55 protein-coding genes (1 of these 55 cut by a window edge) are annotated in these 57671 nt (G+C 57.2%); 30 read left to right on the forward strand and 25 right to left on the reverse strand.

Annotation, left to right across the window (positions count from 1 at the left end; genetic code table 11):
* A protein-coding gene (locus EP166_RS14445) for an alpha/beta hydrolase (protein WP_127558308.1) crosses the window boundary here: on the forward strand, window positions 1–193 show its final stretch. The gene continues 1562 nt to the left of window position 1, outside the view; only the last 193 of its 1755 coding nucleotides appear in the window; the start codon falls outside the window, past its left edge; it ends in the stop codon at window positions 191–193.
* A gap of 95 nt (window positions 194–288) precedes the next feature.
* Here EP166_RS14445 and amt read toward each other — a convergent pair whose 3' ends face one another.
* Window positions 289–3690: an ammonium transporter gene (gene amt, locus EP166_RS14450; RefSeq protein WP_127558309.1), complete on the reverse strand. Its 3402-nt coding sequence runs from the start codon at window positions 3688–3690 to the stop codon at window positions 289–291.
* A 276-nt stretch (window positions 3691–3966) separates the two neighbouring features.
* Here amt and EP166_RS14455 point away from each other — a divergent pair, with 276 nt between their 5' ends.
* The 4 genes from EP166_RS14455 (at window position 3967) to EP166_RS14470 (ending at window position 7877) form a co-directional block, all read left to right on the forward strand.
* Entirely contained in the window at window positions 3967–4290 is a 324-nt protein-coding gene (locus tag EP166_RS14455; RefSeq protein ID WP_127558311.1) for a rhodanese-like domain-containing protein, read from the forward strand.
* Between the two features lie 123 nt (window positions 4291–4413).
* Window positions 4414–6237: a protein adenylyltransferase SelO gene (locus EP166_RS14460; RefSeq protein WP_127558312.1), complete on the forward strand. Its 1824-nt coding sequence runs from the start codon at window positions 4414–4416 to the stop codon at window positions 6235–6237.
* 156 nt (window positions 6238–6393) lie between these two features.
* Window positions 6394–7227: an AraC family transcriptional regulator gene (locus EP166_RS14465; RefSeq protein ID WP_127558314.1), complete on the forward strand. Its 834-nt coding sequence runs from the start codon at window positions 6394–6396 to the stop codon at window positions 7225–7227.
* 50 nt (window positions 7228–7277) lie between these two features.
* Window positions 7278–7877, forward strand: coding sequence for a LysE family translocator (locus EP166_RS14470; RefSeq protein WP_127558316.1), 600 nt, complete (start codon window positions 7278–7280; stop codon window positions 7875–7877).
* A 59-nt stretch (window positions 7878–7936) separates the two neighbouring features.
* On the opposite strand, the gene EP166_RS14475 is transcribed toward EP166_RS14470, so the two are convergent.
* Window positions 7937–8644 (reverse strand): ArsR/SmtB family transcription factor, encoded by a 708-nt coding sequence (locus tag EP166_RS14475; protein ID WP_127558317.1) that lies wholly within the window; start codon window positions 8642–8644, stop codon window positions 7937–7939.
* Between the two features lie 74 nt (window positions 8645–8718).
* On the opposite strand from EP166_RS14475, the gene EP166_RS14480 reads away from it, so the two are divergent.
* The 5 genes from EP166_RS14480 to msrB all read left to right on the forward strand — a co-directional run bounded on the left by EP166_RS14480 (window position 8719) and on the right by msrB (window position 13112).
* Window positions 8719–9066, forward strand: coding sequence for an NIPSNAP family protein (locus EP166_RS14480; RefSeq protein ID WP_127558319.1), 348 nt, complete (start codon window positions 8719–8721; stop codon window positions 9064–9066).
* Window positions 9063–9410, forward strand: coding sequence for an antibiotic biosynthesis monooxygenase family protein (locus EP166_RS14485; protein WP_127558321.1), 348 nt, complete (start codon window positions 9063–9065; stop codon window positions 9408–9410). Before EP166_RS14480 ends, EP166_RS14485 begins: the two co-directional genes overlap by 4 nt.
* Before the next feature lie 150 nt (window positions 9411–9560).
* On the forward strand, window positions 9561–10259 hold the full coding sequence (locus tag EP166_RS14490; RefSeq protein ID WP_127558323.1) for a response regulator transcription factor: 699 nt from the start codon (window positions 9561–9563) through the stop codon (window positions 10257–10259).
* Window positions 10256–11767 (forward strand): sensor histidine kinase, encoded by a 1512-nt coding sequence (locus EP166_RS14495; protein WP_127558325.1) that lies wholly within the window; start codon window positions 10256–10258, stop codon window positions 11765–11767. Before EP166_RS14490 ends, EP166_RS14495 begins: the two co-directional genes overlap by 4 nt.
* Window positions 11768–11873: 106 nt before the next feature.
* Complete coding sequence (msrB, locus tag EP166_RS14500; protein WP_127558327.1) at window positions 11874–13112, forward strand: peptide-methionine (R)-S-oxide reductase MsrB; 1239 nt, start codon at window positions 11874–11876, stop codon at window positions 13110–13112.
* Window positions 13113–13187: 75 nt separating this feature from the next.
* On the opposite strand, the gene EP166_RS14505 is transcribed toward msrB, so the two are convergent.
* Complete coding sequence (locus tag EP166_RS14505) at window positions 13188–13670, reverse strand: MarR family winged helix-turn-helix transcriptional regulator (protein ID WP_127558329.1); 483 nt, start codon at window positions 13668–13670, stop codon at window positions 13188–13190.
* 175 nt (window positions 13671–13845) lie between these two features.
* Here EP166_RS14505 and EP166_RS14510 point away from each other — a divergent pair, with 175 nt between their 5' ends.
* Window positions 13846–14700: a DMT family transporter gene (locus EP166_RS14510; protein WP_246026320.1), complete on the forward strand. Its 855-nt coding sequence runs from the start codon at window positions 13846–13848 to the stop codon at window positions 14698–14700.
* Between the two features lie 66 nt (window positions 14701–14766).
* Here EP166_RS14510 and EP166_RS14515 read toward each other — a convergent pair whose 3' ends face one another.
* The 5 genes from EP166_RS14515 to EP166_RS14535 form a co-directional block, all read right to left on the reverse strand.
* Window positions 14767–16092 (reverse strand): HlyD family type I secretion periplasmic adaptor subunit, encoded by a 1326-nt coding sequence (locus tag EP166_RS14515; protein ID WP_127558333.1) that lies wholly within the window; start codon window positions 16090–16092, stop codon window positions 14767–14769.
* The gene (locus EP166_RS14520; protein WP_127558335.1) at window positions 16089–17849 is read right to left on the reverse strand and encodes a type I secretion system permease/ATPase; all 1761 of its coding nucleotides are present in this window, start codon (window positions 17847–17849) and stop codon (window positions 16089–16091) included. The genes EP166_RS14515 and EP166_RS14520 overlap by 4 nt, the downstream gene beginning before the upstream one ends.
* On the reverse strand, window positions 17846–19747 hold the full coding sequence (locus EP166_RS14525; protein WP_127558337.1) for a choice-of-anchor tandem repeat GloVer-containing protein: 1902 nt from the start codon (window positions 19745–19747) through the stop codon (window positions 17846–17848). Before EP166_RS14525 ends, EP166_RS14520 begins: the two co-directional genes overlap by 4 nt.
* Before the next feature lie 52 nt (window positions 19748–19799).
* Window positions 19800–20702, reverse strand: coding sequence for a hypothetical protein (locus tag EP166_RS14530; protein ID WP_127558339.1), 903 nt, complete (start codon window positions 20700–20702; stop codon window positions 19800–19802).
* Between the two features lie 118 nt (window positions 20703–20820).
* Window positions 20821–23628 carry a TonB-dependent receptor gene (locus tag EP166_RS14535; RefSeq protein WP_127558341.1) on the reverse strand — a complete coding sequence of 936 codons (2808 nt, stop codon included), beginning with the start codon at window positions 23626–23628 and terminating at the stop codon, window positions 20821–20823.
* 163 nt (window positions 23629–23791) lie between these two features.
* Between EP166_RS14535 and EP166_RS14540 the strand changes: the two genes are divergently transcribed.
* The 7 genes from EP166_RS14540 to EP166_RS14570 all read left to right on the forward strand — a co-directional run bounded on the left by EP166_RS14540 (window position 23792) and on the right by EP166_RS14570 (window position 30008).
* A complete protein-coding gene (locus tag EP166_RS14540) occupies window positions 23792–24325 on the forward strand; it encodes an RNA polymerase sigma factor (protein ID WP_127558343.1) in 534 nt (177 codons plus the stop codon).
* 73 nt (window positions 24326–24398) lie between these two features.
* Window positions 24399–25352 carry a FecR family protein gene (locus EP166_RS14545; RefSeq protein WP_164743954.1) on the forward strand — a complete coding sequence of 318 codons (954 nt, stop codon included), beginning with the start codon at window positions 24399–24401 and terminating at the stop codon, window positions 25350–25352.
* Window positions 25353–25673: 321 nt separating this feature from the next.
* Window positions 25674–26093, forward strand: a complete 420-nt coding sequence (locus tag EP166_RS14550) for a hypothetical protein (RefSeq protein ID WP_127558347.1) — start codon at window positions 25674–25676, stop codon at window positions 26091–26093.
* 27 nt (window positions 26094–26120) lie between these two features.
* Entirely contained in the window at window positions 26121–27329 is a 1209-nt protein-coding gene (locus EP166_RS14555) for a sensor histidine kinase (RefSeq protein WP_127558349.1), read from the forward strand.
* Entirely contained in the window at window positions 27319–27771 is a 453-nt protein-coding gene (locus EP166_RS14560; RefSeq protein ID WP_127558351.1) for a response regulator, read from the forward strand. The genes EP166_RS14555 and EP166_RS14560 overlap by 11 nt, the downstream gene beginning before the upstream one ends.
* Window positions 27768–29489: a GGDEF domain-containing response regulator gene (locus EP166_RS14565; RefSeq protein ID WP_127558353.1), complete on the forward strand. Its 1722-nt coding sequence runs from the start codon at window positions 27768–27770 to the stop codon at window positions 29487–29489. Before EP166_RS14560 ends, EP166_RS14565 begins: the two co-directional genes overlap by 4 nt.
* Window positions 29490–29546: 57 nt before the next feature.
* Window positions 29547–30008, forward strand: a complete 462-nt coding sequence (locus tag EP166_RS14570; RefSeq protein WP_127558355.1) for a hypothetical protein — start codon at window positions 29547–29549, stop codon at window positions 30006–30008.
* Between the two features lie 28 nt (window positions 30009–30036).
* On the opposite strand, the gene EP166_RS14575 is transcribed toward EP166_RS14570, so the two are convergent.
* The 4 genes from EP166_RS14575 to EP166_RS14590 all read right to left on the reverse strand — a co-directional run bounded on the left by EP166_RS14575 (window position 30037) and on the right by EP166_RS14590 (window position 33708).
* On the reverse strand, window positions 30037–30720 hold the full coding sequence (locus tag EP166_RS14575) for a YjjG family noncanonical pyrimidine nucleotidase (RefSeq protein ID WP_127558357.1): 684 nt from the start codon (window positions 30718–30720) through the stop codon (window positions 30037–30039).
* 23 nt (window positions 30721–30743) lie between these two features.
* Window positions 30744–31487, reverse strand: a complete 744-nt coding sequence (locus tag EP166_RS14580) for a siderophore-interacting protein (protein ID WP_127558359.1) — start codon at window positions 31485–31487, stop codon at window positions 30744–30746.
* Window positions 31488–31724: 237 nt separating this feature from the next.
* A complete protein-coding gene (locus tag EP166_RS14585; RefSeq protein WP_127558361.1) occupies window positions 31725–33053 on the reverse strand; it encodes a sensor histidine kinase in 1329 nt (442 codons plus the stop codon).
* A complete protein-coding gene (locus EP166_RS14590) occupies window positions 33043–33708 on the reverse strand; it encodes a response regulator (RefSeq protein ID WP_127558363.1) in 666 nt (221 codons plus the stop codon). The genes EP166_RS14585 and EP166_RS14590 overlap by 11 nt, the downstream gene beginning before the upstream one ends.
* 172 nt (window positions 33709–33880) lie before the next feature.
* Here EP166_RS14590 and EP166_RS14595 point away from each other — a divergent pair, with 172 nt between their 5' ends.
* The 3 genes from EP166_RS14595 to EP166_RS14605 are packed head-to-tail and all read left to right on the forward strand — an operon-like array spanning window position 33881 to window position 37039.
* A complete protein-coding gene (locus EP166_RS14595) occupies window positions 33881–34285 on the forward strand; it encodes a PepSY domain-containing protein (protein WP_127558365.1) in 405 nt (134 codons plus the stop codon).
* Window positions 34286–34324: 39 nt separating this feature from the next.
* Window positions 34325–34795, forward strand: coding sequence for a DUF2271 domain-containing protein (locus EP166_RS14600; protein WP_127558367.1), 471 nt, complete (start codon window positions 34325–34327; stop codon window positions 34793–34795).
* Between the two features lie 21 nt (window positions 34796–34816).
* Window positions 34817–37039, forward strand: a complete 2223-nt coding sequence (locus tag EP166_RS14605; protein WP_127558370.1) for a PepSY domain-containing protein — start codon at window positions 34817–34819, stop codon at window positions 37037–37039.
* A gap of 52 nt (window positions 37040–37091) precedes the next feature.
* Here EP166_RS14605 and EP166_RS14610 read toward each other — a convergent pair whose 3' ends face one another.
* From EP166_RS14610 to EP166_RS14625, 4 genes are all read right to left on the reverse strand, one after another.
* Window positions 37092–37763 (reverse strand): haloacid dehalogenase type II, encoded by a 672-nt coding sequence (locus EP166_RS14610; protein WP_127558372.1) that lies wholly within the window; start codon window positions 37761–37763, stop codon window positions 37092–37094.
* A 95-nt stretch (window positions 37764–37858) separates the two neighbouring features.
* Entirely contained in the window at window positions 37859–38923 is a 1065-nt protein-coding gene (hisC, locus tag EP166_RS14615) for a histidinol-phosphate transaminase (RefSeq protein ID WP_127558374.1), read from the reverse strand.
* Between the two features lie 109 nt (window positions 38924–39032).
* Window positions 39033–39488 carry a GNAT family N-acetyltransferase gene (locus EP166_RS14620; RefSeq protein ID WP_127558376.1) on the reverse strand — a complete coding sequence of 152 codons (456 nt, stop codon included), beginning with the start codon at window positions 39486–39488 and terminating at the stop codon, window positions 39033–39035.
* Between the two features lie 97 nt (window positions 39489–39585).
* On the reverse strand, window positions 39586–40146 hold the full coding sequence (locus tag EP166_RS14625; RefSeq protein ID WP_127558378.1) for a DUF1415 domain-containing protein: 561 nt from the start codon (window positions 40144–40146) through the stop codon (window positions 39586–39588).
* A 143-nt stretch (window positions 40147–40289) separates the two neighbouring features.
* Between EP166_RS14625 and EP166_RS14630 the strand changes: the two genes are divergently transcribed.
* Genes EP166_RS14630 through EP166_RS14640 form a run of 3 tightly spaced genes read left to right on the forward strand, consistent with a single transcriptional unit; the run spans window position 40290 to window position 42640 of the window.
* Window positions 40290–40532 (forward strand): Trp family transcriptional regulator, encoded by a 243-nt coding sequence (locus EP166_RS14630; protein ID WP_127558380.1) that lies wholly within the window; start codon window positions 40290–40292, stop codon window positions 40530–40532.
* Window positions 40533–40574: 42 nt separating this feature from the next.
* Complete coding sequence (locus tag EP166_RS14635) at window positions 40575–41969, forward strand: anthranilate synthase component I family protein (RefSeq protein WP_127558382.1); 1395 nt, start codon at window positions 40575–40577, stop codon at window positions 41967–41969.
* Window positions 41966–42640, forward strand: a complete 675-nt coding sequence (locus EP166_RS14640) for an anthranilate synthase component II (protein ID WP_127558384.1) — start codon at window positions 41966–41968, stop codon at window positions 42638–42640. Before EP166_RS14635 ends, EP166_RS14640 begins: the two co-directional genes overlap by 4 nt.
* A gap of 76 nt (window positions 42641–42716) precedes the next feature.
* Here the strand turns inward: EP166_RS14640 and EP166_RS14645 are convergent, their stop codons facing one another.
* The 4 genes from EP166_RS14645 to rpe all read right to left on the reverse strand — a co-directional run bounded on the left by EP166_RS14645 (window position 42717) and on the right by rpe (window position 45630).
* On the reverse strand, window positions 42717–43088 hold the full coding sequence (locus EP166_RS14645) for a DUF1304 domain-containing protein (RefSeq protein WP_127558386.1): 372 nt from the start codon (window positions 43086–43088) through the stop codon (window positions 42717–42719).
* 26 nt (window positions 43089–43114) lie between these two features.
* Window positions 43115–43792 (reverse strand): HAD family hydrolase, encoded by a 678-nt coding sequence (locus tag EP166_RS14650; RefSeq protein ID WP_164743955.1) that lies wholly within the window; start codon window positions 43790–43792, stop codon window positions 43115–43117.
* Window positions 43789–44619 carry an HAD-IIB family hydrolase gene (locus EP166_RS14655; protein WP_127558390.1) on the reverse strand — a complete coding sequence of 277 codons (831 nt, stop codon included), beginning with the start codon at window positions 44617–44619 and terminating at the stop codon, window positions 43789–43791. Before EP166_RS14655 ends, EP166_RS14650 begins: the two co-directional genes overlap by 4 nt.
* A gap of 333 nt (window positions 44620–44952) precedes the next feature.
* Window positions 44953–45630: a ribulose-phosphate 3-epimerase gene (gene rpe / locus EP166_RS14660; protein WP_127558392.1), complete on the reverse strand. Its 678-nt coding sequence runs from the start codon at window positions 45628–45630 to the stop codon at window positions 44953–44955.
* A 103-nt stretch (window positions 45631–45733) separates the two neighbouring features.
* On the opposite strand from rpe, the gene EP166_RS14665 reads away from it, so the two are divergent.
* On the forward strand, window positions 45734–46549 hold the full coding sequence (locus EP166_RS14665; RefSeq protein ID WP_127558394.1) for a DUF3530 family protein: 816 nt from the start codon (window positions 45734–45736) through the stop codon (window positions 46547–46549).
* Between the two features lie 312 nt (window positions 46550–46861).
* Window positions 46862–48502 (forward strand): HD family phosphohydrolase, encoded by a 1641-nt coding sequence (locus tag EP166_RS14670; RefSeq protein WP_127558396.1) that lies wholly within the window; start codon window positions 46862–46864, stop codon window positions 48500–48502.
* Here the strand turns inward: EP166_RS14670 and EP166_RS14675 are convergent.
* The 4 genes from EP166_RS14675 to EP166_RS14690 form a co-directional block, all read right to left on the reverse strand.
* Window positions 48424–49569 (reverse strand): MFS transporter, encoded by a 1146-nt coding sequence (locus EP166_RS14675; protein WP_127558398.1) that lies wholly within the window; start codon window positions 49567–49569, stop codon window positions 48424–48426. The two genes, EP166_RS14670 and EP166_RS14675, sit on opposite strands and share 79 nt — an antisense overlap.
* Window positions 49557–50288 carry an arsenical resistance protein ArsH gene (gene arsH / locus EP166_RS14680; protein ID WP_127558400.1) on the reverse strand — a complete coding sequence of 244 codons (732 nt, stop codon included), beginning with the start codon at window positions 50286–50288 and terminating at the stop codon, window positions 49557–49559. The genes EP166_RS14675 and arsH overlap by 13 nt, the downstream gene beginning before the upstream one ends.
* A gap of 58 nt (window positions 50289–50346) precedes the next feature.
* Window positions 50347–50649, reverse strand: a complete 303-nt coding sequence (locus tag EP166_RS14685) for an ArsR/SmtB family transcription factor (RefSeq protein WP_127558402.1) — start codon at window positions 50647–50649, stop codon at window positions 50347–50349.
* Between the two features lie 351 nt (window positions 50650–51000).
* Window positions 51001–51891 carry a LysR family transcriptional regulator gene (locus tag EP166_RS14690; protein WP_127558404.1) on the reverse strand — a complete coding sequence of 297 codons (891 nt, stop codon included), beginning with the start codon at window positions 51889–51891 and terminating at the stop codon, window positions 51001–51003.
* A gap of 193 nt (window positions 51892–52084) precedes the next feature.
* Between EP166_RS14690 and ligA the strand changes: the two genes are divergently transcribed.
* The 4 genes from ligA (at window position 52085) to EP166_RS14710 (ending at window position 55423) form a co-directional block, all read left to right on the forward strand.
* Window positions 52085–52480: a protocatechuate 4,5-dioxygenase subunit alpha gene (gene ligA, locus EP166_RS14695; RefSeq protein ID WP_181952725.1), complete on the forward strand. Its 396-nt coding sequence runs from the start codon at window positions 52085–52087 to the stop codon at window positions 52478–52480.
* A complete protein-coding gene (locus tag EP166_RS14700; RefSeq protein WP_127558408.1) occupies window positions 52473–53321 on the forward strand; it encodes a class III extradiol dioxygenase subunit beta in 849 nt (282 codons plus the stop codon). Before ligA ends, EP166_RS14700 begins: the two co-directional genes overlap by 8 nt.
* Before the next feature lie 264 nt (window positions 53322–53585).
* Window positions 53586–54593 (forward strand): amidohydrolase family protein, encoded by a 1008-nt coding sequence (locus EP166_RS14705; protein WP_127558410.1) that lies wholly within the window; start codon window positions 53586–53588, stop codon window positions 54591–54593.
* Between the two features lie 149 nt (window positions 54594–54742).
* Window positions 54743–55423, forward strand: coding sequence for a TVP38/TMEM64 family protein (locus EP166_RS14710; RefSeq protein WP_127558412.1), 681 nt, complete (start codon window positions 54743–54745; stop codon window positions 55421–55423).
* Here the strand turns inward: EP166_RS14710 and EP166_RS14715 are convergent.
* The gene (locus tag EP166_RS14715) at window positions 55420–57639 is read right to left on the reverse strand and encodes a glycosyltransferase (protein ID WP_127558414.1); all 2220 of its coding nucleotides are present in this window, start codon (window positions 57637–57639) and stop codon (window positions 55420–55422) included. The genes EP166_RS14710 and EP166_RS14715 overlap by 4 nt on opposite strands.
* Window positions 57640–57671: the final 32 nt, after the last annotated feature.

Genomic DNA, 57671 nt, shown 5'->3' on the forward strand with positions numbered 1-57671 from the left:
CAGCATGACCATTGCGTCTGAACCGCTGTGGACCATCATCGCCTTCCAGTTCCTGCCGCTGATGACCATTGCTGCCCTGGTGTTTACCGTGGCCTACCGGACCACCGGGACGGTGTATACCGGTGCGTTCATTAACGGCCTCCTGGTAACCGGAGTCGTGGTCGCCAGCCAGGCGACTCACTACGCGTTCTGAGGGCCAATGGCCTGATTAAGCCGTAACACCTGCCTAACAAACTGCGCCCCCGGAACCGTGCTTCCGGGGGCGTACCTTGCTAACAGCCCGGATGCTCAGCGCGGCATCATTCTGACATCACTCAAACTCGCCAGTGGCATGGGTTTGCCCAGATGAAACCCTTGCGCAAAGTTGATGCCGAGTCGGCAAAGTTCATCCCGAATGTCGGCCGATTCAACGAACTCGGCGATGGTTTTCAGCCCCATTTCCTGCCCAATGTTATTGATGGAAGCCACCATGACGTTGGCCGCTGAGTCGTTGCATATGTCTTTGACAAAAACACCATCAATTTTGATGTAGTCCACCGGCAAGTTCTTCAGATAACCAAATGAAGACACCCCGGAACCAAAGTCGTCCAACGAAAACTCACACCCTATGGCGTTCAATGTCGCCATAAAATGGAGCGCACTGCTCAGGTTGGCGATCGCACTGGTTTCGGTAATTTCAAAACAGACCGATTCCGGTGGCACCTGGTGGTGCTCCATCAACTGCAAGACAAACGTCAGAAACTCAGGGTTGGTTAGTGAATCGGCCGTTAGGTTAATGGAGTAGTGGCCAGGGGACTGGCGTTTCCGGCGATGGTAGTCGCCGATCCAGGCTAGAATATTGGAGACGACCCAGCGGTCGATGGCGGTGGCCACGTTGTAACGCTCCGCCGCTGGCATAAAGGCACCCGGGGGAACGATGGTGCCACGGGTATCCAGCATGCGCACCAGCACTTCGTAGCGAGGAATGGTTTTACCGTCTGCCTTGAGTGGGACAATCGGTTGCACGTACAAACGGAGGCGATCATTATCCAGTGCTGAATGGATCCGGTTTACCCATTGCATTTCATCCTTGCGCTCCAGCAGTTGGCTGTCGTCGGGCTCGAACAGGTGCACCCGGTTGCGCCCCGCTTCCTTGGCGGCATAACAGGCCGCATCGGCTGCACTCAGCAACGGCGCCAGGCTCATGCCATGGTCACTTACGGGTACCAGCCCAATGCTAACGCCCACCGCGAAGGACTGATTGCTCCAGAAAAACCGAAAATCCATCACCAGTTCGCGAATGCTTTCAGCAACGTGCAAGGCCTCTTCCACGTCACACCGGTACAGCAGAATTCCGAATTCATCACCGCCCAGGCGAGCAAGCACATCGACATCCCTGACCCGGCTGCGGAACAGCGCCGCAAGCTGTCGCAGCAGTTCATCCCCGGCGATGTGTCCGCAGGTGTCATTGACGACCTTGAACTGATCCAGATCGAGGTAACACATGACGTGCGAGTGTTCGGTTTCCTGCGCATCGGACAACAAGGTGGCCAGAATGCGTTCAAATTCAGTGCGGTTAATCAACCCGGTCAGGGCATCGTGTGACGCCTGATAACTGAGATCCCGGGCCAGTTGGCGCGGTATGGTGATGTCACTGAAGGTGAGCACAGCGCCAATCAGCCGGCCTTCGGAATCGCGAATCGGGGCGGCGGCATCCTGAACGGAAATGCTCTTGCCATCCCGGCGGTGCAAGGCACGATGAACCGCGCTGGTGTTACCCCTGTTGTTGGCCGAACGTCGCATCAACCGGGATACCGGATTTTCCAGTGGTTCACCGGTTACCTCATTCACCAGTTCATACACGTCGGTCAGGGGTTGGCCGGCGGCGTCCGCCATCGGCCAGCCGGTTAGCTCTTCGGCGACCGGGTTCATATAGGTGATTCGACCGGCTCTGTCGGTGGTGATCACACCATCGGCCACGGCCGCCAGTGTCACCTGGGCCAGATTTTTTTCGGTGTACAACTGGTCTTCCATCCGGCGCCGTTCGGTAATGTCCCGCACGATGCCGGTATAGTGACCGGGCCCTTCGTCGGTACCCAGCGTTACCGTTAGTTCGGCCAAAAAGGTGCTGCCGTCCCAGCGACGACACTGAACTTCCTGCCGGGTCTCTCCACCCGGTAGTGGCAAGAGGGTTTCGGGCCGCCAGTTGTCTTCGACCAGTAGCTGGTGCAGGCGCACTGTCCCGGTTTCTCCCGGCAAGGCAAACAACCGCTGAGAACCCGGATTAAAACTGGTCAACAAGCCGTCGGCCTGAAAGGTAACAATGCCATCTCGAATGTCGCGCACAATTGCCTGGGTTTTCTCCACCGCCAGGCCCAGCGCACGAATCACCCGGTTATACTGACTGGCAATCTGACCCACTTCCGTAAAGGGTTCGACGGGCACTTCACCGTGAAAATCACCGGCGCGGGCATCGCCCTCCATGTGCTCCAGCAATTCAATCAGTTCGGTGCGGGTACCGTGTTCGGAAATATTCAGGCCCAACCGTTCCGCCTCCGGTGTAACCCGCAACGGTATGCGCCGCTTCATCAGCCACAACATCAGGTAGGCAACACCAAAGCTCCAGGCGGCACACACCAGAATGCCTTTCAACTGCACCAGTAATTGGCCAGCGACGCTCAGCCCAGTACCCAGTAGCTCGGGGTCACCAAACAACGCCACCGCCAGCGTGCCCCAGATACCGGCGGCTAGATGCACGGGCACGGCGCCGACGGCATCGTCCAGGCGCCATCGCAGCAGGGCGTATTCAGTCACTTTCATGACTAGCCCACCAACGGCTCCAATCAACACCGCATCAGGCGCAGAAATAGCGTGAGCGCTGGCCGTCACCGCCACCAGTCCGGCCAACAGGCCGTTGATGGGTTGAATGGCATCGGTGAAGCCGCGCAGGCGCCAGTTCAACGCAATAACCACCGCGACTCCGGCCACCCCGCCCAACAAGGTGTTGACCACAATGCCAGGTACTGCCGCGTTCGCGCTGAGCGTGCTGCCACCATTGAAACCAAACCAGCCAAAAAACAACAACAGAGCACCGAGCATGGCCATGGGCAGGTTGGAGCCGGGAATCGTAAGAGACGGGTCATCCTGGTCGAAACGTCCTGAACGCGGGCCAATCAGCATAAGCACCGCCAGTGCAACCCACCCGCCAACGCTGTGCACCACTGTCGCGCCAGCAAAGTCAACAAAGCCGGCCGCGCCCAACCAACCCTGGCCATCGGTAAAACTGCCCGCCCAGACCCAATGCCCGAACACCGGGTATATAAGCCCGGCCACCAAAGCCCCCAGGGTGAGGTAAACGCCAAATCGCAACCGTTCTGCGGTCGCCCCGGAGATGATGGTGACCGAGGTGGCGCAGAACATGGCCTGAAACAGGAAGAAGGCCGACAACCAGGCATCGGTATGCCCAACATCGGGTAAAAAGTGGCTGGAGCCCAGCCAACCGGTCTGGCTGAGCCCAAACATGATGCCAAACCCATACAGCCAGTAGAGCAATACCGACAACGCAAAATCCGCCATGTTTTTTAGCGCGACGTTAATGGCATTCTTGCTGCGGGTAAGGCCGGCCTCCAGGCACAGGAAACCCAGCTGCATGTTGAAGACCAGGGCTGAACACAGCACCAGCCAGAAGACATCGAGAAGAGGTTTTTCCATGAAGCGGCTACCTAACCAGCGGTTGCATCATTAACCCTCAGTAATACAAGGCTCCGGATCAAACCCTGTTCTAGCAAGATTCAAACCATCCGAAAACACCTGCAGTGGTGATCGGCCATGCCCTTTTCGACCCCCGATGCACCAGGGTGTGGCATTCATAGCGCCGCGCACTAAAAAGCAGCCTGTTGATGTCAATCGGGCGCCTTTGGGAGGTATGATGGTGGTGCAACCGGGTTCTGCGCCCGCCCCCCTTTTACTGAAGAGAAAACGGTGACAATGCACAACGTAACAGCGCTCGAACTGGCGACATGGTTGAACGATGCGGCCCAGGACACCCCCGTGCTGCTCGACGTACGAGAGCCCTGGGAATTTGAGACCTGCCGGATAGACGGGTCGGTGGCAATGCCTATGAATTCTGTGCCGGATAAGCTGCCAGAACTGGACACCCAAGCGCCTATCGTTTGCATCTGCCATCATGGCGTGCGCAGCAGGCAAGTCGCGATGTATCTGGAGCAGCAGGGAATCATCAACGTTTACAATCTGACCGGTGGCGTGCATGCCTGGGCTCTGGAAGTCGACACCGCCATGCCGACGTACTGATGGGTTGTAAAAACGGCCTGCCAAACCCATTCAACAGGTAAAGCAGATGAAAACGGCGTGCTGTTCCCCGGGCCTCGCGTGTCTGAGTTTGCCCGGTTCATTCAAGTAACGAGGAGCGTTGCCATGCCAACCAATGATTCGATTCCTACTCAGCAGACCCCACCTGGCACACCAGCCACGGCGGTCGTTGAAGGCGGGCAGCAATCCGGCCCTGCATTGGGTTCAACGCTCAATCATCTGGCGGAGCTGGCAGACTATACGCTGATGGATTCGCTCAATGCCGATCCGGATGCGAAAGCAGACGGAGCCGACCAAGCGCCGCGGCAAGTGTTCTCGGGCCACTATGTGCCCGTGGTGCCAACGCCGATCGAAAACCCCGAGTACGTCGCCCACAGCAAGACGCTGTTCCACGAACTCGGCCTCGCCGACAGCCTGGCTGAATCGCCCGACTTCATGGCCATGTTCTCGGGCAATCTGACCCGGGTTCCGGAGCCACTGCGTAAGGTGGGTTGGGCGACTGGCTATGCGCTGTCGATCTACGGCACCGAATATTACCAGCAGTGCCCTTTTCAGACCGGGAACGGCTATGGCGACGGGCGTGCGGTGTCTGTACTCGAAGCCGTAGCCAACGGCAAACGCTGGGAAATGCAGTTGAAAGGCGGCGGGCGTACACCCTATTGCCGGGGTGCCGATGGTCGGGCGGTGTTGCGCTCCAGCGTTCGGGAATTTCTGGCGCAGGAACACATGCATGCGCTCGGGGTGCCCACGTCACGATCACTCAGTTTGTACGTTTCCAAAACCGAACAGGTCCGCCGGCCCTGGTATTCGGAGGGATCTCGTTCCGAGAACCCGGACATACTGGTGCAGGAACCCGTCGCTATTTCCACACGGGTGGCACCCTCTTTTATTCGGGTCGGCCAGCTCGAATTGTTCGGGCGTCGCGCGCGCAAGAACGAACACCCAAACGCCATGGCAGAACTCGAACAACTGGTGTTGCACCTGATCGATCGGGAATACCCCGGCGAGATCGACCCGGGACTGAGTACCTCCGAAAAAGTCGTGTCACTGGCTCGCTTGTTCCGCGCCCGGCTTACCCGGCTCGTGGCCAACTGGATTAGAGTTGGCTACTGCCAGGGCAACTTCAACAGCGATAACTGCGCCGCCGGCGGCTTCACACTCGACTACGGCCCGTTCGGTTTCTGCGATGCGTTCGACCCAATGTTTCAGCCCTGGACGGGCGGTGGTCAACACTTCTCGTTCCTGAACCAACCCGCCGCCGCAGAACGCAACTTTTACTCGTTTTGCTCAGCCCTGCAGCCACTGCTGGTATCGGACCAGGACAGCCTGAAACAACTGATTGATGTTCACCATGAGTTCCCGGCGGTCATGCAAGCCGAACTTGCAACCATGTGGGCCGCCAAACTGGGGTTACCCGCCTTCGACGAGCCATTGTTCAAAGAACTGATATCGCTGATGGCGCAAACCCCGGTCGATTACACCCTCTTCTTCCGTGAATTGTCGTCACTGCCCGGCGACATCGCTGCTCTGAAAAACAGCTTTTACAACGAAACAGACAGTGCCGGGCCCGCGATGGGATCCCTGTATGCGACCGACCCGGAAGGCATGGACAAGCGCTGGTCACAGTGGCTTGCCCAATGGCAGTCACTCCTCAGCAGCGGGTCTGACCATACGCCGCCCCGTTCCCGTGAAGACATTACGCGGCACATGAAACTCGCCAACCCGAAATACACCCTGCGGGAATGGTTTGTGGTGCCTGCCTATCAGCAAGCGAGGCAAGGCGACTACACGCTGTTGCATGAACTTCAGGAAGTGATGACTCAGCCATACGCCGAACAATCGAGTGCCGTAGAGGAAAAGTACTACCGGCTCAAACCGGAACAGTACTTTGAAGCCGGTGGCTGGTCGCACTACAGCTGTTCATCGTAACGGTTAACCCTAGCTCAGACAGACCGGTAGAGACCTTTAACCGGCTTAGGCTATCCGCTTCAGTTCAGCAATTTCATTCTAGCTCGTTAACCACATGCCCCACTACAATGGGCACCATAGCTTAAGGCAGCTCATGATGCGGATGGGGCAGCGACGATGACCAACCAAGACAACCAGTTCTGCTATACCAAAAGTCGTCAACTGGATCAGGTGACGGTTTTGCAGGCGCAGATGAATGACTTCTCGTATGGCAAGCACGCCCATGAGGAGTATTCATTCGGTGTGACATTGGCCGGACGTCAGGACTTTTTCAGCCAAGGTACCTACCACCGCAGCCTGCCCGGCAACATCATTGTGTTTAACCCCGGGGAGGTACACGACGGCCGCTCAGGTGTGGACGATACCTTGCGTTACCGGATGGTCTACATCCACCCCGATCAGTTGGAGCCGATGCTGACAGCCGCCGGCGTCAGACAGAGCGGTCATTTTCACATTGCCCATACCTTGATCAACGACACCCTACTGCGCCATCGCATCCTTGCGTTGTCGCAGTTGGTGGAGCACCAAACCGGCAACAAGTTACAGCTGGAGTGCGAGCTGTATCAGTTGGCGGCCCGTGTTGCCCAGTGCCACGGCCAGTATTCGCCATACCGGGAAGTGCGCAAGGTAGATCGTTTGCTGATACGGGCGAAAGAGTATATTCACGCCCATCTGCTGGACGACCTGTCACTGGATGTGATCAGCCAGAAAGCAACGCTCTCGAAATACCATTTCCTGCGGATGTTCCGCCAGCAGTATGGCATGACGCCTTACCAGTACATGGTCAACTGCCGACTCAACAAGGCACGCGAGGCATTGGAAGCGGGCAAAGCGGTTGATGATGTGATGTTTGAGTATGGTTTCAGTGACATGAGCCATTTCAACCGGCGTTTTAAACCGATCTACGGTATGACACCACGGCAGTACCAGCAGCACTTTATCGACAAGTAAGTCGTTACCCGCCTTTCACACACTTCATTACTGACTTCCAGGGTTTCACAATGGTTGAAATACTCGCGTACGCGCTCGGCATTATGTACTCCCCCGGCCCGGTCAATATTATCAGCCTGAATGCCGGCCTGCAGGGGCACAACCGCTTACTGTTTTGTGTCGGCGTAGGCTGCGCCATGCTGTCGTTGTTCTTACTGTTTGGTTATACCGGTGCCTGGCTGGTCACCCCTCGTTATCAGGTGCTGGTCAGCCTGGCAGGCTCGGTTTATATCGCTTACCTGGCTTACAAAGTCGCCCGCGCCAGTGTCTCGATAAACACGACGTCACTCGCGCCAGATCAAACGCTGAATTTCAGTTCCGGCCTGTTCATGCAGCTGCTGAATCCCAAATCGTTTGTTGCCATCGTGCCGATCGTTACTGTTCAGTTTCCGGCAGCGGGCATTGAGGGTTGGGCAATCCTGTTCTGGTCTGTGCTACTGGCGACGCTGGCGTTCGGTGCGCCGACCACCTATATGCTGATGGGTAAACGTCTGGGCAAACGCATTCACCGGTCGAGCTATTTGCGTCTACTGAATTTGGCGATGGCATTACTGCTGTTGTATGTCGCGATCGATATTGCCTACCGCCCCATTTACTTACTGTGGGTCTAACCAGACATGCGGGGCCAGAAACAGGGCTAACGGAGCCAATCGCGACTCGTCAGATAACGCTATCGAATGGCCTCGATTGAGGCGCACTGGGGTACCAGCAGCGCCTGCAGTGCCAGCTCACCCCGGTCGCTGAATACGATGGCGCGGGAACCTTTCTCCCGCTTCGCCCAGCCAAGCTCCTGTATTCGGACCAGCAGAGCAGCACCCAAAGCACCCGCTAAATGATGCCTGCGCTCACTCCAATCGAGGCAGGCTCTGCAAAAAGAGCGTTTTGCCGTGGCAACTCGGTCGGTATCAATATCCAGCTGGTGAAACCATACCCGCCCCTGAGCAGTCATGCCCAGCCCTCCCTGGTGTTGTTGAAGCACGCCTATCTGAAGCAACCCTTCATACACCTGAACCCCCAGTTCGCCCGCAAGATGGTCGTAACAAACACGGGCTTTGCGCAGGGCCGGTTCGCGCGGGCTCGTCAGTCTGGGAGGCTCGTCGTTTCGAACAGACAGACCCATCAGTGATTCAAGCAGGTAAGCCACTTTAGACCCGGCGAGCCGAAAATAGCGGTGACGCCCCTGCCGATCTACCTTGAGTAATTCAGCATCCAACAGCTTGCCCAGGTGAAAACTGAGGGTTTGCTTAGTGACACCCGCTATGTCTGCCAGTTCAGTCGCCGTTAGCGCTCGACCCGACATTAACGCAGTGAGAACTTCGGCCCGGGCGTTACCACCAATAAGGGCGGCCACGCGCACAATGTTAGGGCCTTCACTCATGGTTCGACCCAGCTCGAACCATCGGAAATCGACAAGACGCTACCATAGCTGTCACCCTTTGAAGGAGAAAGTACATGAGTATTACCTGCATAATCCGCTATGAAATCGACCCGTTCCAACGCGATGCGTTCAAAGAATACGCTGAAAACTGGGGGCGGACCATCCCCCGGTGCGGCGGTCACCTGGTTGGCTACTTTCTTCCCTATGAGGGCACAAACAACATTGCCTGGGGGCTGATCGCGTTCGACAGCCTGGCGCACTACGAAGCTTACCGGGCCCGGTTGAAAGCGGATGCAGAGGGGCACTCAAACTTCACGCTGGCCCAGAAGCGTCAGTTTATTCTCAAGGAGGAACGCACTTTCGTCGAGACAGTAGACGGCACGTTTGGCATGGCACCTGTCATCGCTGGAGGTGCTGCATGATAGCGGTCATCTTTGAGGTTCTGCCGCATGCGAATCGTAAACAAGACTATCTCGACACCGCCAGTGCATTGCGCCCGCATTTGGAAAGCATGGACGGTTTTCTGTCGATAGAGCGTTTCCAAAGCCTCACGGAGTCAGACAAAATCCTGTCGCTCTCATTCTGGCGGGATGAGGAAGCCGTGAAACAATGGCGGACATTTGAACGCCATAGAGCCGCCCAAAGCGAAGGGCGGCAGCGTATATTTGCCGATTACCGACTGCGCGTTGCAACGGTTATTCGGGATTACGGCATGGAGGACCGAGACGAGGCACCTGAGGATTCACGCTCTTTTATGGATCGATAGCACACAGTGACAAAGACCGGGTAACGAGTGTCTGGTGACCATCATGCTGACGCTGGAAAGTAGTGCTATTGTTTCCCGCGCGTTATGCTGCCAACAAGAATGAATACGGGCTATGACCTGAACAACAGACCAACCACTAGACAGGCTCTGATGAAACGCACGGTACTGATCATTGAAGATACAACCGACATTGCTCAACTGGTGCGTATGCACCTGGAGGATCTCGACTGTACCGTGCTGGTTGAAGACCGGGGTGATACTGGTCTGGCCCGTTTCCGGGAAGGCGGCATCGACCTGGTGATACTGGATCTGATGCTGCCAGGCATGGATGGCCTCTCGGTGTGCCGGGAGATTCGCACTCTGCCGGGGTATACGCCGGTGTTGATGCTGACCGCCCGCACGTCGGAGCTGGACCGGGTACTGGGGCTGGAGATGGGCGCTGATGATTACCTGACCAAGCCGTTCAGTGTGGCCGAGCTGACGGCCCGGGTAAAAGCCCTGTTCCGCCGGGTCGATGCCTTGTCGCAACCGGCTAAAGCGCCAGACACAGACATCGTGGTGCGTGATCAGCTTCGGCTCGACCCCTCCAAACGCCGTGTCTGGATCGCCGATGCCGAGGTGGAACTGACCGCACGGGAATTTGACCTGCTGCTGCATTTCGCCAGCCACCCGGGGCAGGTGTTCAGTCGCCTGCAATTGCTCGATGCCGTGTGGGGTTATAATCACGAAGGCTATGAGCATACGGTTAACACCCACATCAATCGCCTGCGCGGCAAAATAGAAACCGACCTCACCCACCCGCATTACATTGAGACCGTCTGGGGCGTCGGCTACCGGTTCCGCGAATGAATAATCCGTTCAAGTTGCTCCGCAGCCTCTATGCCCGCCTGGCGCTCGGCCTGTTTGTGTTGTTGATTGTGGTCGGCCTGGTGTACACCGCCATCAGCCTGGTGGCGCTGCGCAGTTACCAGGCATCGGTCAATCAGGAGCTGAACCGCAACCTGGCGATGAATCTGGTGGCCGACCAGAACCTGGTCGCTAACGGGGAGCTGAATTTCGATGAACTGGATAACCTGTTCTCGCTGTACATGTCGATCAACCCCAGCATCGAGATCTACCTGATCAACCCGGAAGGCCGCATTCTGTCGTACTCGGCAGACCCCGATAAGATCAAACGCAACAGCGTGTCGATGGCGCCCATCCTGCGCCTACTGTCAAACCCCGATGCCTATCCCCTGCTGGGTGACGACCCGCGCAGCCACGACCGGCAAAAAGTGTTCTCGGTGACGCCGGTTCCCTCGGCCGACAACGTGGAAGGCTACCTCTATGTGGTGTTGCGCGGTGAAGAGTACGATTCCGCCGAACTGATGGCCCGGGAAAGCCAGTTTTTCATCATCAGCGCCTGGGCTGTGGCGGTCAGTCTGGGCATCGGGTTACTGGCCGGGCTGGCGGTGTTTCATGTGCTTACCCGCCGACTGAAGCGTCTGGCGGATCGCGTCGATCACTTCCAGAACCAGCTGGCCTCCGACACCCCCCGATTGCCAACGCCGGCCGGTGATGAAATCGACACCCTGGCGTTAACGTTCGAGCGCATGTCGACGCGCATTACCCTGCAACTGGACCAGTTGCAGGAGAAAGACGCGTTGCGGCGTCAGCTGGTGGCTCAGGTATCGCATGATCTGCGCACACCGCTCGCCAGCTTGCAGGGATATGTCGAAAGCCTGCTGATCAAACGCGACCACCTGAGTGAGGAAGAACAGCGGCGCTTTCTGACCATCGCCCTGAACGAATCCCGCCGGCTCGGCCGTCTGATTGACGAATTGTTTGAACTGGCCGCTCTGGAAGCCCGGGAGAAGCAGCCTGAGCCAGAGCCCTTCTCACTGCCAGAGCTGATTCACGATGTGACTCACAAACACCAGCCAGCCGCCGCCAACCGATCCATTGAGCTGAACATCGAAGGCGATTTGGCGTTGCCCATGGCGTACGCTGATCTGGGCATGACCGAGCGTGTGCTGGACAACCTGATCAGCAACGCCATGGACCACACACCGGACAACGGACGCATCGAACTCACACTGGCACAAGCGGATGAGGCTGTGTCTGTGACGGTACACGACACCGGCCCCGGTATTGCCCCGGAAGATTTGCCGTTCATTTTTGACGCGTTTCACCGCGGCTCATCCGAGCGAAGCTCGGCCCATGCCGGGCTCGGGCTCGCCATTGCCCGGCGCATTATGATGCTGCAGCACGGCAGCATCAGTGCCGGCAACCACCACGACGCAGGCGCAGAGTTCGTGGTGACGTTGCCGCTGGCAGCCACACTCATGGCGCCTTCCAACAACCATAACGGTTCGTGATACTTTTGTTATAAACAACAGACTTCCCTGTGAACCTTTGCCTGCAGACTGTCTTTCGTGAAACAGGACATCCCTTCTTCTGCCCAAGGCCAACGAGGTACACAGTATGAAACAGACACTACTCTATTCAGGCTTACTGATCGCCATGACCTTCTCCGGTATTCAGGTGGCGGCCAGTAACCATTCAGACCATAACAGCCAGTATGCCCCGAACGACCCGTCGCTGGCGGTCGCCACCTTTGCAGGCGGCTGTTTCTGGTGCGTTGAGGCCGGCTTCGAGGCATTGCCCGGTGTCGCTGAAGCGGTCTCCGGCTACACCGGTGGATCGGAAATGAACCCGAGCTACAAAGACGTCTCCGGTGGCCGTACCGGTCACACCGAAGCGGTTCAGGTCTACTACGACCCGGACGTCATCACCTATGAAGGGCTGCTGCAAGGCTTGTGGCGCATGATGGACCCGACCGATGCCAACGGTCAGTTTGTGGACCGGGGTGCCCAGTACCGCCCGGGTATTTTTTACCACACGCCCGAGCAACAGACGCTGGCCCAGGAAGCAAAACAGGCCCTGATTGCGGAAGACCGCTATGAAAAGCCGGTCATTATTGAGATCGAGCCGTTTGAGGTGTTCTACGATGCCGAGGAATACCATCAGGATTACCACACCGAGAACCCGATCCGGTACAAGTTCTATACCCACAATTCCGGTCGGTATCAGTTTATCGATGCCGTCTGGGGTGAGGAACGATACATCGACTATAGCCAGTTCCGGCCCATGGATATGAGTAACACGGACGATATGGGCGAAATGGACAGTATGGACGGCATGGATGACATGGACAACATGGATGGCATGGACAGCATGGATATGAGTGCCGGTCCCGGCTTCAACGCCGCCACCTTCACCAAACCGAGTGAGCAGGTGCTTGAACAACGGCTGTCGGACATCCAGTTCAAAGTCACTCAGGAAGACGGCACCGAACGCGCGTTCAACAACGTCTATTGGGATGAAAAGCGCGAAGGACTCTATGTGGATATCGTCTCGGGTGAGCCGTTGTTTTCATCGCGCGATAAGTACAAATCCGGCACCGGCTGGCCAAGCTTTACTCAACCCATCTCTTCAGACGTGGTGACTGAGCATGAAGACAGAGGGTTGTTTTCAGTGCGTACCGAAATACGCAGCCGCTACGCCGACTCCCACCTCGGCCATGTATTCACCGACGGCCCCCAGCCAACCGGCCTGCGCTATTGCATGAACTCGGCAGCGCTGCGATTCATTCCGAAGTCAGAGATGGAAGCGGAGGGGTATGGTGAGTATGTAGAATTGATCGAGCCGCCCATTTCCTGAGTGCCTGATAAGCCTGGTTAACTGCCAGTGTCGATAGGGTTCTAAAACCGGTCGGCACTGGTACCTTTCTCAGCCTCATTCAAACCCTTTCAGAAACGTTCTCAACAAATCGTCCAGCTGTTCCCGCTGTTCGTCGGTCAACGCGGCAGCGAGTTTCGCTTGTGTCTGCACATGCTCCGTTACCGCCTCATCAATAAGGCGATGCCCTTCCGGTGACAGCGAAATCAGAAAGCCGCGCCCGTCGTCCGGGTTCTTGACCCGGTCGATCAGCCCGGTCTTTTGCAACTGGTCGATGCGATGGGTCATCGTACCCGAGGTGACCATTGTCGATTCCATCAGCTCGCCCGGCGACAGCGCATAGGGCGGCCCTGAGCGGCGAAGGGTGGCCAGAACGTCAAAACTGGCGCCGTTGAGGCCGTACGCCGACCAGGTTTTTTCCATGCCGCGCATCAGGTGCTGCTGCAACCGTTTAATCCGCCCCAGTGTGCCCATGGCTGCGACATCGAGGTCCGGGCGCTCCCGGTGCCATTGCGAGAGAATGTTGTCTACTTGATCCATACCGCCAGTATCGCGCTGATTTATCTTGACGTCAAACTACAAGGCATTTATCTTGATATCAAGACATAATTAGAGGACGACACTCATGACCGCTTTTTCCGGGACCACGGACTCCCTTTTAACTGCTAACAGGCCCCATTCACCAAAGACCTGGCTTGTTCCCCTGTTGAGCCTTGTGGCCGGTGGGTCACTGCTGGGGCTCTCCACCAACCTGGCCAAACTCGCCGGTGAGACGCAGCTATCGTCGCTGGCATTTTTGTTCTGGTCGGTCGCAGGCGCCGCGCTCTTACTGCTGCTGTTTGCGGCAGTGCGGCGGGAAATACCGCCGGTTAACCGCCGCACCGTCGAATATTACGCCGTATCCGCATTTGCCGGTGTGGCGGGCGCCAATCTGCTGTTCTTTTCCGCCATTCCTCATGTAGGAGCCGGCTTTGTCGCCCTGACGATAACGCTGCCGCCGTTGCTGACGTATGTCGGTGCGCTCGTGCTTCGCATGGAACGGTTCCAGACACTTCGGGCCCTGGGTGTAACCACTGCGCTGGCTGGAACCGTCGTTCTGGCGGCGCGCAAACTCTCTGCACCCGATGCGGATCAGTTCTGGATTCTGCTGACGCTGGTTGGTCCAGTGTTACTAGCCATCGGCAACCTGTATCGAACCCTGCGCTGGCCTGCGGGGGTATCTGGCAGTGCGCTGGCGCCGGGCATGTTAATCGCGGCTGCCACCCTGCTGTTTCTGGTGGGGTTTTTACCGGACGTTTCATTAGCCGTGTCTTATGAAAGCAACCTGCCTTTTATCCTGATTGCGATTCAGGCCTTTGTTTTTGCCGGCCAGTTCTGGTTGCTGTTTCTGCTGCAGAAAACCGGGGGCCCGGTGTTGTTGAGCCTGCTTGGCTCCGTTGGTGCCATGGTGGGCGTACCGGTCGCGGTACTCTTGCAGGGTGAGGCGCCGCCTGACGGCTTGCTAGCGGGTATCGTGCTGATTGGTAGCGGTATTACTCTGCTCAACCTAAACAAAATAAAAGCCCGCTAACCCGGTTTCGACAGTAACTCTTCAGCACAGAAATCGAGTTGCCGGGGTAGTCATCAGGTAATTCGGTTATTCCTCGGTCAGGGCCGCGTGCATCCGGTCGCGAATGGGTTTGAACAAATAGGCCATCAGGCTACGCTCGCCTGTTTTAATAAACACCTCCACCGGCATTCCCGGGCGAATGTCGTGTTGTTCCAGCAACGCCATCCCTTCCCGGGTCACCTTCGCTTGCACCCGGTAATAGGGCAGGCCGGATTGGCTGTCCATCAGCCGGTCGGCCGAGACCGTTTCAACCACGGCCGGGATACGGGGTGTGGTGCTGCGATGAAAGGCGGAGAAGATCAGGCTGACTGGCAGGCCGGGTTGAACACTGTCGACCTGGTCGACTGGTAAACGTACCTCTATATTCAGAGGTAGGTTGCTGGGCACGATGTCCAAAACGTGGGTATTGGCGGCAATAAAGCCGCCCTCGGTATGCACTTGCTGGTTCACGACCGTGCCGGAAACCGGGGCTTGCAGCCGGGCGTTTTGCAACTCGTATCGCGCCATATCGATCTGGTGTTCCAGCGTCTGCACAGTTAACTCGACTTCAGCCAGTTCACTGAGCGTTGCCTGACGATAGTCATCTATCTGGGCTTGTTTGCGCAGACGGGCCTCGGCTATCTGACGCTGCAGGCGTGTCTGCAATGCTCTGTCTTCGGCGATGCTGCCCTGAACCTGGGCAAGCAGTCGCTCCATTTCCAGTACCTGGGTTTGGGTCGCAAAGCGGTCATCGCTGAGGCGACGCAGGCTGTCCAGCTGGGCATTGATGGTGCGACGCTGCTCAAGCTTGCTGGCCAGGGCAATGGTCATATCGCGCTGTTGTTGTTGATCACCGGCGATGGCTTCGTCCAGTGCTGCCAGGGTGCTGCGTTGTGCACCAAGTCGCGCCTGCAACACCCGCTGCTGGGCCACGAAAGCGTCCTGCAGGATGGGCGACACAGGCTGCAACCCAGCTTCGGGAAGCGTCGCCAGACCCTCCCGTTCCGCCTGCAACCGCACCCGCCTGGCGAGTGCGGAGGCATGTTGGGCCTGAATGGCTTCTAACCGGGCCAGGCTTTGCACCTCGTTCATCTCAAGCAACACCTCGCCCGCCTTTACCTGCTGGCCTTCGCCGACGTGAATGCGCGATACCTGGCCACCGCTAAGCTGCACCACGGATTTACTGTTGCCTGCGACGACCACGGTGCCCGACACCGGGACACCCTTATCGAGCGGTGCCAGTGCCGCCCAGAGCAGAAAGCCGACCAGACCCACCAGCAGTACCAGCCACCCGGCCAGTAGCATGGGCCGTGCGTCCACCGCTAACCGGACCTCTGGTTCCATGGGTGCACTGTCGGTCGTGGCCAGGGTCATGGCGTGCCACCCTGAGACACATCGCCGGGGGCATTCGGCTCGTCAGCCGGCACCTTGCGCGGCACTGTCGACAGGGGTGACTGACGGACGAGTCGGCCCGTCACGGCTTTAACGGTACCGAAATCCTGCATGCGGCCCTGGCCAACCACCATCAGATGACTGACCAGCGACACCAGCTCGCGCCTGTGGCTAACCACCACAATGGTACAACCGCGTTCGCGCTCGGCTTCGATGGCCTGGCGCAAGGCCCGCGTGCCTTCCTCATCCAGACTGGCATCGGGCTCGTCGAGCACTAACAGAGCCGGCGCGTCATAGAGTGCCCGGGCCAGCCCCAGACGCTGCTTTTGCCCCTGAGACAAACCGCGCCCGCCCTCGCCCAGATGCGTATCGTAACCCTGGCTTAGGCGTAAAATGGTGTCGTGAACTCCCGCCAGGCGAGCGGCCGCAACAACTTTGTCGGCCTCTGCCTCACCAAAGCGTGCGATGTTGTCGCTGACGCTGCCGGCAAACAGTTCCACCGTTTGCGGCAAATAACCAATGGCCGGTCCGACTTCCGACTTGTTCCAGCGATGCAGGTCGGCCCCGTCGAGCCGAACCGAGCCGGACATTGGCGGCCAGACGCCGACCATTAACCGCACCAGAGTGGATTTACCCGAGCCCGAAGGCCCGATCAGCCCCAATACCGACCCCGGTTCAATGCGCGCCGTAACACCGCCGAGAATCACCGAGCGGGTGCCGGGAATGGCCGCGTTGACGCGCTCCAGTGTCAGCACCCCGGTCGGGCGTGGCAGCGACATGGGCGCCACTTGTTCAGAGTTGGTTCGCAACAGGTCATCCAGCCGCTGCCAGGCCTGGCGGGTATCGCCCCACTGACGCCAACCGCCGATCAGCGCTTCGATCGGAGCCAGGGTCCGGCTCATCAGAATCGAAGCCGCGATCATCATGCCGGCGGTGATGCTACCGTCAACCACCAGCAAGGCGGCCAACCCCAGCATCAGGGATTGCAGCGCCAGGCGCACGCCCCGGGTCAGTGAGCTGACGGCCGCACTGCGCGAACTGGCCAGACTCTGCTGGTAGAGAAACCGGTGCTGAATGGCCAGCCAGCGGCGTTGCAAACCTTCGAGCATGCCCATGGCGTCGATCACCTCGGCATTGCGCAAACTGCTGCCGGCCAACCCGCTCGACTGAATCGACAACTCACCCGCCGCCGCCAGCGGCCTGGCTGCCAGGCGTTCATTCAGGAAGGTCAGGCCAATCAGCACCAACGCTCCGCCCAGGGCAAAAACGCCAAGCGTGGTATCGAACAGAAAGATGCACAGCAAATAGATTGGAAACCAGGGTGCATCAAGAAAGGCGAAGAAGGCCGGGCCGGCAATGAATTGACGCAACACCGTCAGGTCACGCATCGCCTGGCCGGCATTAACATCGCCCCGCAGCCGATTGGCGGCAAAGGTGGCACTGTAAATACGCTGGTTCAGGCTCATGTCGAAGCGGTTACTCAAACGAATCATCACCAGGCTGCGCAGCCAGTCTATGGCCGCCATCAATGCGAACAACCCGATCACCAGCAGCGTCAGCATGAACAGGGTGGCTTCGTTGTGCGAGGTCAACACCCGGTCGTAGACCTGCAGCATGTAGATCGCCGGTGCCAGCAACAACAGGTTTATGGCGGCACTGAAGACGCCAACGCTCACCAAGGTGGCGCGTTGACGACGAAGAACGGCCGCAATGTCACCCTGCCAGAGCCCGGTTTTCATGCCTGGCCGGTCCGGCGTCGCCCCAGTAACAGCAGACCGAGTGGCAACAGCAGCCAGGGGCCAAACGCGCCACTGTTGCTGGCACTCACCGGGTTGGCGACCGCGACCGAAACGTGCAGCGGCGTTGCCGACTGCTCATCGCCGATCAGGCCAGTGCAGGTCAGCTCATAGGTATGCTCGCCCGGGTCGGGCTGGAAGCTGTGTGAACCACTGTTAACCTCACTGCCGCTGATGGTGCCCCAACTGGCCTCACAACTGGCGGCGTTTTCGGTTTGCCATTCGATCGTCAGTGTATCGCCCTGGGTCAGGCTACTGGCATCGGCGGTAAAGGAGACGATGTCGAGCGGCCCAGCGGCTTGGGTTGCTCTGACGCGCAGTGTTCTTTCACTTTGGGCGACGCCGTTATCACAAGTCAGCCGGTATTCATGCGTACCCGCATCGTTGACAAAGATCGTCGCTGAACCCTGCTCCAGATCGTTGATGGCCGGTACCCAGTCACCGTTGGCGGTACAGGTAACATCGCTCAGTGTGCCGGACGGGTTGGTGACGTCCCAGTTCAGGGTCACTTCCGTGGTACTGCCCTCCCAGTCCAGTTCGGGGGTTTCCGTCCAGAAGGCTTGGATAACCGGTGCCGCCAGGCTGGTGTCCGGGTCGGCCCTGAAGATCAGATTTCCGCTGCCACCGTTAGATACGCCATATAGATCACCGTCCCAGCCTGCCACCATCTGCCCTGGGGTATACCCGGCAGCATCATCGGACTTAAAGGAATACAGGGTTGTTAAGGATTCGGTGTCTGGTTCATACCGGTAAAGGGTACCCTGATTGTCTGAACCGCCGCGAAGGGTAATGCCATACAGGCTTCTATCCACGCCTAACACCAGCGAACGCGGTATGCTTCCCATCGGAGCAGAGTCATTCGCAAACTGCACCGCCCGAGCCCAGGTCGGGGACTCTAGGGACAAGTCCAACTCATTCAGCATGCCATCCCCAGTGCCGAATGCCGGATTACCCGTGGTGGGGTAATAAAGATGATCGTCCAGGAAAACCAGGCCCTCGAACACAGTAATGGTGAAACCGAAGTCCTCAATCAATTGCGCAGTGCGCAGGACGGTGAACTCGTTATCGCTGGCAAGGTCGATTTTGAAGATCGTTCCAAAATAATAGGTTTTGCTGCCGAAATCATCGCCGGTTCCGCCAGCGCGGGTCATGCCAAAAAGGGTTTGACCATCAGCAGACATATAAAGGCCTTTCGGCTCATACCCATCGGGAACGGCCGACTCGTCGTCTACGTCCTCTTCGGAAACAAATGCTTTAACGACGGTCAGATCGCCCTCGGGCGTCAGGCGAAAAATTTTCGTGCCCGCATGCTCAGCGGCGTCATGTTTTGCCTCGCTGATGAAATAGAGGTTATCGTCTGCATCAAACACCATGTTGCCAACCGGACACACCGGTAAGCCCCGGGGTGTGGTGATGTCTTTTATGCGTTCTTCCGGGTCTGTTGCCCAGGGCGTGTACTGAATAATGGCGCCCCAGTGTGTTTCTGCAATATCACTGGTTTGAGGGTATAAGGTGTAGCTCGGGCATCCATGATGCCGGCCAACATAGAGTTGCCCACGGCTGTTCACGGCCAGCGGTGTTGTGTCTGGTTTGCTATCGATGCTGTTAAAGGAGAAAACGGTTTCTTCGATTTGCAAATTCGAACCGTCTGTATTAGCCGACCATAAACCAATTGCTTGATCAGTACTGACTGTTCCATAGAGACGACCGTCAAACCCATAGATGGGATCGGAAAGATGGCCTTCTTCCAGAGACAGTATCGACTCGATCGTTGGTGCCGCGTATACGTTCAGGCTGGCTAAAGCTGTTAAAAGGCTGATGGCCCACTTTCTATTACACATACAAAACCCTCTTAAAAAGACTGCCTCGAAAGGCAGTCTTTTAGTCCCTGTGTCAAACGATGAAGTTGTCGGCAGTCAAACCTGAGGAAACACCGATAATTTCAACCGTATTCAGATCGATGCCAACGGAGTAATCCAAGTAGGCATTACCATTTAAATAAGTCACCTGAGAGACAGCGTCTGCACTGTCAGTCAAGGAATGACTTATATCGCTAAGGTCAATAACATCCCCACCGGAACCGATCTCGAAACCGTTGTGGACCACATCATCACCACCCCCCAGATTGAGGGTGTCCTGCCCATCGAATACATCGAAGGTTTCATTAGCCGATGTGCCTTCATGAACGATGTCGTTGGCGTTGAGAATAGCCTCCAGCACGCTGGTGCCGCCGGAGCCGCCCATACCGCCCATCAGGTCGTAGATCAGGTCGTGGGTTTCACCGCCGCCGCTTTCGAGAGCGTCGTAGGCACCGTCGGAATCGGTGTCGAGAAAGCCGCTGCTGATGGCCGTATCCAGACCGCTGATGGTGAACAGGTCTAAAGCCAGCGAGCCGGCGCTGTAACCACCGTCACCGAAGGTCAGCGACTCCATCTCGCCAGCCATGACATGCGATGGGCTGGTAAAGCCGGTGTACATAACGGCGGATTCGGTATAGGCATCGCCATTACCGTCTTCCAGCGTGACTTCACCCGCGTCCACAACGAAGCTGACGTTGTCGACCGTGGTTGAGGTATTGCTCATCTGTTCGCCAATCACCTGGGTGAAAAAGAACTCGTCGTTGTAGGTTGTCGAGCCAATGTCCAGATCGCCCGGACTGTTGTGAAAGCCCATGTCCGATGCATGGCCGGAACTGCTGTAGGAATCCTGGAAATACGCCATAAAGGCAGCCAGGCCTTCGTCGCCGTTGTGCGTGAAGTCAGCGAAATTGCTGTCGTAATTAATGGTTAAACTCATGATCCTTCTCCAGTGCATGGTTCGAGTTTATAAAAGAGTCTGCCGACTCGTATCCTGCCGTCCCGGGCTCGGCAGGTGTTTGGCTGGCGGAAGGTTCCACCGGCCAAATTCGTGGTATTCAAAAGGTCCATTGCAAATTGGCGGTCAGCGTTCGCCCGGGGGCGTAGGTTTTAACCACTCCGTCACCCATGGCCTGAATGTATTCGCGGTCGGTCACGTTTTTCAGGTGATAACCCAGGCGCAAACCGTTGTCCCATTCGTGACTGGCGTAATGATCGAGTGCGCAGTATTCCGCCAGGCCGATTTTCTGGCCGAAGTCACTCGTATCCTGATAGGCGTAGTCGCCGGTCTGGCTGGCGCAGGTCAGCACGACACCCAGGTCGGCACGGCGCTGAAAAAGACGCGTTCCCAGGGTGAGCCGACCCGTCCATTCCGGAACCGGTGGTGCATAGAGGTTTCCCGAAGCGGCACAAACGCCATCGGCTGTGTTGCCCTCGTAATGGCCCTGCGCATCCGGGCAGTAGGTCAGCGGGTCTTCGTCGTCGGGGCCGCCCAGGGGCCAGGCCGGAAACATCAGCACGCCCGATTGGTCGTGATAGTCCGGGTCGGCCCCTTGTTCGGTATGGGTGACGTTCAGGCCGCCATAAAAACGCTGATATTTAACGTCGATCTGCAATTCCTGACCCTGGAAGACCCGGTCGTTGATGGCGTTCGCATAGGCCGAGGGAGAACTCAGCGACGGGTGCGACACATCGCCCGGTGTCGAAATGAACATCATCTGGTCGATGTAGTTTTCCGTACGGTTGTAGAACTGGTTCAGCTTAAGATTGAAACGGCTTTCATCGCCGTCGAGGCTGGCATTAAAGCCAGCCTCCCAGCTGTACGTTTTTTCCGGTTCCAGTTGCCAGTTGGGCAGGGTTCTGACCGGCGGGTTGTGAAACGGCACAGCGCTAGAGGTCAGGGTTTCGGTGATCTGGGGTGGGCGCCAGGAAAGCCCGGTGTTGGCAAACACCTGCACCCAGGCGGCATTGGTATCGACCACCGCGTAAGCAGCACCGAGCGAGGGCAACCAGGCGGCATCGTTGCGGTCGACGTCGATTTCCTGGAACCGCCACAGCGGTTTGCCATAGGTGGGGGAATCGGGGCGATCATCGGTCTCGTTAAAGCCAGTTTCACCCCTCAGCCGATAGGTTTCCCAGCGTATCGCCGGGCTGAGCGTCAGCCGCCGATATTCCCAGTCGGCCGCCAGCCAGGTACCTGTGAGCAACCGCTGGCCATGGGGGGTGCCGTCGGCCAGGGCATCGGATTGCTCTGCGGTCAGGTCGTAAGAGTCGACATCGGGGCGATTTTCATCGACAAAGGCTTCAACCCCGTAATCGACATCGAACCAGTGCTCGCCAACTTCCAATACCGAACGGTTCTTCAGCAGCCCACCCAGCGTATCGGTGCGAGTGATCAGGCTGTATTGGTTCAGGTTGGATGAACTGACATTGCGGGTATTGACGTGGTACAGCTTGGCCGCCAGATCGATGGCAGCGCCACCCGGTGCATAGTTGGCGTCAATGGCGTAACTCTGAGTCGTGGTGTGGTTCGTGTTGCTTACCGGGTAGAGCGCTTCATCGTCGGTTGAAACCGGTGTCTGGCACAGCTCGTGTTCGGCCCAGTAATCGTTGATGGGTGGATCGCAATACTGATCGTAGTAGCCGGCCACTTCGAGCTGTGAGGTGTTGATCGTCTGGCTTTCGCCGTACTCCATGTCCGCTCCCAGGGCGGTCAGTTTCAGGCTTAGGGCATCGCCAACGAACCAGTTGCCGCTGGCCAGCCAGGACGCCATGGCCTGGCCGGACGCGTTGACGATGTTCGTCGAGGTGTCCGCGTAAACGTCACCCGACTGGCCCCAGTACACCGCCTGACCGCTTTGCCCCGGACGATAAGCGTCGCTGTCCTTCAGGCTGTAGCCGAGCAGAAGATCGGTATTCGACGTCGGTTGTGTAGCCAGCATCAGGGAACCGGACAGGTTCTGCCCGTTGGCCCACTCACCCAAACCACTGGACGCTCGCAACCGCCCACCAAACCGTGCGCCATCTTGCAGCACGTCAGTCGCTTCCAGCGTGCTGAAGGTGGCGACACCGCCGGTGACACCCGCCCCACCCGCGCCGGCATGAGCGCCTTTTTCAACCTGAACCTCACTCAAAAACTCGGTGTCGAAAAACATTTCACCATTGCGCTGGCCGTGGCCGCTGCGCTGGTAGTTCTGGCGCATGCCATCGATGTTCATGTTGACCCGGCCAAAGTCCTTCAGGCCGCGAATGTTGACCGACACACTGGGGTTCTGCTCGTTGGTGGCGGTCTGCACGCCCGCTGTCGCCTGCAGGATTTCGCTGGCGTGGCGCGCGCCAGTACGATCGATGGCCTCACGATCGACAACCGCGGTGCCCGCCGCTTCGTCATAAATGCGAACCCGGCCGTCCAGCGTGCCCAGAACGGTAAAGGCCGGCATCAGGTGAACGCTGCTCATACCGGCCCACTCTGTCGGGGGCGGTTCGGGCAGAGGCACCAGAATGACCGTGTCGTCCGTGCCTCCGGGCTCAAACGTCAACCCGGTGCCCTCAAGCAACTGCTCAAGCGCCAATGCGGCAGGCAGATCGCCTATGACCGGCGACGACTCACGCCCCTGAGCCAGTGCAGCGCTGTAGCCAATTTGCCAGCCGGTCGTCGTGGCGAAATTGTCCAGACTGGCTGCCAGTGGGCCGGCGGCGAAGTCAAAGGCGAATGTCTCTTCTGGACCGGAAGTGGCGATGTTTTCAGCCCTGGCAAGACCAGGGATCAATGCGCAGAAGCACACCAGCCAGATGGCGGCTTTCGGCCACTGCAGCCGACGAGTTTCAGACGGGAAAGGCTTCGATAAGTGGGAAGTGGACAGCAATTCCTGATACCCTGTATAGATGAGAATGGTTATTATTAATAAAGACGCATGAGGTCACACTTTCCGTACACTTTTTTCCGGTTCCCGGTCATTTCATCGCCACCGGACCCGTACGAGACCGGCCCACGCTCACCGCATCGGCTTTCAATGGAATTAGAACGACATGTCTGACCGCCCCCACACGCAATTCGACGCGGTATTCATCGCCCAACGGTCTGTGCTATTGAATAAGCTGGTTCGTATCGTGAGTAACAAAGCGGTGGCGGAGGAACTGGCGCAGGAGACGTATGTGCGGGTTCGCCAGTCACTGGATCAGGGCACTGAAATCAGCCATCTGCAGGGATTTCTGTTCCAGACCGGGCGTAACCTGGCTCTGGATTATTTGCGCCAGGTCAAACGCCAGGCCCCACCCAAGTTCTCAGGTGATGCACTCGAGCAAGACGATACGAACCCACCGATCAGCCTGGAGCCATCACCGGAAGACAGACTGAGCGACGAACAACGCCTTCACTCGCTGATAACGCTGCTCGAGACCCTGACGCCTCGCCAGCAGCAGGTGTTTACGTTAAATCGCGTCCAGGGTTGGAGCCACGCCCGCATTGCCCGGCAACTGGGCGTATCGGAAAGTACGGTGCAAAAGGAGGTCAAACGGGTGATGACCTATTGCATCAGACAGTTGGCGAGGGGAGAAAATTGACGCTTTTTTCGCGCGGGTTCGTCTTACTCTGTAAGCAACCTTTGTTAATACTCTTGACCGAATGAGACTGGCCGTGACCTCAACCACCAACACTACTCGCCCGTCCCGTGCCGACGTTCTGGATGAGGCTATCGACTGGCTGGCCCTACACCAGGGCGGGCGGCCAAGCCGAGCCCAGCATGCCGCCTTTCTTTTTTGGCTTAATGCCGACACCAGGCATCGTGAAGCCTATGAACGGGCGAAAGGGCTCTGGCTGCAACCTGAGGTCACGCTGGCCGCCAAAGCACTGGGCGACAACATCGGAAAGGTGAGTCAACCCCGCGGCTGGCGGCGCCTAAGCCTGGGCGCTGTCGCCATGGTCATGATAACGCTCGGGCTGATGACACAACTGACTAACCAGGGGTCGATCAGTACCGCTGTGGGTGAACACCAGCACGTCGCCCTGAGTGACGGTTCTGCCATTACGCTGAATACGGATTCCAAACTGGTGACCCGTCTGAACGAGACCCGACGTGAGGTGGAGCTGTTGAAAGGGGAAGCGTTTTTTGATGTGGCAACCGACCCTGACCACCCCTTTTCCGTCGTCAGTGGCGATATCAGAATTCAAGTAATCGGCACTGAGTTTTCAGTGCACCGCCAGGGCAACCAGCTTCGGGTCAGTGTTCGTGAAGGCCTTGTTGAGGTATCCCGGGAAGGTCAGGCAACCGAGCGCCTTAACGCCGGGGACAGGGCGATCGCCTCCAAGGATACAGTGCGGGTCACCCGGGGTGGCGCACTATCCGGCGACTTCGCTTGGCTCGAAAACCGGCTGATTTTTCATGACCAGCCACTCTCGACTGTTGTGGATGAAGTGGCCCGGTATCACCGTGGCCTCATTCTGTTGATGGCTAACGATGACCCGGGCGGTCGTGTCAGCGGTAATTTCTCATCGGACGACCCAATTCATGCTCTGGTGACACTGGCGCGGCTGAATGAGATCGATCTGGTTCGACTGACAGATTATCTGCTGATTCTCCGCCGCCACTAGCGCCTCTCTTACACCAGTTCCCGTTGACACCGGGAGAGTGAGCCGCCACTGCTGCACACCCGTGGTATCTGTCGCGATCACAAACACGAACTCAGTCCAATTCGCGAGCCTGACGATTCTTCCAGTTTAGTTGAGAACCCCGTCGCATCTGACCTCAAATGCCTAACTGATCTCGACCAGAGAACTGGTCGAGATCAGGCCTAGCGTCTACGCTGCTGGAACATCGGTTAAAGCCCTACTTGAGGTAATACCAGACTTGCCAGTCAAACACCAAGGATTGTCAGGTAACCGGTCGCCTAGAGTCGTCGACTTGGAGTACCCATGGAAACACTGTGGAACTATGTTACAGGACCCGATTTTATACCCCACGGCCATTGCTACTTTTGGCGATCGGATTTGCTGGCCTTGCATGCCGGTTCGGATGCCGTCATCGCCCTCGCCTATTTTTCCATACCGCTGGCCCTGGCCAAGCTGTGGTACGACCGGGCGGACCTCGGCTATCGATGGATCATCAAGTTGTTTGCCGCCTTTATCGTAGCCTGTGGTACCACCCACCTGGTGGGTATCTGGAACATCTGGAACGCCGACTACTATTTTCAGGGCATCGTTAAACTGATTACAGCCGGTATTTCTCTGGTAACCGCCATCCTGATCTGGCCACTGCTGCCTAAGGTGCTCGCGATTCCCAGCCCGGCCATGTTGACTGAACGCAATGAAGCCCTTAACGAAGAAATGCTCTAGCGCACCCATGCCGAACAACAATTACGATTGTTGTATGAATCACTTGAGCAGACCGTAGAAGAGCGCACACAGGAACTGCAACAGGCCAAGCGGGCATTGGAGTTGCAAATTCAAACCTCCGAGCAAGTCAAACAGCGCCTGCAAAGCATTTTCGAATCGGCCCCCAACGGGATGATTGTGGTCTCCAGGGACGGCACCATTTTGCAGGCCAACTCCATGGCTCACAGCATTTTTCACTACGACGTTGGCGAGTTGTCAGGCAAACGTGTAGAGCAATTGGTTCCCGCTGACATCCGCACACCCCACCAGGCCAACCGGGAGCAGTACATCAGTTCGCCGACCAAACGCATGATGGGCGATCGACGAGACCTGTCGGGCCTGTGTGCGGATGGCAAAACCGTACCGGTGGAAATTGGCCTTAACCCGGTTACTGGTAGCAGTGATGGCGAAGTCGTCGCGTCCGTTGTCGACGTGAGCGAGCGACGCAACTATGAACGGAAAATAGAACAGCGCAGTGAGGCACTGGAACGCTCTAACCGGGAACTGAAGGAGTTTGCCTTCATAGCCTCCCACGATTTGCGCGAGCCATTGCGCAAGATCATCTCCTTTTCCAAATTACTTCTCAGCAAGGACTACGGCAATTTCACGGGTGAGGGAGAAACCTTTGCCAGCTATGTTGTGGATGCCGCTGAACGGATGCGCGAATTGCTTGATAGCCTGCTTTCATACAGCCGCGTGACGTCTCACGGTGGCCAGTTCGTACTGACCGACCTCAATGAAGTGGTTCGGGAAGTGTTGTCCGACTTGCAGATGACGATTGAAGAAAGCCAGGCCCGAATAGAGGTTAACTCCCTGGATCACCTTACCATGGATCCAAGTCAGATCCGGCAACTGCTGCAGAACATTGTCTCCAATGCGCTTAAGTATCGCCGGCAAGAGCAGCCCCCGATCATCCGAATAGAAGGTGAGGCGATCAATGGTGACCAGTACCGGCTGACGATTGAAGACAACGGCATCGGTTTCGATAACCAGTATAACGAACAGGTCTTTGAAGTATTCAAACGCCTGCATGGCAGAGACAGTTACCCCGGCACAGGGATGGGGCTGGCTATTTGCCGAAAAATTGTAGACCGCCACCAGGGGGTGATACGGGCCGACAGCACACCAGGAAAAGGCACGCGTTTCGTTATTGAATTACCGGTCAATCCGCATATCGAGGCTGCCCATGATTTCTGATACCGAATTCCTGTTGCTGGTTGTTGATGATGACCCTGAGGATTTTTTACTGGTTAAAACTGCGGTTAAGCGAGCGCTGCTCCCCCTTTCGGTGAAGGGCTTGAGCAACGGTGATGCGCTGATGAGCTACCTGGCAGAACGCACCAGAGTTCCCGACCCGTTGGCACCGACCATGGTGATTCTACTCGATCTGAATATGCCCGGAAAAGATGGCCGGTCCTGCTTGCGCGACATAAAAGCGAACCCGTCTCTGGCGGATATTCCTGTCATCATTTTCTCGACCTCCGAGTCACCGGATGACATTCAGAAGAGTTATGAACTGAACGCAAATTCTTACATTTGCAAGCCAGACGATTTATCCAAGCTTGAAAGCATACTGTCTACGCTCTATCGCTATTGGTTTGGTCATTCACTATCGCCTTCGCAGGAACCCGCTCCATGAACAAGCCTATGATCAAGATTCTGGTAGTGGAAGATGACGCTGCAGATTTCATGCTGGTGAAACAGTCGCTGCTGAAAAGTGACCGGAACCAGTACAACGTTCAGCATATATCGGAGTACAACGCCGCCAGCGAGGCACTTTACCAGGATGACTGTGACCTCATTTTACTCGACTATTTTTTGGGCAGTCACTCCGGTCTGGAATTACTCCAGCAAGCTAAAACGCTGCAGTTTAAACGGCCGATCATTGTGATGACCGGGAGTAATTCCCCCGAGCTCGACGATATGCTGATGAAAGAAGGGGCGGCAGATTTCATACCCAAGGACGAGCTGTCTACGGCTTTGCTCGACCGCAGCATTCGCCATGCCATTGAACGCAAGGAAGCCGAGTTCAAAATTGCTGAACTGGTCCGCAAGGACCCTCTGACCGGCCTCGGTAACCGCTATATTTTTGAAGAACACATGGAACTGGCCATAGCCCGGGCGGCGCGCAAAAAACAGCATCTGGCGGTGATATTTCTCGATCTCGACCGGTTTAAGGACATTAACGACAGCCTGGGCCATCACGTTGGTGATCTGTTACTGACTTTGATGGGGGACCGGCTGCGCCGGGCCGTTCGCAAAAGTGACTTTGTGGCCCGCATCGGCGGCGATGAATTTACCGCGCTGATCGACAACATTGAGAACGTCGAAGAGGTTAATCACATTCTGGAAAAAATCTCCCGGGAGATGTGCCGCCCGGCTCCGGTCAGTAACACCACTCTGGACGTTACCGTTAGCATGGGGGTTGCCATTTTTCCCCACCATGGGCAAATGGCCATGGAGTTGATGCAAAAAGCCGATATGGCGTTGTATGAGTCTAAGGCCCAGGGCGCCGGAGGCTACCATATTTTCACCGACCGTTTGCAGGCTCGACTGATTCATGGCCTGGAAACCGAGAAAGAGCTGCGCCATGCCCTGCGGCTTCAGCAGTTCGAACTCTTCTATCAGCCACAGATCGACCTCGACACCGGCGCCATTTGCGGGCTGGAAGCTCTGATTCGCTGGAACCGCTCAGACGGACAAGTCATGTCGCCGATCGAGTTCATTCCCGTGGCGGTTCGCAGTGGCCTGATCGTACCCATCGGCTGCTGGGTGATTGAAGCCGCCTGCAAGCAGTTGCAGCTGTGGCGAGAGGCCGGACTGAACGTGCCTGTCTCGGTGAACGTATCACCGCGCCAATTGAAGTTTCATGGTTTTCTGAAGCAGCTGCTCAACTGCATAAAGCAATACCGGGTTCCACCCGGTATGCTTGAGCTAGAGCTCACCGAAGAAGCCCTGATCGAAAATGGACTGAACCAGGCAGCAATGCTGGGTGTCATTCGCAACACCGGTGTTGGTATTGCCATTGATGATTTTGGCACCGGGTATTCTTCAATGCGGTATTTGCGTGAATTTCCATTAGACCGTATTAAGATTGATAAAAGCTTTGTGTCAGAAGCGGGCATCACTGGCTTGCGTGAACCTGCTATTACCCAATCCATTCTGTCGCTTGCCCAGGGGCTCGGGTTAAGTGTGGTGGCCGAGGGCGTGGAGACGAATGAACAGAAACAACAGCTGCAATCTCAGGGTTGCCGGGTTTGCCAGGGGTACTTGTACTATCGACCGCTTAAACTGGCTGACCTGGAACCAGTCCTTCGACAAGCGGGTGGCATCAGCAGTAACGACAGGCATTCCTGACATGCAGCACTTTCGCCAGGCAACGTGGCAGGGCATAACAAGGGAGGGTCTAAAAAGATGAGTCCAGCCCGGAAGTCATTCATTCCGAGAACCATCCTGTTGCTGTCTGAAGATGAGACCGTTGTGCGCCATGTTGAGTCGGCGCTAGCTGCCTATTGCCTGAACCACCACATTGAATGCCACAAAGATATTCACAGCTTCCACCAGTCGCTGATCGGCTCATCCTTGCAACCCGCCTCGCCTAAACAGGTCGACCTGATCCTGATTGCCTATGTGGATGATCAGGAAAAAACCCACGAAACATTGGCAGACTTGCGGCTCCTGCCACGCTGGAAACTGGTGCCCTCGGTTATTTTTCTGGCCCGGGAAGACCCCGCCTTCAGCCGCATGCTGTATCACCTGGGGGCCAATACGGTGCTTAAGTTTCCCCTCCGGTTCGATGCCTTGCAGCAACTGATCAGCACGATGGATGCGTATTGGTTCAAGACCGTTACCCTTCCTGACAACGATGAAGAATGACCCCCCTACACCGGCAGGGTTAACCGGGTCAGTCCTCCAGTAACAAGCCCGGTAACAAACGAATATCGGTTAGGTGGAAGGTTGGTGGCTCGAGGTCTTCCGGCAGTTCCGGCGACAGCCAGGCCGTATCCCAGCCGAAGCGGCGGGCGCCGATGATGTCGGTCTCGTAGCGGTCGCCGACCATCAGCACCCGGGATTTTTGCGGGGATTGCATTGCCTGCTCCATGGCTTCAAAGATCGCGGCGGCGGGTTTGCTTGCCCCCACTTCTTCGGAGATCGTCAATACGGCTATGTGCTGGGCCAGACCACTGCGCTCCAGCCGCGAGCGTTGCACCCGGGTCAGCCCGTTGGTCAGAATACCGAGTTGGGCGTGAGTTGCCAGCCGGGTAACGACGCTCTCAGCCCCTTCCAGCAAATGCGACCTTTCCGCCAGAAAATCCAGAAAATGATCGGCCCATTCGGCCGGGTCCGCCGTGATGCCCATTTCGTCGAAAAACCGCTGAATACGCGTGACCTTGAGTTCGCCCGGCGCGATGGCACCGCGCTCCAGCTCCTGCCAGAGGTGCTTGTTGATGCCCCGGTACAAGCGCTGGTGGGTGTCGGTGTCTGCCACATTGTGGCTGGTCAGCAAGCGCCCCACCGCATGCTGTTCCGCTTTGCCAAAATCGAACAGGGTGTCGTCGGCATCAAAGACGATCCATTGATAGCGCATAAGTGTTCTCTCGAGTCAGTACTCTAGTCAGTTTGCTCCGCATCCTGGCGTTTTACCACCTTGTGCTGATCTTCACTGATGCCCATTTTCCAATAACTGGACACGTAGAGATGGCTCTTGGCAACTTGCTTGTCCTGTTTGAAAAAAGCCCGCAACGCTCGCATGCTTTGAAATTCGCAGGCGGCCCAGACAGCCGGCTGCCCTGGCAGCCAGTCGAGTTGCTTAACCCGGTTTAGCAGCACCTGGCCGTCCGGGTCGGGCTCGGGGTTAACCACCCAGACCAACTCCAGATTATCCGGTTTGTCCAGATCCTGGATGTCAGCGCGATCGAGCACTTCTATAACGGCATAGCCCCGGGCATCGGCCGGCAGTAGCCCGAGATTAACGCTGATCGCCGGCAGCGCTGTCATGTCGCCGACCAGCAGAAACCAGTCGGCTTGCTCGTTCACCAGTTTCTTAGGGCCCGGGCCTCCAATCAGAATCCGATCGCCCGGCTGGGTGTTCAGTGCCCACTGGGATGCCGGGCCCGCCGTATCGTGGATCACAAAATCGACATCGATTTCAGCCTCGCGGTGGTGGCGAACAGTGTAGGTACGCATCAGCGAGCGGGCTTCGCCCGGGGTCGGGAAAATCAGTTTGATGTAAGCGCTTGCCTGGTCGTCGGGAAACGATGCCATGCCCGCACCACCCAGGGTAACGCGGCGCATATGAGGGGTGACATCGCGGGTAGCCAGTACTTCCAGCTCGCGGGGTTCTGGTTTGGCCATGTCGGTGTCTCCTGTTAAACGGGTTGATAAAGCCTGTCTGATGGGTCGGAGCCTACCACAATTAATGCAAATGATAAAGATTATCATTTAAGTGAATCTCATCGCCAGCCTGTGAAACGCCCGGGTGCGGGTGCTTGCCAGTGGCATTGAACCTGGTAAACCAGTCACGGCCGTCCACGCGGCTTCACTCAGCGGTGTGGACCGCTCAATGGGCACAACATAAAGCCCGGTAACCGGCTATCGACTGACAACGACATTGAGCTCGGCCTGAAAACCGTCTTGCTGCCCCGGCGCGGGAGAACGCAATACCAGGTGCAAACCAGCACCTTCAACAATGGCATCGACAATCGCCAAGCCAATACCCGACCCCGGAGCCTGGGTGTGTGAACGAACAAACCGTTTGCGCAAACCGGCCATTTCGTCAGCCCCCAATGCGTCGCCCCGGTTGGAGACAGTCAGGTTTCCATCTGCCGAAAGCGCTACCTTCACGGGTGACCCCGCTTCACCATGCTTGAGTGCATTGTCGATCAGGTTTCTAACAAGTATGGCAAACGCATCCGGGTTCAACCGCGAATGAACTGGGGCATCAGAGCGCTGAAGCACCAGGCGACCGGGTTCCGCCCGCTCACACTCACTCACAACCGTTTCAAGCACCGGTACCAGGTTGTATGGCGTCTCCGACAGGACACCACCGCCTTCCGCTTTTGCCAGTTCAAGCAGCTTCTGTGACAGCCGCGACAGCCCCTGCAGCGACGCTTCGATCTCAGCCACTTTACGCAAAGAGGGTGTTTCAGACAGATCCGCTTTCAAGCGTTGCACTTTTGCCAGCGCAGTCGCCAGGGGCGTTCGTAACTCATGGGCACTGTTGGCGGTGAAGCTGCGCTCGGCGTCCAGTGCGCGCCGAAGCCGCTCCAGTAACCGGTTGATCGAGACGGCCATGGGTTCCAGTTCTTGCGGCAGTTGATCGACCGGTACGGGAGACAAGTCGGCCGCTCCACGAACTTCCAGTGACTCGCTGAAGTCCACCACCCGGCGCAATGAAAACCGGACCGTCCACAAGACGCCCAGAAGACTGACCGGAATCAGCAGCAACAATGGCAACAAGAGTGCGATGCCGGCTTCAAAGGCTGCCTCTTGCCGGTGCGCCAACGGTTCGGCAATGTCGATGAATATCGTCTGGCTGACGGCAGAGGTGCCGTAAAGTCGGTGGGTAGCGGTGTTATAAAATCCACTTCTCGGGCGATCGTCAAATACCGATAGATCCACATCATGCGACTGAAGCAGAATAGTGCCAGACGCATCCCGTATGAGATAAGTCAGGTATTCGTCGTGGTCCTCTATCGCCGGTGCTGTTTTCTGCACACGATCGGACTCACGACTGAGGATATCGGTCACCGCCAACGGCAGAATTCGTTGCGCCGTTTCCTGCAACGCACTGTCGAATACCTCTTCCATTTCGTGCTGTGCAACCAGGCCTGAAGCCAGCACACCCAGCAACCAAAGCACGGTGACGCCCGCCGTCAGGCCCAGGCTGAGCGTTTTCTGCAGGCTGCGTTTACCCTTCATGGGTTTTCAACCGGTAGCCCATGCCACGAACGGTTGCCACCAGATCCCTTCCCAGTTTCTTGCGCAAACGGCTGATATAAACCTCGATGGTATTGCTCTCAATTTCGGCGCCGAATTCATAGAGCCGGTCTTCGAGCTGCGACCTTGAGAGCAACTTCCCCGGGTGTTGCAGGAACGCGTCGAGCAGTGCCCACTCCCGCGATGTGAGCTCAATGGGCTCGCCATTGCGCACAACGGTGTGATCGCCCAGGTTGACGGTCAGTTCACCAACGGACACCACTGGGTTCGGATTGCCGCGGTATCGACGGGCAACCGCAAACACCCGGGCCGACAACTCCGACAAGTCAAACGGTTTGACCAGGTAATCGTCCGCGCCGCAATTCAGCCCCTCAATGCGATCGGATACCTGGTCGCGCGCCGTCAGAATAATCACCGGGGTTGCATTTCCGCCGTGGCGCAGGGACTTCAGAAAATCAATGCCAAAGCCATCGGGCAACTGAAGGTCCAGAAGAATCAGATCGTACTGCGTGGTTCTCACGCTGGTTTCGGCAAAGGCAAGGCTTTGCACCCAGTCCACTGCATGGCCATCGGCGCTGATCTGCTCCTGGACCGCCTCACCCAGGCCGACAGTGTCTTCCACTAACAACACGCGCATTCGACATCCTTAAACGGGTTATGTGCTTACCATAGTATCGCTGAATCCTGACAACCATCTGAATGCCATAGGTTTGCTGAAAACAGACAAACGCGTCGAGGCATTACCCCTTTCAGGTCCGAGTCAGAAACGCCGGATACAGTGGCGACATTCACCTGAGAGGACAGCAATCATGAAAATACCTTCCCTGGCTCTGAGCCTATCCCTCCTGCTGATCAGCGGGGCAGCACTGGCCGATGACGACTGCAATGACCCTATTTCCAACTGGCAGCCACGAGAGGCATTGCGCCAGCAATTGGAGGACAACGGCTGGATTGTTTATCGCATCAAAATTGACGACGGCTGTTATGAAGTCAAAGCACAGGACAACGAGGGAAATCGCGTGGAAGCCAGCTTCGCCCCCGCGTCGCTTGAATTGATGGAATGGGAGCGAGAAGACGACGACGGCTATGACGACGACGATGACAACAACCGTCAGTATCAGCCGGCCGTCAACCGCCAACCAACTGATGCCGGGCAACCCTCTGCTCCAACGAACGGCATTGTCAACAATCGACCTACGGTCACCGTTGAATAACGGTTTTACGGCGAACACAACCACCGCGGAGATCAGACAATGAAGCACCCCCTGTTAACACTCGTTCTTACTGTGGTGCTGGCATTCCCGGCCCTGGCTTTGGCAAGGGAGGTCACATTAACCACTCAGATGGCCAACTACCGGGGGGACGGTGCTTACCTCGCCCTCTACCTGACGGACTCGAACGGAGTCTACAAGGGCACCCTCTGGATCGCGGGCGGCAAACGCAAATATTACGAGCACCTGCGTGACTGGGCCAGAGGCAGTCGCATGAACCCGGCGGACTACGACGGCCTGACCGGAGCCAGTGTCACCCGCGGCCGTACCCTCAGAATTACACTCGACCTGGACGATTCCCTGTTCGACAGCGGTCACGAAATTCGTATCGATTCCGCGGTGGAGGATCTGCGTGATAACCGGTCGGATGTCGTGGCGCCGCTGACCACGGAAGGCGCGGGCATACCCATCAGCGGACGAGGCTACGTACAGTCGTTCACCTACGAATTCTGAGGCTATACAGGAGCTCTGTTCATGTGGCGCACCGTTCATTCAATCGCTGGATTGTTGGCTGCCGTATTGTTGATCACCGTTGCTACCAGCGGGGCCATACTATCGGTGTCTCCCGCTCTGGATCGTTCAGGTGCGACTATTCCGGCACAGGGTGCCGTTTCCGTCGCCCAGCTCGCTGGCCGAGTGGTGAACCACTATCCGCAGACCGAACAGATAAAACGATTACCGTCGGGTGTGATTGTCGTTTACTACGTCAATGACGGTACCCCGGGAGCAGACCGGGTCGACCCTCTGACAGGTTTGGGAGTCGGGTCCTATCAGCCGTCACCCCTGTTCCGCTGGGTCAAGGATCTGCACCGTGCGTTTTTGCGCGACGATGGCGGACGTTTGCTCGCGGGTCTGACCGCTGCCGTCATGGTATTGATGTGCCTTTCAGGTGCCTTTCTGCTGGCTCGCCGCTCTGGTGGTTGGCGATCACTGTTAAAACCACTGACGGGAACCGGTGATCAGCGGGTGCACTCTGAACTGGCACGATTGGCGATCATCGGATTACTGCTGTCCGCTCTGACCGGCACCTACCTGTCTGCCGTTCGATTCGGTCTGGCACCTGAGCCGATGAGCAATGAACCGGCCTACCCGGCAGAGGTGACTGGCGGCACTCCTGCCACCGTTAGCTCGCTCAAGGCGCTTCGGGAAACCGACCTGAATTCTTTGCATGAACTGGTCTTTCCATACCCGCATGATCCACTGGATGTGTACTCACTGAGCACCCGGCAAGGCTCCGGGTTTGTTGACCCGTCCACCGGCGAACTGCTGGAATTTGAAGCGACAACCTCCCACAGTCGGCTCCATGGCCTGATCCTCAGTCTGCATACCGGCGAGGGTTTGTGGTGGCTTGGGCTGTTAGTCGGCGCGTCATCACTGACCGTACCCGTACTCGGCATCAGTGGAACCTGCATCTGGTGGCACCGCCGGAGTTCGGTAGACCGTTCGCTGAATAACGCCGACATCGCAACCGCCGATACGGTGATTCTGGTCGGTTCAGAACACAACACGACCTATGGTTTTGCCCGAGTCCTTCATGAGCAAATGGTCGCAGCAGGACGACGGGTGCTGACGGCCGACATGAACGATCTGGCTCAAGCCTACCCCAGCGCCTCGATGCTGTTCGTACTGACAGCCACTTACGGCGACGGTGGCCCGCCTGCGTCTGCCGATTCGTTCATGCTGAAACTGAACCACTTTCACATCACCCACGGTCTTTCTTTCGCTGTACTCGGCTTTGGTGACCGGCAATATGCCAACTACTGCCGGTTTGCCGTTGAAGTGGACGAAGCGCTGGGGAGAATTGGGCTCGAACGGCTCGATGAGGCCGCGTTTATTGATCGACAGTCATCCCGGATGTTCAATGACTGGGGACACCGACTGGCAAAACGGATCAATGTGCCGTTGTCACTCGTCCATGACCCTGTCCCTTCAACCCGGTTCAAGCTCGAACTGCTTGACCGGGCTGACTTCGGCGCACAGATCAATGCGCCCACCAGCATCCTGCGGTTCGGGCCAGCCCGGAAAACCGGCATGGCATCCTATCTTCCCTGGCGGGGTGTCAGGCCCCTACCGGAATTTGAAGCCGGTGACCTGATCGGTGTGATCCCGCCGGGTGACGAAACGGCACGATATTATTCACTGGCCTGTTCAAGCACCGACGGTTTACTGGAAATTTGTGTGCGCAAACAGCCTGGTGGTGTCTGCTCCGGGTTTCTGCACAACCTGAAAACGGGAGAGCAAATTCAGGGCTTCATCCAGCCTAACCCGGACTTCAGACCGGCACCCGGTGGGCACCCCATCATCTTAATCGGGGCAGGCGCCGGCATTGGCCCGCTGGCCGGGTTTATAAGGAAGAACAATGCCCGCAACCCCATGTTCCTCTATTGGGGGGGACGAAACCCCCAGTCGGACTTCCTCTATCAGCCTGAACTTGACCGTTATCTCGATGACAGCCGGTTAACTGGCCTGACGACGGCCTTCTCAAGAACTGACAATCGGGCCTATGTTCAGGACAGAATCACCGAAGACGCACCGACCCTTCGCGACATGATTGAGAAGGGTGCGCAGATACTGGTGTGTGGCGAGCGGGAGATGGCTACCGGGGTCAGACAAGTAATTGATGACCTGCTGGTGCCACTCGGCACCAGTGTTGACACCCTAAAACGGGAGGGTCGCTACCTGGAAGATGTCTATTAGCCAGGAACGATTGTCGTTGGACCTGCCATCATGAGCGACTTACCATCAGGCTTTACAAGCCCAATTTTTCCACCAGGTCAGTCAGAGAAGGGACGATAACGTCAGGTGCTTCCCCCCAGGGGTCAAACGGGGCGTCGGTCCTATTAACCCAGGCGGTTCGCCAGCCGGCATGCCGCGCGCCCAGAATATCAAAGGGGTTGCCGGAGATAAGCCAGGTCTGGCTGGCCGTCGCATCCGTTGCTTCGATAAAGTGGTTGTACACTTTAGGGCTGGGTTTGAAAGTGCGCAGTACATCCACACTGACGATGCCGTCGAGGTATTCGATCAGTCCGGCGTGGGTGAGCAAATCCGACGCGATGGCCGCTTCGCCATTGGTGAAGGCAAAGGCCCGGGCGTCATTCAATTGCAGTTGCTGCAACAGGCCTTGCGCATCGGTGAACGCCGGCAGCGTGCGGTAGGCGGTCAGCAACGCGTTCTGTTGGCGCCCGTCCAGCGAGATACCGGCTTCATCCAGGGTGAAGTCGAGTGCCTGGCGGGTGCAGACCGAAAAGGGCTGGTAGTGATCCATCAGCCCGCGCCGAAAGCTGTACTCCAGCTGTTTCTCGCGCCAGCGTTGGCTGATGGCCGCCGCCTGGTGCTCATCGTGCAGCATGTCCGCCAGGGTAATCTGAATGCCCTGGGTGTTGATCAGTGTGCCATAAACATCGAAAGCCAGCGTCACCATCGTAGCTCCGCTCTTTAAGGAATGAGCCGTCAGTCTAGTCGATAATGCCAACAGACTGCCCGCAAGACGTTGCGTTCAGGGCAGCACAGCGCGCCCTACTGCAGGTACGACCGGACCAGGGAGAGTAGCCTGCTCATCTGTTCATCGGTGCCGATGGATATGCGCACAAACTCACTGATTCTGGGTTTATTAAAGTAGCGGATCAGTACGTTATCCTGCCGTAACCGGTTGGCCAGTTCCGCGGCATCCAAACCGGCGGGCGGACGCGCAAAGACAAAATTGGTTTTCGAAGGCAGTACCTCAAAACCCAGTCCAACCAGGGCCCCGGTGACCGCCTCGCGGGTTGCCATAATCTGTTGGCAACAGGCCTCGAAATAACCAGCATCGCGCACGGCAGCACAGCCGACCGCTTCGGCGATGCGGTCAATCGGATAAGGGTTGAATGAGTTCTTCACCCGGTTCAGCGCTTCGATCAGGTGCGCCTGACCGGCCGCAAAGCCAAGCCGCATTCCGGCCAGCGATCGGGATTTGGAGAAGGTCTGTACAACCAGCAAGTTCGGGTAGCGGTTGATCAGTGCCACGGCAGACTCCGCGCCAAAATCCACATAGGCCTCGTCGACCACAACGACCGATCCGGTATTGCGCTGCAGCAGGGCTTCAATCTGATCGAGTGACTGTGCCAGGCCGGTTGGCGCATTTGGGTTGGCGAAAATGATGCCGCCGTTGTCGGTGGTATAGGCATCAAGATCCAGCGAAAAATCCTCTGCGAGTGGGATGGTGTGATACTCCACCCCAAACAACTGGCAATACACCGGATAAAAACTGTAGGTGATGTCCGGGAACAGAATCGGTCGGGCTTGCTTCAGCAGCCCCATAAACGCCATGGCCAGTACATCATCTGAGCCGTTGCCGACAAATACCTGCGCCGGTGCCAGACCCTGGTCTTCGGCAATGGCGTCTTTCAACGACTGGGAGTTCGGGTCCGGATACAGACGCAACCGCTCGGCGGTAGCCGGTTGCTGCAACAGTTCAGCAACGCCCGGCGCTGGGGGGTAGGGACTTTCATTGGTGTTCAGCTTGATCAGGCCGTCTACCCTGGGTTGTTCACCCGGGATGTAGGGGTCCAGAGAGTGAACCAGAGGGCTCCAGTAAGACGACATGCACAACCTCGACTCGATAGTAATTGAGCGACAGCATACCAAAAGCCATCGCACCCAGGACAGCCTGTTCAGCTGGGCTTCAACAGCAACCCTGCCAGATCAGGTGGCTTTAGTCCTGTTTCAACTGGTACATGATGAAGTCGCTGGGGCCTCCGGTGTATCGGTCGTAGAAACCACGCCCCCGCTCATTGAAATGCTGGGTAATCCACCGCAAGGCAGGCCAGCCACGGTCACTGGCAAGGGCTTGCAGCGCTTCGAACAGAGCATCCGCCGCGCCTCTGCCGCGTGCGGCCGGGTCAACAAACATGTCATCCAGAAAACCCACATCACAGCCACCCAGTGGACGCGGGCAGGCACGAACATGAGCCAGACCAACGACGGCACCCGCTTCGTCACACACCACCAGCCCTTCGAGTACATGGTTTGGGTCGAGCAGCCAATCCCATACCCGGTCGGCGGTCGCATCATCCATTGGAACGCTATAGAAGTCGGCGTAGCCGTTAAACAGGGCGCGCCAGTCGGGTTTGTCTTCCAGGGTTACAAAGCGGGTCTGGTGGTGTGGCATGGTCTTTCTCCTAGCTGGGGTGACTGGGAAAGGGGTACGCTCCGGTTCGTCACAGCGATCACCCGGCAAGTCGCCATTGGGGCACGGTTAAGGCCGTTTACTGGCCGCCGCCAGTCGCCAGACACCCGGCCAACAGGGCTTTCATCTTTTCTGTGCCCATGTCATTCATCATTTGAATGTTGTTATCCGGAATGGCGTCGACATCCGGGTAGGCATCGATGGCCGCTTCGAGGGAATCTTCGCGCAGCAGGTGCAGCATGGGATAAGGCGAACGGTTGGTGTAGTTTTCCGGGTCATCGCGCTCGGTACCACCAAACTGGTATTTGGGGTGAAAGCTCGCGATCTGGAAGATGCCTTCCAACTCCAGTTCGATCAGCAGGCCTTCGGCGACTCCTAGGAAATCGTTGTAATCGTAAAAGCTCTCGTAGATCCGCGGGTGAATCAGCAGGGTGGTTTCAATGCGGTCTTCCCCGGCCAGAAACAGCAACTCATCTTGCAACGCTTCGATCAGCGCGGCTTCGGAGGTGGCGTGGGTCACGCTGAACCGCACCCGGTTTTTCACCAGCTCGCGCTTGGCAAAGGGGCAGAGGTTCAGGTCGATCACAACCTGTTCAACCCAGGCGCGGGTCTGGGCAATCACTGTGGCGTCGTCGTGCACGGGCAAACCTTCAAATCGATGAATGTCAGCCGCGCAGTGTATCACCGCTGACTGAAAAGGCTTGACTTCAAACAGCCAGTTGGTATCGTACTAGTACGCTAGTACATACCAGCGACCCACAACACTACTTGCAGCCAATACCGATGACCGACGACCCGTATAAAGCCGAGTTGATACGCCATTTGCTGACCATCGACTCGCCCGATGCTATGGATACCGCCCTGGAGAGCCTGCTGACCCCGGCGGAATACCAGGAAATCAGTAAGCGCCTGCAAATCTTCAAGCTGCTTAACGAGGGCGTGGCCCACCGCAAAATCGCTGAATTGCTGGGTGTGGGCATTGCCACGGTATCGCGGGGCTCGCGGGCCCTGCGCGACACCCACTGACCCTACCCACATCAACGGAACCCACCTTGCCAGGATGCCTTTATGTCTGACATGCCCAAACCCTTTACGCTGCCGCGCAAACCGCACTACGTGAAGCTGGCCGCTGACTGCGATTTTTTTCAGTTGTTCAAAAAGATCGATAAGCAGTTCGATACTTGCTACATGCTGGAGTCGCTCGGTGAAGACAGCCACATTGCCCGGCATTCCATCATCGGGTTTGATCCGGAATATTGCCTGTATGCCAACGGCCAGGAACTGACCATTGAAGACCGCGACGGCCATTCCAATACCTATTCAAGCAGCAACCCGTATGACTTATTGCGCAGCCTGATGCCGCAGAACATCATTTCGCGGAAGTACGCGGGCGGGCTGTCTGGCTACCTGGGCTACGATGCGATGCAGTATTTCGAGCCGACGCTGCAGCTAAAGGCCAATGATGACTTCGACACCTTTCGGTTTGGTTTGTACAAAGATGGCCTGATTCTCGACAAAATGACCGGTGAGGTTACCTACTTTTATTACGACAACAGCCGCTATGATTTTCTGCAGTCGCTCATCGAATCTGACGACGTGCCGAATGGTGAGCTTCGCATAACCGCACTCGGCGATACCATGAGCCAGACAGAACACGCTGTGGCCGTGGCGAAAGTTAAGCAGGACATCATCGACGGCAAGATATTTCAGTGCGAAGTCGGTTTTAAAAAGCGCTTCAAAATTGAAGGCGACACGTTGGCCCTTTACGAAAAAATGCGGGAAATAAATCCGTCGCCGCAGATGTACTATGTGAAATTCGGCGCGCAGAAATTGGTGGGCGCCAGCCCGGAAATGCTGTTTCGTTTGCGCCAGGGCGAGATGGAAACCTTCCCGCTGGCGGGCACCACCAAGCGCGGCGCCAATGCCCAGGAAGATACGCAGTACGCCCGCGCTCTGCTGAACGACCCGAAAGAAATTGCCGAGCACAATATGATTGTCGACCTGCACCGCAACGACATTGGTCGCGTAGCGCAGTTCGGCACGGTAAAAGTGCGCAGCCTGATGGACATTAAACGCTTCAGCCATGTGCAGCATATTTCCAGCGAGATCGTCGGCATTATGGCCGAGGGTGAAGACATGTTCTCAGCCCTGGCCAGCAATTTCCCGGCGGGCACGCTGACCGGGGCACCCAAAATTGAAGCCATGAAAATCATCAATGATCTGGAGACTGATGGGCGTGGTCCCTATGGTGGGGCCGTCGGTCAGTTCTCGTTCAATGGCGATTGCACCTTCGCCATTCCCATCCGTACGGTATTTGTGAACGGCGAGCGCGCCTATGTGCAAACCTGCGGTGGCAATGTCTACGACAGCAACGCCGACGATGAGTATGAGGAAATTCGTCGCAAGTTTGCGGGCACACGCAAGGCGCTGGAGCCTTTTATGGATTCGGAGGCGTCGGCATGAACATCCTGATCATCGACAACTACGATTCGTTCACCTATAACCTCTACCAGTTTATTGGGGAAATTCTGACGTCGGCCAAGAACCGGGGCACGATTGAGCAGTTCGAGATTCTGGTGCGCCGCAACGACCAAATCAGCTTTGACGACATTAATGCAATGGCGCCGGATCGAATCATCATTTCGCCTGGCCCGGGCTCACCGGATGATGAGCGTTACTTTGGTGTCTGTGCCGACGTCATCGAGAAACTGGGTAAAACGACACCCCTGCTCGGGGTGTGCCTGGGCATGCAGGGCATTGTGCATGTATTTGGCGGCCAAGTGGTTAAGGCGCCATTGCCGATGCACGGCAAAATCAGCCCGGTCACACACAACGGCCAGTCGGTGTTTCGCGGCGTGCCGGATCAGCTGGATGTGATGCGTTATCACTCGCTGATCGCCGCGGCTGAAACCTTACCCGAGTGTTTACAGGTTACCGCCTCGGTCGGAGACCTGAGTGCAGAGGATTTTGAAGATCGGGAGCGACTGGCCCGGGGTGGGAATTTCGAATTAATGGGAGTTAAGCATCGCGATTATCCGATTCACGGCATTCAGTTTCATCCGGAGTCGTTTGCGACTGAAGGGGGCAAGGAATTGATTGCGAATTTTCTGTTTATTGAGGACGAACAGGAGTAACACTATTTGCCTGGTACGTTAACCCCCAGGGCGAACGCTCTCCCTGGGCGCGGGAGAGCGTTTGAAGGGCTGGCCGCTAGCCACCGCTGAACGGCGCAACGATGCCAAGCACCACCAACGCTACAATGGCCGGTACTGCCTGCACCCATAAAATCTTGCGGCTGACGGTGGCGGCCCCATAAACCCCTGCAACAATGACGCAACTGAGAAAGAAGATCATGACCGGGACACCGGCCGTGCCAAGTAACAATCCCCAGAGCAAACCCGCAACCAGAAAGCCATTATAAAGGCCCTGGTTAGCGGCCATTACTTTGGTTACTTCGGCTTTTTCGGCGTTCATGCCAAACACCTTGCGGCCAATCGGTGACGTCCATAAAAACATTTCCAGCACCAAAAAACCGAGGTGCAGCAAGGCGACCAGCGCCACCAGCATTTGAGCTAAATACATCACAGAGGTCCTTGTGTGAGGAAGGGTTAGTGCTGTGGCGCAGGGCTTGCAGCGGCCAGACACAGCGCAACGACAGACTCGAAGTCATCGACAATGGCCAATGGATGAAACGCTTCCAGCGGCACATTGCCATGATAACCATAACCGACGGCAATGCCACGCATCCCAAGAGCATGGGCCGGCTTAAGGTCGTTTTCAGAATCCCCGACCATGATGGCTTCGGCCGGTTCAATGCCGAATTCGGCACACACCTGAACCAGGCTTTGCGGGTCGGGCTTGGGCCGCTCGACTTCGTCGCCGCACACTACCCGGTCAAAGAAGGGCGCCAGCCCCAGTTCAGCCAGAAAGGTGCCGGTAAAGTGAGAGCTTTTATTGGTAATGCAAGCCAGCCTGAGCCCCTGGTGTTGCAAGGTTGCCAGGCCCTTGATGACGCCGGGGTAAATATCAGCCTGCATCAGCGTACGCTGATAAGCCTCGCGAAACAGCGCATGTGCCCTGCTGGCATCGTCTTCGTAACCGTGGCTGTAGAGGCCGCGCTCAACCAGTTTTTCCGGCCCATTGCCGACCCAACGGCGCACATCGTCGATGCTGCAGCCGTGACCGGTGAGCGTGGTTAATACCTCATTGAGCGCGGCGTGAATGCCGCGCGCACTGTCGACCAGAGTGCCGTCGAGATCAAAGAGTATGGCCGTTACCGGTGTCACAGACTGAAGCCGTAACGCTCTGCCAGGAAATAGGCAATGGCGCTGTCGGTGTTCTTGCCGATGATGCCGGTCGATACGGCTTTTACTTCATCGAGGGCGTTTTCCATGGCGTAAGCTTCGTCGGCGAGCTTGAACATGCTGACATCGTTGTCTGAATCGCCAAAGCAGACCAGGCGCTTGGCCCCGGTCTGACGCTGCAGAAACTTAACCGCATCGCCCTTGGTGCCGCTGATGTGGTGAATGTCCATCCAGTAATAGCCTTCGCGGTACATATCGGGCCCGGCGTAGACTTGCACATTGGGCATGTCGGCCAGTTCTTCGGCCATGTACAGGACTTTCTGGTTCTCAGTCACGGCGAAGACGTTCAGAATCTGCTCCTGAATCGAGGAAAAATCGGAGTTCAATTGCACGTTGATCGCCTGGCTTTCCATGTATTTGGCCCAGGCTTCTTCACGCTCGGTGCCGATGCGGCGAATCACGGCACCAATGCGGTCTTCGTGGTCCAGGGTATTCAGCCAGGGGTTAATGCCGTGCACTTCGAGGCGACGGCAAACTTCAACCAGCTCCATCGGGTCCATCGGCTGGGCGTTGATGCGCACGTTTTCGTTCAGATCCCAGATCAGCACGCCGTTTTTGTACGCCTGGGGATGGCGGAACCGCACATCAGGCAGGGCTTCGCGACCGCCATGCGGCATACGGCCGGTGGCGACGGTCCAGGCAACGCCCAGCTCATCCAGTTTGTTCAACGCAGTGCGCGTCAGGTCCGTTATGCAATCTTCGCCGTCAATCAGCGTGCCGTCGAGGTCAAATACCAATAATTCTTCCACAGGATCTCCCGGGTGAGTAGCGGTGCATACGCGGCACCGCTTAAATAAAACATCATTATGAAGCCGAAATGCTAACCACTCACGTTTCGGAGTTCGCTAGCAAAGGATTAGCATCGGACGCCAGGCAGGGCTATCGAGGGTGGTCCGCAGCAGGGATGCTGCGGTCCAGGCCCGAATCGTCGGACCGCCATGGACAGGTTTACGCCGACCCTCGATAGCCCTGCCTGGTGGCCGGTGCGGACGACTGACAACGAAGCCAGCCGCGAACTCCGAAACGTGAGTAAAAAACACATTGTTAACGCCATTGCGCCACCAACCGGGTAGCAACCCCAGTCAGGCGCTGCGGGTTTTGGCCAGTTCCTCGCGCATGTCGGCGATACGGGTTTTATAGTCATCGGCATTAAAAATGGCCGACCCGGCAACGAACGCATCGGCGCCAGCCTCAGCGATGGCCCGAATATTATCGACTTTCACGCCGCCGTCGACTTCCAACCGGATATCGCGGCCCGAGGCTTGTATACGGGCGCGGGCGTCGCGCAGTTTATCGAGCGCGGAAGGCAGGAATGACTGACCGCCGAAACCGGGGTTGACCGACATAATCAGCACTTGATCGATCTTGTCCATCACGTAATCCAGATAATGCAGCGGGGTGGCCGGGTTGAAGACCAGGCCGGCCTTGCAGCCGCCGTCGCGAATCAGCTGCAGCGATCGATCGATGTGGTCGCTGGCTTCCGGGTGAAAGGTAATGATGCTGGCGCCAGCCTCAATAAAGTCGCCAATCAGCCGATCTACTGGAGACACCATCAGGTGCACGTCGATGGGCGCGGTCACGCCGTGATTGCGCAATGCCTTGCACACCATGGGGCCGATGGTCAGGTTGGGCACGTAGTGGTTGTCCATCACATCGAAGTGGACCCAGTCGGCACCGGCGTTCAGGACGGCATCCACTTCTTCGCCCAGGCGGGCAAAATCGGCGGACAATATGGAGGGGGCTATGACAAAATCGGACATTTCGGGGCGTCTCACGGCTGGCGGAACGCCCATTCTAGTGACTGCCAGAGGGAGGTCAAACGCCAATGTGTCCGACCAGCGATAAAACCCGGGTCACCAACCGATGACAAAACGCTCCCTGCTGCTAACAGTCAGCCTGTGCGCCCTGCTCGCGGTTAGCGCTTTCAGCCGGGCAGAGGCGCTGGGCCAGGCGCGTGCCAACCACCTGAATGACCTGGCACAAGCCCGGGCCAATGCGCAAAATGGCGAAGAAGTCGTCATTCTTGGCGAAGGCGACAACGCCTTCCTGGGCCTAAGCCTGCAGCAACGCACAGCCACCCCACAGGGCGCGGTGCTGATTCTGCACGACCAGGGCCACAACCCGGATTGGCCAGTGCTGCTGCAACAGGCTCGGACCTATTTGCCCGATGTTGGCTGGAACACCCTGTCGATCGCCCTGCCGCTGGTTGGCGGCTATGCCACCGATGCCGAAACGACGCTCAACCGCATTGCGCTTGCGCTGCAACGCCTGAACCAGGACGGCCAGTTCAATCTGGTGATTCTGGGCTACGGTGAGGGCGCCTATTGGGGGGCCCGCTACCTCTCGGAACGGCTGCAGCCAGACCAGGAGATCGGCTACGGGCTGATGATGGTCAACGCCAAAACCATCGAACCCGACCTGCCCGACCTGATCGGCAGCCTGAACATCGCCATTCTCGATTGGGTATCCGACGACGACCCGGCGGCGTTAAGTGCGGCCGATAACCGCCGCGCGGCCGCCCGACGCAACCAACTCGAACGCTTTACCCAGATCCGCGACCCCGGGCAAGCCTCGTTTTACAACCAGGCTACGCCCAATCGCACCACCCGGCGGCTCTGGGGCTGGCTACGCACCCGAATGGCCGGGCGTGAGGGTGAAGTTCGGACGGTTGAGGAGTAGAGAACACCCTCCCCAGTGGTAGATTTCATCGCTACAAGCGATTCTTGTTGACCAAATGCAACCACCTAACCGAGTGTTGGCTGCCGGGTGGGCCTATCCGGGGTAGTCCGCAGCATGGATGCTGCGGTCTAGGCCCCATGGACGGGTTCACGCCGACCCCGGATAGGCCCGCCCGGTGGCCAACACGGATTTCTGACTCAGTTGCCAAGTAACCAACTATTTTGCCCCCAAAGGGGTCACTCCACCGCACATCTGGGCTATGCTTTTCTGCTGTGGCACTGCCAGTCGTTATCGGGACCTCAGGAGCGCAGTATGACGACCCCCGACCCTTCTGTTCGACATCACTCAGAACACACGGAAAGGGCACTAGCCGCCTGGAGTGTGGATTCCACCAGTGATTTGCTGGTCCGCCTGGCCCGGGAAACCACCGTTGCCGGGCTGATGCATCGCATTCTGAAAGAAGCCCGGTTGCTGACCGGGGCTGAAGGTGGCACTTTTTACCAGCTGGATGAAAGTTCGGATTCTCCTCAGTTAGTCTTTAAGGCCATTCATAATACGGTGCTTGGGCTGGAAAGCCGCGACCCGGGTCAGTTGAGCCAATGGCCAGCCATTCCGCTTTATCATCGCCCGTCGAATGGCTCGGGGAGCGGCCAGCCAAATCATCAGAATGTGGCCTCCTGGGTGGCCCTGACGCGTCAGGCGGTCAATATTGATGACGTCTATCAGACTGGCGATTTTGATTTCAGCGGTACCCGCCATTTTGATGCCGAACACCGCTATCGCTCTCGGTCCATGCTGACCCTGCCGCTGTTAAACCATGAAGACCGGGTGATCGGCGTGCTGCAGCTGATTAATGCACACACTGCGGAAGGCGAGACCCGCCCCTTTACCGATGATGACCAGCGCACCGTTCAGGCCATGGCCAAGTTTGCTGCGCTGTCGCTCGATAACCAGTTACTGGTGCAAAGCCACAAAGACCTGCTCGATGCCTTTATTCAGGCGTTGGCGCGCATTATCGATGTTCGGTCGTCGCATACCTCGGCCCATTGCGAGCGCATTCCGGTGCTGACGGAGATGATGGCGCGCGCCGCCTGCGACGAGACCGACGGTTACTTTGCCGACTTCAATTTGAACGATGATGAATGGTATGAACTGCACGTAGCGGCCTGGCTGCACGATTGCGGCAAGCTGGCCACCTCGGAAACCATTTTGAACAAAGGGCGCAAACTGCAACGCCTGCTCGATGGCTTCGATGCCGTTGCCGCGCGCTTCGCAGCCGCCATGGCTCAGGCAGCGTCGGCGGCTGAAGCCGATGCCTTGCGTGAAGATCTGGATTTTCTGGAGCGGATTAATCGCGGCGGGGAGTTTATGCCCGAGCCGGACAAAGACCGGGTTCGGACCATTGCCAGCCAAACCTGGCGAGATGCCTGGGGCATCACCCAGCCATTACTGAACGACGATGAAGTCACCAACCTGTGCATTACCCGGGGTACCCTGAACGACGACGAGCGCCAGGCGATTAATCGCCACATCGACATAACCATCGATATTCTCGAACAACTGCCCTTTCCACCCAAACTGCGCCGGGTACCCGAATATGCGGGCGGACATCATGAAAGAATGGACGGGCGCGGCTTTCCGCGTGGCCTGACCCGCGAGCAAATGTCGATTCCGGCCCGGATGATGGGCGTGGCCGATGTGTTTGAAGCGCTGACCGCGAAAGAACGCCCCTACAAACCCCCGATGCCACTGAGCCAGGCGTTTTCCATTCTGAAAACCATGCGCGACGACCAGCACATCGACCCGGATGTATTCGAGCTGTTTTTGCGCAGCGGTAAATGGAGAGACTATGCCGAGCGTTTTCTACTGCCCGATCAATTCGATGTAGACGACGTAACACCGTACCTTGCCGACAGCAGCATCAATGCCACCAAACCGGTCAGCAAACCGTAGAACACCGGCGTCCAGGCCCCAGCCAGCAACAGACTGGCCAGCAAGGCACCCACGGCGGCGGCCAGATCCCGCCAAAAGGTAAAACCATTCAGGCTGTGATGGCGGCTGCCATCAGACAATGCCTCGTCCGCCAGCCGCTTGGGCACCAATATCATATAAAGCCCGTGCCCGGTGATGGCGAACACACTGGCCCAGAGCACTTCCGTCAAGGCCATTAACCCGCCGGCGACCAGCATTAGCGCCAGGGAAATACCCAGCCAAAGCCGCTCGGGCACCCAGGGGTTTACCCGAATCGAGACCACCCCCACTAGCAGATTGAACAATCGCTTGGCCAGCAGCAACCAGGCGGTCATCGCCAGTGCGGCGGCCGTCGACCAGCCCGCGACCACCAGCAAGGGCGCCAGTACGACGGTCCAGACCCCGTCAAACAACAAGCACAAGACAAACGTCAGCCGGTGCCAGGCATTGGGCCAGGGAAAACGCGCTCGGGTTGGCGCCTGCGGGTCCGATTGCGCCCGGGGCAACGCCAGCGCCGGCCACAACGCCACCAGGCAGAGCGCGCTGGCCAGCACCAGCACGGCCTCAATGGCAATGTAGTGCACCAGCCAAGGCGCAACCAGCAACACCGACAAGGGCCCGACTTCCTGCAAGCTGGTGTACCAGCCCAAGTTCACCATGCGTCGTTCCGGCTGGTGGGTGGCGTAATGCAGACACCCCAGCCGCATCAGCGCATAAGCCATGCCCCACAGCAACCGAGCAAGCAATAACACCCAGGGGCTGGCCAGCATCAGAAACGCCAGGCTCGCGGCCGTGGCCAGGGCAACGGCTTGCAGCATGGAGGTGCGCGGGCCAAAGCGCTCAAACCAGGGCAGCAGCCAGGGATTGATCAGCAAACGGACAAAGCGATTGGCCGACAGCAAAATACCGACCCAGATCAGCGTCAGCCCGAAGTCTTCAAAGTACAGCGGCAGCAACAGATACAGTACAGAGTCGGACACCAGGGCCAGCGTTAATACACCGCTGGCCAGCACCGTTGGCTGGCTGTGCAGATGAATCAGGCGCAGCACGGACGTTTGGCTTCCGGGGGTTCTACGCTGGCAACATCGTCAACCCGAGCCTGATAATCCGCCTTGTTCTCTGAAAACCGGTGCGTCAGCATCGCAGACTGGTTGCGCAACAGCAGTGTCATCCGGAACAACTCTTCCATCACATCGACAACCCGGTCGCGGTAGGGCGAATCCTTCATCTGGCCATCGGCGTCGAACTCCTGAAAGGCTTTGGGCACCGACGACTGATTGGGGATGGTGAACATCCGCATCCAGCGGCCCAGCACGCGCAGCGCATTGACCACATTAAACGACTGCGACCCGCCGTTAACCTGCATCACCGCCAGCGTCTTGCCCTGGGTTGGCCGAATCGCGCCGTCGCTGAGCGGTATCCAGTCGATCTGATTTTTAAACACCGACGACACAGCACCATGAATTTCCGGCGAGCACCAGACCATGCCCTCGCTCCATTGTGCCAGCTCACGCAGCTCAACGACCTTGGGGTGATCCACCGAGACCCGGTCGCACACCGGCAACCCTTCCGGATCAAACACCCGCACTTCGGCCCCGAACTGCTCCAGCATCTGAGCGGCGTTCAGCGCCAGCTTGCGGCTGTTCGACTCTGGCCGCAGTGAGCCATACAACACCAGAATGCGCGGCGCATGCGTATTGGGTTGCTGATAGCCCTGCTGCAACTCGCTCAGGGTACTCTCAAGACTGTGATCGGGTATCAGTGTCATAATGCCTCCATAATTCCAGATATATCGAAATATAAAACCAAAAAAACTCGCTCAACCGTTAGCAACTGCTCTCGGTACAACACTCTTCCATCAGGTAACCGATGAGGGTGTTCAACCGGTCGTACTGGGCAAAACACCGCAATACCCGCCCTTCCCGAACCTGCTTCACCAGACCAACATGAACCAGACGGCTCAGATGATGTGACAAAGTAGACCCTGGCACATCCAGTTGCTGCTGCAACTCGGCAACCGGCGCCCCACCATGACCGGCGCGTACTAACAGGCGGTACAGGCCCAGACGGGTCGGGTGGCCCAGTTCCGCCAGTTGGGCGGCGGCTTGTTCAAGTGTGAGTGTTGTCATGAGGCTGATTATCCACCCGGGAAGCAGGTCGTCAACATATTTCTAGTAATATCGAAATATTAAATGAGCGCTCTGCTAGCTATGACGCCTTGGTTTAGGGTGTCATGAGTTAGAAATTCGTGCTGATTCAGCCGATTACTATCCCGAGGACTGTCGGGTGCGCCTACTGAGGGCCGTTAGACCGCATGGATGCGGTCTCCGAGCTTACAGGGATGTATTTACAGCGTGTCCTCAGTAGGCGTGCGCGACAGTCCGATTGGCACCATACTAACAGTAACCACCTGAGCGCTTTGTCCGCGAATTTCTAACTCATGACACCCGAAATAACCACCGTAAACAACTAAGCCAGGCTCACATCTCTGTCGTCAGGTCTTTCAGAAACTCGATGAACAACCGGGTCTTGGCGCTTAGCATGCGGCGGCTGGTATAGACTGCCGAGGCTTTGGCCATCAGGTCCAGCTCCATGTTTTGGGCCACCTGCACCAGTTCGCCACGTTCGATGGCGGTGCGGCAATACAGGGAAGGCAGCAGTCCGACGCCAGAGCCGGCGATGACGGTATCGCGCACCATGATCGGATCGGTGGTCTCGATGGAGGCCTGTATTTCGACCTTGTGCTTGTCGTCCTGATAACGCACCGGCAGCGCCGTTTTGTTGTAGCGGCGTTCACAGACGTGTACCTGTTCAACCAGCGCGTCCAGGCCGGGGAAGGTATGGCCGGCCGGGTAAGTGTTCGGGCTGGCCACCCAGATCAGCGGGGTCTCGAACAGGGGCACGGCGATCAGTTCCGAGTCGGGCAAATCACCCACCTGAACCGCAAGATCAATGTGCTCGCCGATCAGGTCCACCGCGGTGGGGGTTACCTGGATGTTAAGCTGAATTTCCGGGTACTGCTGATTGAAACGGTGCAGGTGACCGGCCAATACATCGCGGCTGAACGCCATCGGCAATGAAATGGTCAGCTCACCGCTGGGGGTATGGCTCAGGCCATTCATGTGCGCGTCAGCAGCTTCAACCTGCTCCATAATCAGCTGACAGTGTTTGAAGAATACTTCGCCTTCGCTGGTCATCCGCATCTGGCGGGAATTGCGTTCCAGCAGGCGTACCTGCAGGTCATCTTCCAAGCGCTGTACGAACCGGCTAACGCTCGACTTCGGCATCCGTAACGAACGTGCCGCGGCCGAAATACCTTCTTTTTCAACAACCGCAACGAAAACAGGCAAATCAGATATGTTCCACTTCATGAACGAAACGTCCTAATGTTATAGGTTGTCCCAAATTGTGCACTTAACTAGTCTGGTTGTCACCCCCAAAGCGTAGTTGAATAAAAACGGTGCCTTGTTGCCCAGCGAAAGTGACAACAGGAGGCAACCGATACAACGACTATACTGGCAACGCCGTACCAGAACGAACCATTCAACATTGAGAGAGCGACCCATGAACCGCGAGTATCGAGACATACCGGGCACCTACGTGATGGATGGCCAGCATTGCCGCAAAGGCTACCATCTGAACATGTTCTGCATGTCACTGAACAAAGCCGAGAACCGCGACGAATTCCGCAAAGACGAAGCGGCGTATCTGGAAAAATTCAAGCTGACCGACGAGCAGAAGACCGCCGTCCTGGAACGGGACTGGCTGGGCATGCTGCGTCTGGGTGGCAATATTTATTACACCTTCAAGCTGGCCATTTTCGATGGCCGGTCCATGCAATTTGTTGGCGGCGCCATGTCCGACGTGACGGAAGAAGAGTTTCGTCAGATGATGGTTTCCGGCGGTCGCCCGGTCGAAGGCAACCGCAGCAAGAAAGAACAGGAGCAGTCGAATGGCTAACATTGTAACCGGGATTGGCACCTCGCACGTGCCATCCGTTGGCGCCGTGATCGACAACGGCAAAGAACAGGATCCATACTGGAAGCCGCTGTTCGACGGGTACCAACCCGCCCGCGACTGGATACAGGACAACATGCCCGACGTGGCGATCGTGGTCTACAATGACCACGCTTCCGCCTTCGGCCTGAACCTGATCCCGACCTTTACGCTGGGCGTGGCAGAAGAATTCCCCCCCGCCGATGAAGGCTACGGCCCGCGCAAGGTGCCAACCGCTGTGGGTGACCCGGACCTGGCCTGGCATCTGGCCGAATCGCTGATTCTTGATGAATTCGACATGACCATCGCCAACGAAATGTCCGTCGACCACGGCTGCACCGTGCCGCTGTCGATCATGTTCGACAAACCCGAGCAATGGCCGTGCAAAATCATCCCGCTGTGCGTCAACGTGATTCAATACCCGCCTCCGACTGGTAAACGCTGCTTCGACCTGGGCAAGGCAATTCGCAAAGCGGTTGAAGCCTACGACAAAGACATCAAGGTCGCCATCTTCGGCACCGGAGGCATGTCGCACCAGTTGCAGGGCGAACGCGCTGGCCTGGTCAACGCCGAATTCGACCAGTCGTTCCTCGACCGCCTGACCACAGACCCGGTAGGTCTGACTAAAATCCCACACGTAGAATACATGCGTGAAGCCGGCTCTGAAGGCATCGAACTGGTGATGTGGCTGATCATGCGCGGCGCCATGGGCGACGATGCGTCGGAAACCTACAAGTTCTATCATGTACCCGCGTCCAACACCGGCGCGGGCCTAATCGTGCTGGAAGATGGCAGTCAGAAATAATTGGCAAGGGCTGGTCGCTGAGCGACCAGCTTCGGAGTCAGGGGTTCACTGGTGGCTTGCGCCCGCGCTGGCTACCGGTGATGTCTCTGTGGGGTCGGCGTGAACCCGTCCATGGGGCCTAGGCCGCAACATCCATGTTGCGGACTTCCCCACAGAGACATCACCGGCAACCAGCGCTCGTCCTGTGCAAACTTCGAACCTTGAGTTACTGAGACTACAACACATCCCTGAGACTCTGGGATTACAACAACACTGGAGACGGCCATGATCATCGATTGCCATGGACACTACACCACCGCACCGTCGGAGCTGGGCGATTACCGTGACCAGCAAAAAGCGGAGCTTAAGAACGACCCGATGTTTCAGACGACCAAGGGTATTCTGAACATCACCGACGATCAGATTCGTGACAGCATCAAGAACAACCAGCTGAAACTTCAGCAGGAACGCGGCACTGACCTGACCATTTTCTCACCGCGCGCCAGCTGGATGGGCCATCACGTTGGCAACGAAAGCACCAGCGTCGCCTGGACCGAGCATTGCAACGATCTGATTCGCCGCGTTTGCGACCTGTTCCCGGAAAACTTTGCGCCGGTGGCTCAGTTGCCCCAGAGTGCCAACGTCAAACCGGATGCTGTGGTGCGCGAGCTTGAACGTACCGTTAACGAGATGGGCTTTATCGGCTGCAACCTGAACCCGGACCCGTCCGGCGGTTACTGGAAAGACAAGCCGCTGCACGACAAGTTCTGGTACCCGATTTACGAGAAGATGAGCGAACTGAACATTCCGGCGATGATCCACGTTTCGGGTTCGTGCCACGAATGCTTTCACACCACCAGTTCCTACTACCTCAGCGCCGACACCACCGCCTTTGTGCACCTGATGATGTCGGACCTGTTCAAGGATTTCCCGGACCTGAAGTTTATCATTCCACACGGTGGTGGCGCTGTGCCTTACCACTGGGGTCGTTTCCGCGGTATCGCCCAGGATCAGGGTTTCGATCTGGAAGAGAAAGTACTGAACAACATCTTTTTCGACACCTGCGTCTACCACCAGGAAGGCATCGATCTGCTGCTCGACGTGATTCCGACCAAAAACGTGCTGTTTGCATCGGAAATGATTGGCGCCGTGCGAGGTATCGACCCGCGCACCGGTCACTACTTCGATGACACCAAACGCTACATCGACGGCAACACCAAGTTAAACGCCGCTGAGAAGAAGATGGTCTTTGAAGACAACGCGCGCGCTGTCTTCCCGCGCCTTAAGGCCTGATCCGGTACCGGGCCAGCCGACTTCCTTGTGTTGTGCTTTCTGACCCGCCTCTGGCGGGTCTTTTTTTGCCCGTCGCTTGAACTTGTGCCTTCCTTACCGGAGGATACGGCTTTCATTTCTCAGGATGGGCTTGCCCGTCAGGAACCGCAATGCCCCGCACAGTCATTCGTCTACTCGCCCTGGTCGTGCTGCTGATCGTTATGGCAATTCTGTGGCGCTACCTGGCCAGCACCGACCTGCTGACACCAGAGCAGCTGGAAAACTGGCTTGGCCGGCTGGATGCAGTCCGGTCTTCGCCCTGGGTTGTTCCCGGCACAATAGTGGTCTATGTCGTCGCTCTGTTGCTCGCCTTTCCGTTGACCTTGCTGGTGGTTCTGACTGGCCTGTTGTTCGGCCCCTGGTGGGGGTTGTTGTACGCCACCCTGGGTACACTGAGTTCATCGGGGGTGACCTTCTGGATAGGGCATCTGCTGGGGCGCGAACCACTGGAGCGTTATGGTGGCAAGCATCTGAAGTCACTCTCCGGTTACATGAGCGTGCGCGGTATTCGTGCCATGGTTCTGATCAACTTGCTGCCGCTGGCCCCGTTCACCTTTACCAACCTGATGGCGGGCGCTTTCAACATGCCTTTTGCCCGCTATATGGTCGGTTCGGCCATCGGCATTATTCCCGGGCTGGCTTTCGTGACGGTATTGGGTGGACAGGCGGGTCGCATCCTTCAGGCCGAAGACAACCAGGACTTGATGTGGGCCCTTGGCGTCTCGGTGATCGTCGCTTTACTGTTTGGCACCGTAATGGTGTTGGTACGTCGGTACCGCAATCGAGCCTAACTAAGCTCCTTAGCACGGCGGGCTAACAGTTCGCTGTAAAACCCGTTGATGTGTTCAGCGAAGGCATCGGTATCGTGGTGGCTGGCGAAGGCTACCGCCCGCTCGGCAAACTCGGCGCGGACGTCATCGTGTTCGATCAGGTACTGCACGCGCTCGACCCACAGGTCCACCCGGTCGAAGGTTTTAAAGCCGGTCTGGCCATCCTGGATCACATCATCGGTGCCGCTGGAGCGAACCGCCACCACAGGCAGACCGGCGGCCATTGCTTCCAGTATCACCATACCCTGGGTCTCTGATTTCGAGGCGAACACAAACACATCGGCCAGTTGATAATAGTCGGGAATGGTATCCGGGCTGACGGCGCCTACCAGTGTCACCGATGCCTGTAGCCCCAGTGCTTCAATTTTTTCTTCCAGCACCGGGCGTTCATCGCCCTCGCCCACCATGAGCAAGCGCACGTTCTTATCCGTTTTCTGTTGCAATTGATGCATGGCATCGACCAGAAAGGACACGTTCTTTTCCTTGCCCAGCCGAGACACACTGACCAGCACACGGTCGTTCTTTTCAATCTGAAAGTGCGCTTTGAGTTCGTCGATCCGGTTGTCATTGCGCCGATTGAACCGTTCGAAATCAATACCGGTCGGTTGCACACACACCGGCGATTTTACGCCGATCAGACGCAGATATTCCTCCGTCGATACCGTCGGCACGATCACCCCATCGCAGCGGTTGCAAAAGCGCCGGATCAGTTCATGCGAAATAACATTCCGGAAAATGCGTCCTGGCAACGGCACATAATGCGCGTACATCTCAAGCCGGGTATGGTAGGTGTATACAGACACGACCTTGTTTCGCCGGGCCAACCACAACCCGATGGACCCAAGCCAGAATGGATGATGCAAGTGCACAATGTCTGGTTTATATTCCCGAAACAGCCTGAAGATACTTCGTTGAAAGACGTTGGCGAGCCGGAACTCGCGCTTGCTGCCAAAGGCGGCGAGCGTTCTGACGCGCAGTGTATCTTCCCTCGGCTCGCCCTCCTGATCGTACCGGGGCGCGACCACCTTTACCTCATGCCCCTGCGCTGTCAAACCGCGCAGTAATCGCTCGATGGAAATGGTGACGCCGGAAATAAACGGGAAGAAATTGTTGGTAAAAAACAGAACGCGCTTCGACTGATCACGCCAGGGTGTGTCGTCAATGGCGTACTGGGAATAGAAATCCCGGTCTTCAAACAGGGTTTCGCGCAATTTGAGGCCGATCAGCACCAACAAACTGAGAATGATCAGAAAACGCCCGAAACTGACGTAGAAGAAGGTATAGACCGAAGACCAGAGACTCTCGATGGTGCGATACCAGGAGGTTTCAAAAATATCCAGGTGCCGAACTTCAGCGATAACCTCATCGGCTTCTACCCGGACTCTCAGATAGTGATGAAAGCTGTTTTCGTCATCGATGATCAGACCGCCGCCACCGCCCGTAGTAATGTAGCGCACGCCTGCAATCGTCTGATCGTAGTAAACCGATATCTGCGATGAAAATACGATGTCCACCTGGTGGGTTTCAAACAGGGCTCTCATCTCGGCCCCCACCCGGTCGTTCTGGAAATAGCTGTCTTCCTGAAAAATTGGCGTATTGTGCGCCGGTGGATGAACCGGCGAGCCAATAAACACAAATTGGTGCTCCGCTTCAGACATCGACAATTCATGTTCAAGCCAATCCAGTTGCCAGTTGTAAGCCGTGTTGTCGGTGCTGTCGAGAAAGAGGAACTTCGCATTGGCGGCAGTAAAGGAATAAAAATGCGGGCCATACTGTTCATAGAACCGCAGCCGACCCAGCTCATCGTCTTCATTTCTGCCGTACGTGAGCAACCAGGGCTGATTCAGATTAGAGAAAATGGTGTAGACCGAGCGGTAATTCTCGGCGGCACCGCCACTGACCGCGTTACCGGCAGACACGGTGAACGCCGACTCGCTGGCGTTGATGACCGGTATGATCTGCTCCTGGAAGATACTGACCGAGTTATTGACGTTACCAACGACCGAAAACTCAAAACGCTCGCGACCGTCGAGCCGATCCTGAATGCGCTCGATCTGGCCAGCATGCATTGAACTGACTCGCGGCTCGGAGAAGTTCAGATACAGCTGATAGGCCAACAACGCGGCGATCACACCGATATTGATGTAATACAAAGTACGTTTGGTCGATTTGCGCACGTCTGGCACCTTTTCCCTGTCTGAACAGTGGC

Origin of the sequence: Saccharospirillum alexandrii (genome assembly GCF_004000275.1) — a bacterium.
Taxonomy (GTDB): domain Bacteria; phylum Pseudomonadota; class Gammaproteobacteria; order Pseudomonadales; family Natronospirillaceae; genus Saccharospirillum; species Saccharospirillum alexandrii.

What these genes read in the sequence shown, in the direction of transcription:
- amt (WP_127558309.1), bottom strand. Translation starts at nt 3,690, where the DNA reads ATGGAAAAACCTCTTCTCGATGTCTTCTGGCTGGTGCTGTGTTCAGCC.
- EP166_RS14455 (WP_127558311.1), top strand. Translation starts at nt 3,967, where the DNA reads ATGCACAACGTAACAGCGCTCGAACTGGCGACATGGTTGAACGATGCG.
- EP166_RS14460 (WP_127558312.1), top strand. Translation starts at nt 4,414, where the DNA reads ATGCCAACCAATGATTCGATTCCTACTCAGCAGACCCCACCTGGCACA.
- EP166_RS14465 (WP_127558314.1), top strand. Translation starts at nt 6,394, where the DNA reads ATGACCAACCAAGACAACCAGTTCTGCTATACCAAAAGTCGTCAACTG.
- EP166_RS14470 (WP_127558316.1), top strand. Translation starts at nt 7,278, where the DNA reads ATGGTTGAAATACTCGCGTACGCGCTCGGCATTATGTACTCCCCCGGC.
- EP166_RS14475 (WP_127558317.1), bottom strand. Translation starts at nt 8,644, where the DNA reads ATGAGTGAAGGCCCTAACATTGTGCGCGTGGCCGCCCTTATTGGTGGT.
- EP166_RS14480 (WP_127558319.1), top strand. Translation starts at nt 8,719, where the DNA reads ATGAGTATTACCTGCATAATCCGCTATGAAATCGACCCGTTCCAACGC.
- EP166_RS14485 (WP_127558321.1), top strand. Translation starts at nt 9,063, where the DNA reads ATGATAGCGGTCATCTTTGAGGTTCTGCCGCATGCGAATCGTAAACAA.
- EP166_RS14490 (WP_127558323.1), top strand. Translation starts at nt 9,561, where the DNA reads ATGAAACGCACGGTACTGATCATTGAAGATACAACCGACATTGCTCAA.
- EP166_RS14495 (WP_127558325.1), top strand. Translation starts at nt 10,256, where the DNA reads ATGAATAATCCGTTCAAGTTGCTCCGCAGCCTCTATGCCCGCCTGGCG.
- msrB (WP_127558327.1), top strand. Translation starts at nt 11,874, where the DNA reads ATGAAACAGACACTACTCTATTCAGGCTTACTGATCGCCATGACCTTC.
- EP166_RS14505 (WP_127558329.1), bottom strand. Translation starts at nt 13,670, where the DNA reads ATGGATCAAGTAGACAACATTCTCTCGCAATGGCACCGGGAGCGCCCG.
- EP166_RS14515 (WP_127558333.1), bottom strand. Translation starts at nt 16,092, where the DNA reads ATGACCCTGGCCACGACCGACAGTGCACCCATGGAACCAGAGGTCCGG.
- EP166_RS14520 (WP_127558335.1), bottom strand. Translation starts at nt 17,849, where the DNA reads ATGAAAACCGGGCTCTGGCAGGGTGACATTGCGGCCGTTCTTCGTCGT.
- EP166_RS14525 (WP_127558337.1), bottom strand. Translation starts at nt 19,747, where the DNA reads ATGTGTAATAGAAAGTGGGCCATCAGCCTTTTAACAGCTTTAGCCAGC.
- EP166_RS14530 (WP_127558339.1), bottom strand. Translation starts at nt 20,702, where the DNA reads ATGAGTTTAACCATTAATTACGACAGCAATTTCGCTGACTTCACGCAC.
- EP166_RS14540 (WP_127558343.1), top strand. Translation starts at nt 23,792, where the DNA reads ATGTCTGACCGCCCCCACACGCAATTCGACGCGGTATTCATCGCCCAA.
- EP166_RS14550 (WP_127558347.1), top strand. Translation starts at nt 25,674, where the DNA reads ATGGAAACACTGTGGAACTATGTTACAGGACCCGATTTTATACCCCAC.
- EP166_RS14560 (WP_127558351.1), top strand. Translation starts at nt 27,319, where the DNA reads ATGATTTCTGATACCGAATTCCTGTTGCTGGTTGTTGATGATGACCCT.
- EP166_RS14565 (WP_127558353.1), top strand. Translation starts at nt 27,768, where the DNA reads ATGAACAAGCCTATGATCAAGATTCTGGTAGTGGAAGATGACGCTGCA.
- EP166_RS14570 (WP_127558355.1), top strand. Translation starts at nt 29,547, where the DNA reads ATGAGTCCAGCCCGGAAGTCATTCATTCCGAGAACCATCCTGTTGCTG.
- EP166_RS14575 (WP_127558357.1), bottom strand. Translation starts at nt 30,720, where the DNA reads ATGCGCTATCAATGGATCGTCTTTGATGCCGACGACACCCTGTTCGAT.
- EP166_RS14580 (WP_127558359.1), bottom strand. Translation starts at nt 31,487, where the DNA reads ATGGCCAAACCAGAACCCCGCGAGCTGGAAGTACTGGCTACCCGCGAT.
- EP166_RS14585 (WP_127558361.1), bottom strand. Translation starts at nt 33,053, where the DNA reads ATGAAGGGTAAACGCAGCCTGCAGAAAACGCTCAGCCTGGGCCTGACG.
- EP166_RS14590 (WP_127558363.1), bottom strand. Translation starts at nt 33,708, where the DNA reads ATGCGCGTGTTGTTAGTGGAAGACACTGTCGGCCTGGGTGAGGCGGTC.
- EP166_RS14595 (WP_127558365.1), top strand. Translation starts at nt 33,881, where the DNA reads ATGAAAATACCTTCCCTGGCTCTGAGCCTATCCCTCCTGCTGATCAGC.
- EP166_RS14600 (WP_127558367.1), top strand. Translation starts at nt 34,325, where the DNA reads ATGAAGCACCCCCTGTTAACACTCGTTCTTACTGTGGTGCTGGCATTC.
- EP166_RS14605 (WP_127558370.1), top strand. Translation starts at nt 34,817, where the DNA reads ATGTGGCGCACCGTTCATTCAATCGCTGGATTGTTGGCTGCCGTATTG.
- EP166_RS14610 (WP_127558372.1), bottom strand. Translation starts at nt 37,763, where the DNA reads ATGGTGACGCTGGCTTTCGATGTTTATGGCACACTGATCAACACCCAG.
- hisC (WP_127558374.1), bottom strand. Translation starts at nt 38,923, where the DNA reads ATGTCGTCTTACTGGAGCCCTCTGGTTCACTCTCTGGACCCCTACATC.
- EP166_RS14620 (WP_127558376.1), bottom strand. Translation starts at nt 39,488, where the DNA reads ATGCCACACCACCAGACCCGCTTTGTAACCCTGGAAGACAAACCCGAC.
- EP166_RS14630 (WP_127558380.1), top strand. Translation starts at nt 40,290, where the DNA reads ATGACCGACGACCCGTATAAAGCCGAGTTGATACGCCATTTGCTGACC.
- EP166_RS14635 (WP_127558382.1), top strand. Translation starts at nt 40,575, where the DNA reads ATGTCTGACATGCCCAAACCCTTTACGCTGCCGCGCAAACCGCACTAC.
- EP166_RS14640 (WP_127558384.1), top strand. Translation starts at nt 41,966, where the DNA reads ATGAACATCCTGATCATCGACAACTACGATTCGTTCACCTATAACCTC.
- EP166_RS14645 (WP_127558386.1), bottom strand. Translation starts at nt 43,088, where the DNA reads ATGTATTTAGCTCAAATGCTGGTGGCGCTGGTCGCCTTGCTGCACCTC.
- rpe (WP_127558392.1), bottom strand. Translation starts at nt 45,630, where the DNA reads ATGTCCGATTTTGTCATAGCCCCCTCCATATTGTCCGCCGATTTTGCC.
- EP166_RS14665 (WP_127558394.1), top strand. Translation starts at nt 45,734, where the DNA reads ATGACAAAACGCTCCCTGCTGCTAACAGTCAGCCTGTGCGCCCTGCTC.
- EP166_RS14670 (WP_127558396.1), top strand. Translation starts at nt 46,862, where the DNA reads ATGACGACCCCCGACCCTTCTGTTCGACATCACTCAGAACACACGGAA.
- arsH (WP_127558400.1), bottom strand. Translation starts at nt 50,288, where the DNA reads ATGACACTGATACCCGATCACAGTCTTGAGAGTACCCTGAGCGAGTTG.
- EP166_RS14685 (WP_127558402.1), bottom strand. Translation starts at nt 50,649, where the DNA reads ATGACAACACTCACACTTGAACAAGCCGCCGCCCAACTGGCGGAACTG.
- EP166_RS14690 (WP_127558404.1), bottom strand. Translation starts at nt 51,891, where the DNA reads ATGAAGTGGAACATATCTGATTTGCCTGTTTTCGTTGCGGTTGTTGAA.
- ligA (WP_181952725.1), top strand. Translation starts at nt 52,085, where the DNA reads ATGAACCGCGAGTATCGAGACATACCGGGCACCTACGTGATGGATGGC.
- EP166_RS14700 (WP_127558408.1), top strand. Translation starts at nt 52,473, where the DNA reads ATGGCTAACATTGTAACCGGGATTGGCACCTCGCACGTGCCATCCGTT.
- EP166_RS14705 (WP_127558410.1), top strand. Translation starts at nt 53,586, where the DNA reads ATGATCATCGATTGCCATGGACACTACACCACCGCACCGTCGGAGCTG.
- EP166_RS14710 (WP_127558412.1), top strand. Translation starts at nt 54,743, where the DNA reads ATGCCCCGCACAGTCATTCGTCTACTCGCCCTGGTCGTGCTGCTGATC.